Here is a 57,671-nt window from a genome sequence, read left to right on the forward strand (position 1 = left end):
CATCTTGTAACGACTGATACGTATTTATTATTACTTGTTACGATAGGCTTTGGTTTGATTGGTTTTTTGGATGATTTTATTAAGATAGTAATGAAACGGAATATGGGTTTAACGTCGAAACAAAAACTCTTGGGGCAATTACTCGTATCACTTATTTTTATCATTGTCTTATATCAGACAGAGTTTTCGACTGTCCTTTCTATTCCAGGTACACAGTGGAGTATTGATTTACACTTTGCCTATGCCATCTTAGTTATTATTATGTTTTTAGGGACTTCTAATGGTACCAATTTAACGGATGGAATGGATGGTTTATTGACCGGTGTATCCGTTATATCATTTGGTGCTTACGCATTAATCGCTTATCTACTTGAACAAAATATGGATATTGCCGTTTTTTCCCTATCTGTTGTCGGCGCTTTACTTGGATTTTTACTTTTTAATGCATATCCAGCAAAAGTTTTTATGGGTGACACAGGATCACTCGCTTTAGGTGGTGCTTTAGCTGCCATATCAATCTTAACAAAGACAGAACTACTTTTAATTGTCATCGGCGCAATATATGTGATTGAAACCCTGTCTGTTATGATACAGGTTGTTTCATTTAAAACAACTGGAAAACGTGTATTTAAAATGAGTCCGTTGCATCATCATTTTGAACTTTCAGGATGGTCTGAATGGAAGGTTGTCACGATGTTTTGGTTATTAGGACTTATATTTGCAGTGATAGGAATTTATATAGAGGTGTGACTATAAATGAAACAAATAGATAAGTATGTAGGAAAAAAAGTTCTTGTATTAGGACTTGCAAAAAGTGGGTACATGGCTGCAAAGCTCTTAGATCGCTTAGGAGCGATCGTGATAGTCAATGACAAATCAGATTTAGATTACGATGAACATGCCAAAGAGTTAAAACAGATGGGTTTACAGGTCATAGGTGGTAGCCATCCTCTAGAATTACTTAGCGATGATCTTTTTTGTATAGTGAAGAACCCAGGTATTCCTTACCGTAATCCTCTTCTTAAAGAAGCTTTGAAGAAAAATATACCTATTATCACGGAAGTTGAAATAGCAGCAGAACTTTCAGAATCTGAATTTATTGGTGTCACCGGCTCGAATGGTAAAACAACCACAACCATGATGCTTGGTGAAATGATGGAAGGCAGTCGTTTGAAACCAATCGTAGCAGGTAACATCGGAACGGTGTTGTCTGGGGTTGTTCAGCATTCAACGAAAGAGAATGTTATTGTATCGGAATTATCAAGCTTTCAGTTATTGGGGACGAAAACGTTTCATCCGCACGTTGCGGTTGTCTTAAATATTTTCGGAAATCACCTAGATTATCATGGAAATATCAAAGAATATGCTAAAGCCAAATCACGTATTACGGTTAATCAGACTGAAGACGACTTTCTTGTTTATAATGCAGAGAATAAAGAAGTCATAGACCATATTGTATCTATTTCAAAAGCTAGAAAGGTCCCTTTCTCTTCTCATGCTCTTACAAAAGAGGGAGCTTATATTGAAAATGATCATCTCTATTTTAAAAATGAAGTCATTATGTCAACAAAAGACATGATGGTGCGTGGTTTTCATAATCTCGAAAATGCTTTAGCGGCTTTAGCGGCTGCAAAAATTTATGGCGTTGCGAGTGAAGACATCAAAAAAGTACTGACCAACTTTTCTGGTGCTCCACACCGTTGCCAATTGGTTCATACGTTACATGGCAGACTTTTTTATAATGATTCAAAAGCAACGAATATTTTAGCTACATCAAAAGCGCTTGCGACTTTTCCTGACCAACCCGTTATTTTATTAGCTGGTGGTTTAGATCGAGGAAATACATTTGATGAGTTAGTGCCGCATCTAAAAAATGTGAAGGCGGTCATTACGTTTGGAGAAACAAAGGAAAAAATGATTGATGCTTGTCATAAAGCTGGAATTGAGACAATAAAAGTAGTGAGAAATGTTGAGGAAGCTGTTCCTATGGCTTACCAGTTATCTGAGGAAGGGGACATCATTTTACTTTCGCCAGCTTGTGCAAGTTGGGATCAATATGATTCATTCGAACAAAGGGGAGACATTTTTGTAAACCGTGTGCATATGCTTAATTAGGGACAGGTTATATTCCATGCTATTTATTGGTTTGCCTCAAAAACCATTTATTATAATATAGCTTTGGAGTAACCACATGATTTTTTACCTAATGAGGTGTTTAGCTATGGCAAAATCGAAAACGACTCCTGACTTAATTTTAATTATTGTGACCTTTCTTTTGCTTACAGTAGGTCTCGTCATGGTTTATAGCGCAAGCGCAATACTAGCATCGTACCACTTTGATGGTGATTCCTTTTACTTTGTTAAACGTCAACTGCTATTTGCAGGGATTGGCCTTTTTGCCATGTTTTTTGTTATGAATGTACATTATTGGATGTGGCGTCAATGGGCTAAACTTGGTGTTCTCATTTGCTTTTTACTTTTAATTGCTGTTCTTATCCCCGGGGTCGGATTGGAACGAAATGGGTCCACGAGTTGGCTCGGTATTGGCGCTTTTTCTATCCAGCCCTCAGAATTTATGAAAGTCGCTTTAATTGTTTTTCTGGCTCGTTTTTTATCTGAAAATCAAAAGTACATTACGACGATTAAGAAGGGACTTATTCCCTCTCTTTCCCTCGTTTTTTTATCCTTTGGCTTAATTATGCTTCAACCAGATCTCGGGACAGGTACTGTTTTAGTTATGACGTGTATTATCATGATTTTCACCGCTGGAGCACAAATTAAACATTTTGTTTTTATGGGATTAATGGGACTAACGGGAGTGGCTGTTTTAATCATTTCTGCACCTTATCGAATCGCTCGGATTACGTCATTCCTTGATCCATGGAAGGATCCATTAGGAACTGGGTTTCAAATTATCCAATCGTTACTCGCTATTGGACCTGGGGGGCTCCTAGGTTTCGGTCTTGGACAAAGTAGACAAAAGTATCAATATTTACCGGAACCTCAGACTGATTTCATTTTCTCTATTATTTCAGAGGAACTTGGATTTATCGGTGCAACGCTCGTGCTTGGTCTATTTTGTTTACTTATTTGGCGGGGTATCCGGATTGCTATTTCTGCCCCGGATTTATATGGTAGTTTACTTGCAGTTGGGATAACAGGAATGATCGCTGTACAAGTGATGATTAATATAGCTGTCGTGACCGGATTAATGCCTGTCACCGGAATCACACTTCCTTTTTTGAGTTATGGTGGTTCTTCATTAACCCTGATGCTCGTATCTATCGGTGTTTTATTAAATATTAGTCGTTATACGAAAACATAAGGCGTAGAGATAAATACATTTGTAAAAGGATCACTTGGATAAGGCTAAGTGATCCTTTTTTTATGGGTAGCAGGACGGGATTCGTCTCAAATGAGACCATTAAGGTAAGCAATAATAGGGGGAGGACTTGTTCACTTTATCTTAGACGATTCTAAATTGCTTATGTGACAAGCTGAAAAATTATGTGTTATAATGAAATGTCTATATCTCTTAGTGGACAAGCTTGATCGAAGAGGTGTTTTATTTCAATGGTGGAAAAGAAAGTGATTCCTTTAGAGGATCGAATTCCTAAGTTAAAGCAACAAAGAAAACAAAAAGCAAACCGCCGAATTATTTTCTATATTACATTGTTTTTTATATTAATATTAATCATTGTATATTTTCAATCTCCACTAAGCAAACTGACACACGTCAAAATAGATGGGTTACATTACACTTCAAAAAGCCAAATTATTAATACAACTGGCTTACAAAAAAAACCGCATTTTTGGGATGTTTCATCCACTTCAGTAAAACATGATATTAAAAAACTTAAAACAGTGAAGAAAGTTGATGTACATAAACAGTTTCCCAATTCCATTGTGATACACATAACCGAATATAATCGTATCGCCTATTTTTCAAATCAAGGGGCGTATACACCTATTCTTGAAAACGGAAGTAAATTACCTAAATTAAAACAAGGACAATTGCCTATCCACGCACCTATCTTGTTTAATTTTCAAATGAATCAAGATGGTTTGAAAGTGATTGCAAAGGCGTTAACTAAACTACCTTCAAGTATTGTTCAAAATATATCTGAAATCTATTATCATGATGATAAAGTTGGCGAAGGTGATTTAACACTCTATATGAACGATGGCTATAAGGTTTATGCTAGTCTATCAACCTTCCAATCAAATATGGCTTTATATCCTCATATCATAACGAAGATACCAAAAGGAAAAACAGGAATTGTTCATCTTAGTGTAAGTCCGTATTTTGAACCAACATCAGATGTACAAAAAGACAAGTCTCCATAATTAAACGTTAATTTAGTGGTTAGTCTTTCATCTCGCTTTATCCATGATTTAGATGCTAATCGAGATAAGTTTTTTTAGTTTATAGCCGAGATTTTATTGTGTCAGTTTTTTTTACAAAGAAAGGGATTTTAAACGAAATTTTGACTTTTCTACAACGGCATCTTGGTGTAGACTTATATTTAGCCATACTTTTCATTTTTTTATGACATGATGAGCATAAAAATAAGAAGTTTGACGAAAAAATATAACTCATTTTCTAATTATTTATATCGTAACAAAGGAAAATCTTTAATTACGTTGAATACTTTCATTAGAGGATTTCCAATATGTCATCAGTGATTATCGTGACTTCCTATGCTGTTTGTTTGATGTTATGGTTTTTAAGAAAATGACCTTAACATTCTGGTCCTCATGAATAAATGATAGAATTTTAGGGATTTAAGAAAATACACACATCATTCTAAATAAAGCAGCGAATAAAGTATTAAACATATTAAACGGGTTTATAGATTATGAGATTAAGATGCATTTTCTGGAAACACCGTCTGGAACAATAGAGACCGATAGAGAGAAGGAGGTGCCAAAGAATGAACAGCAAAGACATATATGTAAGTTTAGACATCGGTACATCCAGTGTAAAAGTGATGATCGGGGAAATGGCCGATGGAGCCCTTAATGTCATTGGGGTTGGGAAGTCAGTATCAAATGGAATCAAGAAAGGCTCTATAGTAGATATTGATGAAACTGTTCGTTCAATACAAAAAGCGGTTGAGCAAGCTGAGAGAATGGTAGGTTTACAAATTAAAAGTGCGATAGTAGGTATAACGGGGAATCATATTCAACTGCAATCTTGTCATGGTGTAGTGGCAGTCTCCAGTGAAAATCGTGAAATTGGTAACATTGATATAGCAAGAGTTATTGAGGCTGCCCAAGTGATGTCAATCCCCCCAGAAAGAGAAATCATTGACGTTATCCCGCATCAATTTATTGTTGATGGATTAGATGAGATTAGCGACCCTAGGGGTTTGATTGGCGTTCGACTAGAGATGCAAGGCACACTTATAACAGGTTCTAAAACGATCTTACATAATCTTCTTAGGTGTGTAGAGAAAGCGGGTATTCAAATCACGGATATCTGTTTGCAACCTCTCGGACTTGGGTCAGTGGCCTTATCACAAGATGAAAAAAATTTGGGTGTTGTACTTGTAGATATTGGAGGAGGTTCCACCAATGTTGCTGTTTTTGACCAAGGCATTCTGATGACAACTTTTGACTTACCAATTGGTGGGAATCACATGACAAAAGATATTTCTATTGGTTTAAGAACCCCTTTAGAAGAGGCAGAAAAAATAAAAATTTCCCACGGTTGCTCTTTTTATGAATTAGCCTCAAGTGAAGAAATTTTCACCATTCCAAAAATAGGTAGTTCATCGCAACAAACATTTAATCAGCAGGAACTAGCTGATATCATAGAACCTCGTTTACAAGAAATATTAGAAATTGTCCAAACTGAACTAAATCAAATTGGATTTCACGATTTACCAGGTGGATTTGTATTAACTGGTGGCGTAGCAGCATTACCAGGTTTACTAGATCTTGCTCAATCTGTGTTAAATAATAGTGTTAGAATTGCAATACCAGATTATATAGGTATTCGTGAACCACAATATACGGCTTGTGTTGGGTTGATTCAATTTGCTTATCATAATGTAAAAGTACAGGGTAAAGAAGTTGCAACAGCAATTGCTCCCGACAATTATGATGCTGAGTTTGATCAAAGAAAGCATGCAAAGAAAACTAGCCAGAAAGAACATACAAGTATGGCAAAAAAAGTAAAAGACTGGTTTGGTGTATTCTTCGAGTAATTTATGCAGCAGAATGAGTGAAATGGGAGGAATTAATAACATGTATGAAGTTGATATGGAGATGGAACAACTTGCTCAGATTAAAGTCATCGGTGTAGGCGGTGGAGGTAACAATGCCGTAAATCGTATGATAGAGAGCGGTATAAGGGGCGTTGAGTTCATTTGTGTAAATACAGATGCTCAAGCACTTAAACTATCAAAAGCAAGTGTTAAATTACAATTAGGAGAGAAATTAACTAGAGGACTTGGTGCAGGAGCTAATCCAGAAATAGGAAAAAAAGCAGCCGAAGAAAGTCGTGAACAAGTTGAAGAGGTTCTTCGTGGTGCCGACATGGTGTTTGTTACGGCTGGTATGGGCGGTGGAACAGGTACCGGAGCGGCTCCAGTTATTGCGGAAATTGCAAAGGATATAGGGGCTTTGACCGTAGGTGTTGTCACTCGACCGTTTACATTTGAAGGTCGAAAACGTGCAAATCAGGCAGCTAGTGGTATTTCAACATTAAAGGAGAAAGTTGATACACTAATAGTAATCCCAAATGATCGATTACTAGAAATCGTGGATAAAAATACACCGATGCTTGAAGCATTCCGTGAAGCCGATAATGTCCTCAGACAAGGGGTTCAAGGGATCTCTGATCTGATAGCTGTGCCAGGTCTTATCAACTTGGATTTTGCCGATGTGAAGACCATTATGACCGAAGGGGGCTCTGCCCTTATGGCGATTGGTACTGCAACAGGCGAAAATCGTGCAGCTGAAGCGGCTAAAAAAGCGATCTCTAGCCCACTTCTTGAGAAATCTATCGATGGGGCAAAAGGTGTTCTCATGAACATTACTGGCGGTTCAAATCTAAGTCTTTATGAGGTCAATGAAGCAGCAGATATTGTCGCGACTGCAGCTGATCAAGAAGTCAATATGATTTTTGGTTCTGTGATAAATGAAGACCTAAGTGATGAGATTGTTGTTACAGTTATTGCAACAGGCTTCCATGAAATTGATACGCAATCTCAAATGAAGAGACCTCAGCGACCATTATCAAAGCCTTCTCAACCAAAGGTAAAGAAGAATGATCCTGAAGAAAAAGAGTTTCCGCGTCATTCAAATGTATCAAATGATATAGAAGACACTCTTGATATACCAACATTTTTAAGAAACAGAAACCGTCGTAATCACTAAGTTAACCGAGGCAAATTAATAAAGAATTAATGAATTCCGGAACGTTCTAATTTAGAACGTTCTTTTTGCGCTTTAAGAAAGTATAGAAATTTAAGGTGTATAAAGAAGGTACAAGTGCAACTAGCATAATCTTCTTCGATTAAGAATCGAGTTGTCTCGGAAGGCGAAGCCGTAGTGACACATTCTAGGCCTCTTTTCTAGCGCCTTATAGCCTTGCCAATCGGCGAGTTTTCATTATTAATTTGTGAAAAATCTCCTTCTAATTATGATCTGGATAAGAAATACTTCCCCCTATTTAATTCCCAAACCATGTATCAATTTTAGATTAAAAAAATCACTTTTATGGCTTTATTGGTATAAAATTGTTTTCAGAGCAATTCTGACAAAACTCTTCAAAATAACAAGAAATCATTCGCCATTGAATGACAGACTTATTGGCAAAATGCTCGTATACTTATTCTATTAAACAAGATAGATAGGTGGGTGAGGGTATATAACCATTTATTTAGATGTGATATGGTTTCTAAATTTTTGTATTGACTATTTGTTATTGAAACTCACAGTCATCATATTGAAGAGGCAGGTGAGGTCATGGCGTCTTTGGCTCGGCACACTGCTTGCATCAAGTATTGTCATACTTTTGTTTACACCACTTTCTATCATCTTTGATCACCCAATAGGTAAATTTTTGTTTTCAGCATTGATCATTTTGCTTGTGTTTGGATACCATCGTTTTTCAACATTCCTACAGAATATATTTGCTTTCTATTTCGTTGCCTTTGGTATAGGTGGAGGGCTTTTTGCTGCCCATTATTTTTTTCAATCGAATTCATCGTATGCAGACCAAACTTTATTCAGTACGTTAAGTTATGGTGATCCAATTAGTTGGCTATTTGTTGTCATTGGCTTTCCGTCCTTATGGTTATTTTCAAAAAAACGTTTCGATCAAGTTGTTGTCCGAAAATGGCAGCATTCAACCTATGCAGATGTGTACATTTCGTTTCTTGATAAGTTAATCACTGCAAAAGGCATCATCGATAGTGGAAACAAATTATATGATCCATTAACACGAGTTCCAGTTATGTTTTTGAATTCATCTACTTGCAAGTCATTTTTTCCAGATTCTATTATTCAAGAAGGTGTAGATCTTCAGAATGCAGATTTATCCGATGAGTTACGCAGCAAATTAACCGTTATTCCTTATCGCACGGTAAGTGGAAAAACCCAACTTATAACAGCTTTTCGTCCCGATGAAGTCATATTGTTTCATGAAGGGCAGAGGATAAAGGCCCCAAAAATTCTTGTTGCTTTGACCAATCAAAATTTATCTGGGGAAGGAGATTTTAATAGTATTCTTCATCCCGATATGTTACTACATGGAAAAATCATTGAAACAGCTTCATGACAATTCATTTGATAAGGAGGCCAATTATGTATCGTTTGAAACTTTTTTTAAAAAGAATATGGATTAAGTGCCTAGTGAAATTAAAAATAAAACCGGAAGAAGTTTATTATATTGGCGGCAGTGAAGCGTTGCCTCCTCCACTATCAAAGGAAGAAGAAGCAGAATTACTCATCCGTCTACCTAAAGGGGACCAAGAGGCGCGTTCAACATTAATAGAACGTAACTTACGCCTTGTCGTATATATCGCTAGAAAATTTGAAAATACCAAAATAAATATCGAGGATCTTATTAGTATTGGTACCATAGGCTTAATTAAAGCGGTAAATACATTTAATCCAGAAAAAAAAATTAAGCTTGCCACATATGCATCAAGATGCATTGAAAATGAAATACTTATGTACCTTCGTAGAAATAATAAAACTAAATCTGAAGTCTCCTTTGACGAACCTTTAAATGTTGATTGGGATGGTAATGAACTCCTCTTATCAGATGTTTTGGGAACGGATAATGATATTATTACAAAGGATATGGAAAAAAGAGTCGATCGGACATTATTAAAACAAGCCATTTTAATGCTTAATGATAGAGAAAAAGAAATTATGGAGCTGCGTTTTGGTTTAGAAGGTGGGAAAGAAAAAACTCAAAAGGATGTGGCAGATCAGTTAGGTATATCCCAATCTTATATTTCTCGATTAGAAAAGCGTATTATTAAACGTCTGAAGAAAGAATTCAGCAAGATGGTATAAAATGGTGTTTTTAGCAATGTGCATAAAATTCCCTCTAGAGGAGATACTTTACGTTGTAGATAGCTCCGATTAGGGGGGAATTTAGTGGCACGAAATAAAGTGGAAATTTGCGGCGTTGACACTGCAACATTACCCGTACTTAAAAACGAAGAAATGAGAAAACTATTTGTACAAATGCAAAATGGTCATGACGAAGCAAGAGAAAAACTCGTTAACGGCAATTTAAGACTTGTATTAAGTGTCATTCAAAGATTTAATAACCGTGGTGAATACATCGACGATTTGTTCCAAGTCGGTTGTATCGGTTTAATGAAATCCATCGACAACTTTGATCTAAGTCAAAATGTTCGATTTTCAACTTATGCCGTTCCCATGATTATTGGAGAGATTCGAAGGTATTTACGGGATAATAATCCAATAAGAGTGTCTAGGTCTTTAAGAGATACGGCATACAAAGCACTACAAGTAAAAGAACGACTTATTTCTAAATATTCCAAGGAGCCTACAGCTACAGAAATTGCAAAAGAATTAGATTTGCCAGTTGAAGATATTGTGTTTGCTCTTGATGCTATACAGGACCCTGTATCGCTATTTGAGCCCATCTATAACGATGGAGGAGATCCGATTTTCGTCATGGATCAAATCAGTGATGATAAGAACAAAGATTTGCAGTGGATTGAGGAAATTGCCCTTAAGGATGCGATGCGTCGACTGGATGATCGAGAAAAACGTATCTTATCAATGCGGTTTTTTCATGGTAAGACTCAGATGGAAGTTGCTGAAGAGATCGGTATATCTCAAGCGCAAGTCTCAAGGTTAGAAAAAGCAGCTATTAAAGAAATGAATAAGAACATAAAAAGCTAACACTTGACGAGTGTTAGCTTTAAATATTTCAGATATCTTTATATTAACTTTCTTGTTAGAACATGGAAGATAAACCGGTGACTTTTTGAACACGCACTTATAGGAAAAAATCTTGCACTCCGAATCAACTCATGAATCATAACATTACGCCATATAGTATAAGGAGGAGATTATTGAACACTTCAGGAGGAATTGAGATGACAAGAATATCAGAATTTCAAACAAAAGAAGTTGTTAACGTTGAGAATGGCAAGAGATTAGGTCATATTGGTGATTTAGAGATAAATTTAGCAACTGGAAAAATTGAAAATTTAGTCATCCCTGGAGCAAGTAAGATTATGGGTTTTTTTGGGCGAGAAAATGATGTAATCGTTCCTTGGCGAAATATTGTCCGTATTGGTGACGATGTGATTTTAATCCGATTTTACGATTCTGAAACAAGTGAGCCTACGGTAAAAGATTAATTCATTCACATGTTCATCACCATCCAATTATGATAAAATACGATTAAGTCATGAAACAGGATGGGAGATTTAACATGGTTAAGGAACCATTTAATGTGCAAACACCTCATGCTTTAATGCTTGGTGATAATATGGTGCAAGGTAAAGAAAATATCATAATCGGTATTACGACACGTGAGCATGGTGTGAGTCAATATCCTTATCAATCATTAAATATGGGATTTCATATTCAGGATAACCCCAACAGCATCTTGGAAAATAGGCGAAGATTATCTGAACAACTAAACATTCCACTAAATCAATGGGTGCAAACAGAACAAGTGCATGGAACAGAAATTTTTCGAGTGACTAAGGAGCATGCCGGGCAAGGTGCAAGGGATTTACAGTCAGTTATAAAAAATGGTGACGGCTTATATACCACCGACAAGGGCCTTCTCTTAGTGGCTTGTTTTGCTGATTGTGTACCGCTTTATTTCTATTCAAAAAGTGGGCATGCCATTGGTCTATTACATGCTGGATGGAAAGGAACGGTTCATCTTGCTTCCCAAAAAATGGTTCATTTATGGGAAGACGAGTTAAATGTTAAACCAAATGATATTCAAGTTGTGATTGGACCGTCAATTGGTCCGTGTTGTTATGAAGTTGATGAAAAAGTGGTGTCAGAAATCCATAAAATTAAAGGAATTCATATAGAGCAAGTAGCAACACCTATTGATCAGCATCATGTCTCATTAGACCTAAAGAAATTAAACTGTTTATTACTTCAACAAGTTGGCGTACCAGATACAAATATCATTCAAAGTTCATATTGCACAAGTTGTTCAAATGATCTGTTTTTCTCTCATCGAAAAGAAAAGGGGAAAACAGGTCGCATTTTAGGATTCATTGGAATAAATGAGGAGTAGAATAGAAATGAATAGCGTTAAAAGTCAATTAGATCAAATTAACATGAATATCAGAGAAGCTTGTGAGAAATCGGGACGATCTGTGGAAGACATAAAGATTATCGGTGTGACTAAATATGTTAGTCCATCACGTACGAAAGAAGCGATTGACGCAGGAATTAAGCATATCGGAGAAAATCGCATGGAAGGCCTATTACATAAACAAGAAACAATTTTACGTCACCAAGCTAAATGGCATTTCATTGGGACCCTGCAAACTCGAAAAGTAAAAGAAGTGCTTCCGTACATCGATTATTTACATTCTCTTGATCGTCTTTCTCTGGCCAAAGAAATTGAAAAAAGGTTAACTGATCACGTGTTGGATTGTTTTGTACAAGTAAACGTCTCAGGAGAGGAATCAAAGCACGGTATTTCTTGTGAAGATGTGATCCCTTTTATTCAAGAATTGAAAGAATTCAAACATTTACGTATCATTGGATTAATGACTATGGCTCCTTTCACAGATGATCAAGGGCTCATTAGACATGTTTTTAGAAAGTTAAAAGAAAGCCAATTAGAAGTTCAAAATATGAAGATAGAAAATGCTCCATGCACGGAACTATCGATGGGTATGTCGAATGATTATCGGATTGCCATTGAAGAAGGGGCAACGTTTGTACGTATAGGAACCGCTTTAGTCGGCAAAGACTTATAATAACAATTCTATGATGAACAGGGTATGGGTAGTCAAGTAAATGATATTGAATTTTTTTACTTAGGGCTGTTGTAATATCTAACTTTTTCAACTTATTTTACTCCCTAAAAGAAACTAATAAAGGAGAATGAGCCATGGGTCTTAAGACAAAATTGAAACGCTTTTTTGACCTTGATCTTGATGAAGTGACCAATTCCGAAATCAATCAAGATGAAATAGCTTCAACCTTGATGAAAGAGGATCATAGATCTACACAGTCCAATCGACCCGTCAGTACGCCTAAAAATGATAAAAAGGTTGTATCATTACAGAGCGTTCACATACCGTCAAAGGTGATGTTCATGGAACCACAAACATTTGCAGATGTTGAGACAATGACCATTCATGTAAAAAGTCGACGAACAGTCATCATTAATCTTGATCATGTTTCTCCAAAATTGGGAAGACGTATATTGGATTTCTTAAGCGGAGCAACATTTGCATTAGATGGACATATTCAAAAGCTAGCTGTAAATACATTTATGTTTGCACCTGAACATGTGGACATCACAAAAATTATTTCAGATTGGCAGCAAAATAATAAAATATAAAAAAGGTGGGGAAACGATTTGGCTTATATGATAGCTGATATTGTTGCAAGAATCATTGAAATTTATTCATGGATTCTAATTATTTACATTCTAATGTCTTGGGTACCTAATGTGAAATCATCATCAATCGGTCAATTATTTGAAAGGCTATGTGAGCCTTTTTTAGAACCATTTCGTAGGATTATTCCTCCAATTGGTGGCATGATTGATATTTCACCTATTGCAGCTTTTTTTGTCTTAAATTTAGCTTCAAGAGGCGTCGCCACAATAGCGTCGTACCTTGCAGGATAGAACATGACTTTATATGATCATTTTAGGAAGGAAGAAAGGCCATTTATCGATCATGTTTTAGATTGGAAAAGTCAGGTTGAAACGAGATATCAGCCAAAACTAACTGACTTTCTGGACCCCAGGCAGCAAGAAATCATTCGTTTAATTATCGGAAATAACGAAGACATTCATGTAACATTTTTCGGTGGATATAAAGAAGCCGAACGCTCACGAGCTTTTTTATATCCGTCATACATAGAACCATCTGAAGATAATTTTGATATTGCTTGTTTTGAGCTTCGATATGCTACTAAATTTGCTCAAATTGAGCATCCTAAACTATTGGGATCTCTCCTCAATTTAGGCCTTATTCGAGATAAATTCGGTGATCTTTTAGTTACAGAAGGACGAGCACAGTTTATCGTTACAAATGAGGTAGCCGACTATATCAAATTGAACTTAACACATGTTGGAAAAAGTGCGGTGCAAGCTGAGTTAATTAAATCAAATGAGTTATTACATATTAATCCAGTTTGGAAAGAAAATACTGGAACTGTGACTTCCATGAGATTAGATGCTGTTTTAAGTGAAGTTTATCGAATGTCGAGGACTAAGGCTGCCGAATATATAGAACATCAGCTAGTTAAAGTTAATTGGAAAGTGATTGAAAAAAGCACATTTGAATTAAAGACAGGGGATATCTTGTCTGTTCGAGGAAAAGGCCGTTGTAAAATCATTCAAATTGAAGGCTTCACAAAAAAAGACAAAATTCGAATCCGTTATGGTAAACTAGGGTAGAGAGTATCTTTAAGAGGTTGTTCAAAAAGTCACCAAATGATAAGCTATGAATCTCGGCGCCCTCTTGTTTTTTCAGTCCTCATGTAGCGAATACAAGAGGATCGCTGGCTAAAAACCGCTCACTTCCTGTGAGCAACGTTGAAGCTACCACATCCTGTGGAATGCCGGTTCTCAAAACAGCGCCGCTATTCTCCATCTTGCTTCTAATTTGCTTCCTTTTTGAACACGCACTTTAACGATCTATTTTTCTATTTTATCAAAGATAATTTTTTATGTTTGTTAAAGGAATTTATCCTTTTTTGTCGAAATTAAGTAGTAACGATTACTGACTTGGAGGTGGCAACTTTGCCATTAACACCATTGGATATTCATAATAAGGAGTTTTCACGAGGCTTTCGTGGATATGACGAAGACGAAGTCAATGATTTCTTAGATCAAATTATCAAAGATTATGAAACCCTTATTCGTGAGAAAAAAGACCTCGCTGAAGAAAAACGATTATTAGAAGAAAAAGTAAGCCACTTTTCTAATATTGAGACAACCTTAAATAAAACTATTCTTGTTGCTCAAGAAACAGCTGAGGAAGTTAAGCAAAATGCTTCCAAAGAGGCAAAATTAATTGTAAAAGAAGCAGAAAAAAATGCTGATCGTATCATTAATGAAGCATTGTCAAAAGCAAGAAAAGTAACAGTTGACATTGAAGAATTAAAAAAAGAAGCCAATGTCTATCGCACGAGATTCCGCATGCTAATTGAAGCACAATTGGAATTACTTAAAAACGATGATTGGGATAGTCTTTCAAAGCCATTTGAAGAAGAAGAAATCATCCAAAAATAGTAGCTTGACGAAAGGGTTAGTTTTTTCATATACTATTGCTATCTAGTTCAATATGATGTGATTAGAACGTTGAAGAGGAAAGTATTATTGGCTCTATGTAAGAAAAGCGATTCAGGAATTGGTGAGAGCCTGATCTACAGACCATAAGAAAATCACCTCTGAGTTCCATTCCTGAAAGTATGATTGCGATTAAGGTATGGCGTATCATTCGCGTTAAGGATGTTGGAGTCAGTAAAAGGTAGGAATATTTCCTTTTACTATTAGGGTGGTACCACGGTCCTTCCGTCCCTTTTGGGCGGGGGACCTTTTTATATTTTTAAAGTGAAGATGTGGAGGAAGAAAGAATGAATTATAAAGACACCTTGCTCATGCCAAAAACCGATTTTCCAATGCGAGGGAATTTACCAAATAAAGAACCAAAAATGCAGGAACAATGGAAAAAAGACCAAGTGTATAAGAAATCTCTAGAAAGAACTGAAGGAAGACCTTTGTTTGTATTACATGATGGCCCTCCCTATGCCAATGGTGATATCCACATTGGTCATGCAGAAAATAAAGTGTTAAAAGATATCATTGTCCGTTATAAATCGATGTCAGGTTTCAGAGCTCCTTACGTGCCAGGATGGGATACACATGGATTGCCTATTGAACAAGCACTGACAAAAAAAGGCGTTAATCGTAAGAAGATGTCAGTAGCCGAATTTCGAGAAAAATGCATGGAATATGCTTTAACACAAGTGGAACACCAAAAAGCTCAATTTATGAAATTGGGAGTTCGTGGTGACTGGGAACATCCTTACGTTACATTAGATAAAAATTATGAAGCTGAACAAATCAAAGTATTTGGTGAGATGGCGAAAAAAGGGTACATCTACAAGGATAAAAAAACCATTTATTGGTCTCCATCATCTGAATCTGCCTTAGCGGAAGCGGAGATTGAATATCAAGATAAACGTTCCCCATCTATTTATGTCGCATTCAAGGTTAAAGATGGTAAAAATGTTCTTCATCAAGATGAAGAAGTGGTTATTTGGACAACAACACCATGGACCATGCCATCAAACCTTGGTATCGCGGTTAATCCTAAATTCACTTATAGTGTCGTCCAAGTGAAGGATCGTAAATTTGTTGTTGCTGAGGATTTAGTCAATTCGTTAACGGAAACATTGGAGTGGGAAAATCCTAAGGTTCTACGTAATATAAATGGGAAAGATTTAGAATATGTTGTTTGTCGTCACCCTTTCTATGACCGGGATTCTTTAATGATTCTTGGAGACCACGTTACTCTTGATGCAGGTACTGGGTGCGTTCATACAGCACCTGGTCATGGTGAAGATGACTTCTTTGTTGGAAAAAAATACGGTCTTGACATTTTATGTCCCGTTGATGAAAAAGGGGTGCTCACACATGAAGCACCTGGTTTTGAAGGGCTATTCTATGATAAAGCAAATAAACCCATTACAGATAAGTTAAAAGAAGTAGGGGCTCTTCTTAAACTTGAATTCTTTACTCACTCATACCCACATGACTGGCGTACAAAAAAACCTGTCATTTTCCGTGCAACGAAGCAATGGTTTGCATCGATTAAAGCCATTCGGGATCAGATGCTCGAGGAAATCCATGAAGTTAAGTGGGTTCCATCATGGGGTGAAACAAGACTCTTTAATATGATCCGCGATCGTGAAGATTGGTGTATTTCAAGACAAAGAGCGTGGGGTGTACCAATTCCTGTCTTTTATGGAGAAGATGGCGAACCAATTATTACGGATGAAACGATTAATCATATTTCTAACCTATTCAGAGAATATGGCTCAAATGTTTGGTTCGAAAGAGAAGCGAAAGAGCTTCTTCCTGAAGGATTTACATCTGAACACAGTCCAAACGGTATTTTCAAAAAAGAAACAGATATCATGGATGTATGGTTTGATTCTGGATCATCCCATCAAGGGGTACTCGCATCAAGACCGGAACTTAGACGTCCGGCAGATCTATATCTAGAAGGGTCTGACCAATATCGTGGATGGTTTAACTCATCACTATCAACAAGTGTTGCAGTCACGGGTAAAGCACCATATAAACAAATCCTTAGCCATGGCTTTACATTAGATGGTGAGGGTAAAAAAATGAGTAAATCGATCGGAAACGTTATTGATCCAATTAAAGTGATGAAACAGTTAGGTGCCGATATCATTCGATTATGGGTCTCTTCAGTTGATTATCAAGCGGATGCAAGGGTGTCTAACGAAATTTTAAATCAAGTGGCTGAAGTCTATCGTAAAATTCGTAACACGATGCGTTTCATGCTTGGTAACTTAAATGGGTTCGAGGCAAGAGATCGAGTAGATTATAATGATATGCCTGAACTTGAACAATATATGATGATCAAATTAAATCACCTAGTGGATAAAGTTAAAACTGGTTATGACCAATACCAATTCTTAACGGTATATAATACTATTCATAACTACTGCACAACAGATCTTAGTGCTTTTTATATGGATATTGCAAAAGATACGTTGTATATTGAATCGAAAAATAGCTTGCGTCGTAAATCAGCTCAAACGGTTCTTTATGATACCATTACAGCTCTTACAAAATTATTATCACCAATTATTCCGCATACTGCAGAGGAGGTATGGAGCTACATTCCTGGAACAGAAGGATATGTACAATTATCGGATATGCCGGAAGTTCAAACATTCGATAATGCTCCTGAACTAGAGGGTAAGTGGGATAAACTGGTGGAATTGCGTAATGATGTATTAAAATCACTTGAAAAAGCTCGAAACGCAAAAATTATTGGAAAATCGCTTGAAGCGGGTGTCACATTATATCCAAGTGAAGCATTTGGATCCTTTTTAAAGGATGCAAAAGATTTGGATAAACTATTCATCGTCTCTGAAGTCCATTTAGGCGGTAGCTTGGACGATGCTCCAGCAGAAAGTGAGTCTTATCAAGATGTTGCTGTTGTAGTAAAACCTGCTGAAGGTGAAAAATGTGAACGTTGTTGGACTATTTCTCCAACTGTTGGCGAAGATCATGATCATCCAACACTCTGTTCATCGTGTGCAGCTATTGTAAAAGAGAATTATGAAGGTTAATTTGTAAAAACTTAGTTAGTCTAAAACCTCCTTATTTGATGAACACTAAGGGATGTTCGAAGGATAAGGAGGGTTTTTCATGAGGTTGCGGTCTTATCGAAACTTAAAAAAATCATTATTCGAACGAAAAGCTGAGATAGAAAAATCACTCAATATGAATGAAGAACTCGGAACAGAAATTGCCTTTGCGGATGAAAATGCTTCTGGTGAATTATCGCAATATGATAATCATCCTGCTGATTCTGGAACACAGTTATACGAACGTGAAAAAGACATTACGCTTAAACGTTTAGCACGGAGAGAACTTTATGAAATAGAACATGCCTTAGAAAAGTTAGAAAACGGAACGTATGGTATTGATGAAAAAACAGGGAAAAAGATTCCTTATACAAGACTTAAAGCATTGCCAACAGCAAGAACAGCGGTTGATCTTTCCGCAAAACAAGCTGTTCATAATGATATAAGACCTGTTGATGAAAGTTTTTTATTGGAAAATGCGGAAAGTACTCTAGGAGATAAACTCGATTACGATGAAGAAAATGCATACGATATTGTCGCTTCATATAACGATATAGACATGGTATACGATGATTCATCGATCATTGATAGTAGTAATGATCAAGTTGGATATGTTGAAAATATTGAAGCTGTCCTAGCAACAGGAATCGACGGGTATCATGGTGACGAGAAAGTTCAATTTTTACGAAATGTCCAATATGATAAAGAAATGAAAAGAGATCATGGATATTTTACCGAAGATTTAGATGTTGATTATGAAGATCTAAATTATGAAGAATGATATAAAACCCTCCACTGTTAGGAATAGTGGAGGGTAATCATTTTTAAACAAAAGGAACTTTAATGGGTTGATTTATTTGTTCAAATTAAACAAAACATGAGAATAAGGTAACCAGGTGAATTAACGTAGCCTATCATAACACGGTATGCTAAAATTTTAGTAAGACAAGTTAAGTCAGTTTAGGAGGCGGTTTCTTGATATATTATCTTCTTGCACTTATTGTTTTAGGTATCGACCAAGTTTCAAAATATATGATTGTAAAAAATATGGATATTGGACAAAGTATAACTATGATCCCAGATTTTCTATATATTACATCAGTCCGAAATAAAGGTGCAGCTTGGAGCATACTGGAAGGACAGAGGTTATTCTTCTTTATTGTAACCTTCGTCGTACTCATTATTGTGATCTATTATATGCAGAAAATAGGAAGGTTTCGTCCATTATTAGGACTAGGTTTGGCGTTTGTTATAGCAGGAACAATCGGGAATTTTCTTGACCGTTTATTTAGGGGTGAAGTGGTTGATTTTATACATACCGTTTTTGGATCCTACCAATTTCCGGTTTTTAATGTCGCTGATTCCTCTCTTTTCATTGGAGTTGTCATTATCATTTGTTACCTTTTGATCACAGAAAAGAAGGAGAAGAAAAATGGAAGTTTTAAGTAAGATCATTCGTGAAGAAGAACAGGGAGAAAGGCTGGATAAATGGGTTTCTCAAACGTTGCCTGATCAATCACGGAGTCGTATTCAAGAACTCATTAAAACAGACTGTATTAAAGTAAATGGAAGATCAGTGAAGCCAAATTATCGTATTAGTCCAAATGACGAGATTATGATAAAGATTGTTGATCCTGAACCTCTTGATGTTATACCGGAGAACATACCACTCGACATCGTATATGAAGATGCTTCTGTTATCGTTGTTAATAAACCGAGGGGAATGGTTGTACACCCAGCTCCTGGACATCCTAGAGGGACATTAGTTAATGCATTAATGTATCATTGTGAGGATCTCTCTGGAATTAATGGTGTGCTCAGACCCGGTATTGTCCACCGAATCGATAAGGATACATCTGGACTTCTCATGATTGCCAAAAACGATGAAGCGCATCATTCACTTGTTGAGCAATTAAAAGCCAAAACGACTCATCGAATTTATAAAGCGATTGTCCATGGCGTTATCACGCACGATGAAGGAACCATAGATGCCCCTATAGGACGTGATGAATCGGATCGCAAAAAAATGGCCGTGACAAAACTTAATAGCCGTGAAGCGGTCACACATTTTAATGTTGAAGAACGATTTGATGGCTATACCTACGTGTCCTGTAAACTTGAAACAGGAAGGACACACCAAATACGGGTCCATATGGCGTACATCGGCCATCCTGTTGCTGGAGATCCAAAGTACGGACCTAAAAAAACATTAGGGATCAATGGACAAGCCCTGCATGCTGCTGAATTAGGTTTTGTTCATCCGGTAAGTCATGAGACGATGATATTTAAGGCCCCAATTCCTAAAGATATGGAAAAAGAGTTAAAAAAATTAAGGGGAAACTATTGACTTTAGAATCACAGTTTGAGATACTTAATTTGCTTAAAAGAACTTAAAATTAAATAATTGAAACCTTTAATTATGAGTCCAGAGAGGCCAAAAAGGTAAAATATACGATTATATTTTGGAATGAATGTCCGAAATATCATGTTTATCTAAATTTAGTATATCAACCTCTTGCCTGACATGGACAAGAGGTTTTATTATTTTGAAAAGGATGACGAGCCATGGCAGAAAAGAGCATCATGGATGCACAAGCTATCAGGCGTGCATTGACGCGTTTATCCCATGAAATTATCGAACGAAATAAAGGTGTAGACCATGTTGTGTTAGCTGGAGTGAAAACTCGTGGCGTGTTCATTGCGGAAAGACTCGCAGAACGAATTAAACAAATTGAAGGACAAAAATTAAATGTAGGCGAAATCGATATTACGCTATATCGAGATGATGTAAAAAAGAAAATATTAGAGCCTGAATTAAAAGAGACTCATCTTCCTGAAGCAGTGGAGAATAAAACCGTCATTATTGTTGATGATGTCCTATACACAGGAAGAACAGCAAGAGCGGCGATGGAAGCCATTATGGATGTTGGTCGACCTGAACGCATTCAACTTGCAGTTCTGATCGATCGAGGTCATCGTGAACTTCCCATTCGACCAGACTACATTGGAAAAAACGTTCCAACTTCAAAATCCGAAAATATTGCGGTTCATATCGAAGAAGTGGATCAAGAAGATGGTGTATTTATAGAAGAATAAACATTAACATATATTCACCCTTTTAAATGCAGTACCGAGAGACTGATAAGGGGGCTTAATTTGGCATACATGTGTATCCCAAAAAACCTCTTTATCAAAATAAATGGATAAAGAGGTTTTTTGTTTGTTAAGAATAAAATTTGGGAGGCTAACTAAATGGCTAATTTGTTAACAATGGATGATTTATCTGCAAGAGACATTGAATGGATTTTAGATCGTGCGGAATCAATTCAGAAAGATAAAAAGAAATTTAGAGAGTCTAAACCCATACTCGTAACCAATCTTTTTTTTGAACCAAGTACACGTACTAGATTCAGTTTTGAAACAGCAGAGAAAAGACTTGGCTTTCAAGTACTCAATTTTACATCTGAGACATCAAGTACAACTAAAGGCGAAACGTTGTATGATACTGTCAGGACACTAGAAGAGATCGGAACTGACATAGCTGTTATCAGACACAAAGAGGATCATTACTTCGATCAATTAATTCATAAAAATATCAAATTGAATATCGTCAATGCAGGGGATGGAAGTGGACATCATCCGACTCAATCATTACTTGACCTCCTAACAATAAGACAAGAATTTATCCTGTTTCAAGGGTTGACTGTTGCTATAATTGGTGACTTAAGACATAGCCGGGTAGCAAGGTCAGATGCTGAAGTGTTAACAAGCCTCGGATGTAAAGTCGTTTTCTCTGGTCCTAAAGAATGGCATAATCCGGAATTACAAGGTGACTATATGCCAATAGATGATGCCATAAGTAAGGCGGATGTTGTGATGATGCTTAGAATTCAACATGAAAGACATCAGCATACACTAGATCTTACTAAGGAAGAGTATCATCAGGCTTATGGCTTAACATTAAAACGAGCAGATAAAATGAAAAAAGGAAGCATTATCATGCATCCAGCACCAGTTAATCGAGGGGTTGAAATTGCAGATGAACTCGTTGAAAGCACAAATTCACGAATCTTTAAACAAATGCATAATGGTGTGGCGATCCGTATGGCTGTGCTCGAATGGGCGCTTGAAACAGAGAGAGGAGAAATGAATCGTGGCGAACTTATTAAAGAATGGTAAGGTTTTTATAAACGGACAATTAGAAAAAAAAGATGTGTTAATCAAAGACGGAAAAATTATGAAAATAGAAGAAAATATTTCAGAAGATGGGGCTGAAATCATTGATGTTCAAGGTAAAATTGTTTCACCTGGCTTTGTAGATGTTCACGTCCATCTTCGCGAACCTGGTGGAGAGCATAAAGAAACAATTAAAACGGGAACGGAGGCAGCAGCTCGTGGCGGTTTTACGACGGTATGTGCGATGCCAAATACAAAACCAGTACCTGATCGCCCGGAACGCATGAAGGCTTTACTTAAGAAAATTGAAGAAGATGCAGTCGTTCATGTACTTCCATATGGAGCTATCACGCAGGATCTTCAAGGTGAGGCGTTGACCGATGTCGAAGCACTGAAAGAACTTGGAACGTTTGCCCTTACTGATGATGGTGTAGGTGTCCAAACAGCTGGCATGATGTTTGAAGCGATGAAAGCAGCAGCACAATACAATATTCCTGTTGTCGCTCACTGTGAAGACAATTCACTCATTTATGGTGGCGTTGTACACGATGGGAAATTCGCAAGAGAACATGGCATCAAAGGAATTCCAAATATTTGCGAAGCTACTCAAATTGCAAGAGATGTTTTATTAGCAGAAGCAGCAGGAGCTCATTATCATGTATGCCACGTCAGTACGAAAGAATCTGTTCGTGTGATCAGAGACGCAAAACGTGCCGGCATTCATGTAACAGCTGAAGTAACACCGCACCATTTGTTGTTAACAGAAGATGATATACCAGAAGTCGATACCAATTACAAAATGAATCCGCCACTACGCGCAAGAGAAGATCATCAAGCTTTGATTGAAGGTTTAATGGACGGAACAATTGATATTATTGCAACAGACCATGCTCCGCATTCAGAGAGCGAAAAAGCAAAACCGATTGAAAAAGCTCCATTTGGTATTGTTGGTTCAGAAACAGCCTTTCCATTATTGTATACCCACTTTGTGAAAGAAGGACGAATGACTTTAACTGAACTCCTCTCTTTCATGACGATAAAGCCAGCGAAAACGTTTAACCTTGATTGTGGAAAAATCGAAGTTGGAAAAGAAGCAGATATTGTTGTTATTGATTTAGAAAAAGAACAAAAAATCGATGTTAATCAATTTTACTCAAAAGGCAAAAATACACCTTTCGACGGATGGAATTGTATTGGGTGGCCGATCATGACATTCGTTTCAGGACAGCTAGCATGGAAAGAAGGAGTGACAGTACAATGACTAAACAACAATTGGTTTTAGAAAATGGCACAGTATTCGTCGGAGAACAACTAGGCAGCTCAAATGGTATGAAGGGTGAAGTTGTTTTTAATACAGGAATGACTGGCTATCAAGAAATTATGACGGATCCATCATACTTTGGTCAAATTGTTGTATTGACATATCCTCTTATCGGAAACTACGGAATCAACCGATCAGATTTTGAATCAAAAGCCCCTTTTATTTCGGGGCTTGTTGTTCGAGAAGCACAAGATGTACCTTCACATTGGCGCAGTGAACAATCCATAGATGCTTTCCTAAAAAGCTATGATATTCCTGCTATTCAAGGGATTGATACACGTAAATTAACAAAAATGATTCGTGAGTATGGAACATTGCGAGGAAAGATTTGTTCAATGGACGTAGACGTAAGTGAAGTCGTGAAAGAGCTTAATAGATGGGAACTTCCTACGCATCAAGTTAGTCAAGTAACGACAAAAATGTCCTATACAAGTCCTGGGCAAGGGCGCCGAATTGTACTTGTTGATTTCGGTATGAAAAAAGGGATCCTTAGAGAGTGTGTACAACGTGGCTTTGACGTTACCGTCGTTCCTGCAACGACAAGAGCTGAAGAAATTCTTAACCTTCAACCGGATGGCGTTGTATTAAGTAATGGACCTGGAGATCCAAAATCGGTACCGAATGCGATCCAAATGGTAAGAGAACTCCTTGGTAAAACGCCGATTTTTGGAATCTGTCTCGGTCATCAATTACTTGCCCTCGCATGTGGCGCTAATACTGAGAAAATGCGTTTTGGTCACAGAGGATCTAACCACCCAGTAAAAGATTTAGAAACAGGTCAATTTATGCTCACTTCTCAAAATCATGGGTATACTGTTGATGAAAAATCATTAGAACTCACTCAATTATCTGTTACGCATCTTGCGATAAATGACCAAACGATTGAAGGACTTAAACATAGAGAATATCCAGCATTTAGTGTGCAATTCCACCCTGAAGCTTCTCCAGGGCCTGAGGATAGCAATCCATTGTTTGATAAATTCCAACAAATGATAGAAGAAACTAAGAAAGCAGGTGTTCAATTTGCCTAAGCGTCAAGACATCAAGAAAATTCTCGTCATCGGATCAGGTCCAATTGTTATCGGGCAAGCAGCTGAATTTGATTATTCAGGGACGCAGGCTTGTCAATCTTTAAAAGAAGAAGGATATGAAGTGATATTAATCAATTCAAATCCAGCAACGATTATGACAGATACAGATATGGCAGATCGAGTCTATATTGAACCACTAACCGTTTCTTTCGTAAGTAAAATTATTCGTAAAGAACATCCAGACGGATTGCTTGCTACGTTAGGTGGTCAAACGGCACTTAATTTGGCCATTGATCTCCAACGTACTGGTATACTCGATGAACTAAACGTTCAACTTCTAGGAACAAATCTTGAAAGTATTGATAAAGCGGAAGATCGTGAGAAGTTCAGAGCTTTAATGCTTGAGATAGGTGAACCAGTTCCTGAAAGTGAGATTGTGACGAGTTTGGAAGAAGCCAAACACTTTGTAGAAAAAATAGGCTTTCCTGTTATCGTTAGACCAGCCTTTACACTTGGTGGAACAGGTGGCGGTATTGTAGAAAATGAAGAAGAACTCAATGTCATTGCAGAAAATGGTCTTAAACAAAGCCCAGTTCATCAAGTTCTAATTGAACGCAGCATTGCAGGGTTCAAAGAAATTGAATATGAAGTGATGCGTGATGCAAATGACGGGGCAATCAGTGTCTGTCACATGGAAAACATTGATCCAGTAGGGATTCATACTGGTGACTCAATCGTAACTGCACCGTGTCAAACTTTAACAGATCGTGATATTCAAAGACTGAGAAGTGTTTCCTTAAAAATTGTACGTGCTCTTAAAATTGAAGGTGGATGTAATGTTCAATTAGCTTTAGACCCTAATAGTGATAACTATTACATCATTGAAGTTAACCCTCGCGTTAGCAGATCATCTGCCCTTGCGTCGAAAGCAACTGGATACCCAATTGCGAAAGTAGCTGCGAAAATTGCGGTTGGCTATCATTTAGATGAAATAAAAAATGCGGTAACTGGTTCGACTTATGCTAGCTTTGAGCCTTCATTAGATTATGTTGTAACAAAGATACCAAGATGGCCATTTGATAAATTTGATGCAGCCAACCGTAAACTTGGAACACAAATGAAGGCAACCGGAGAAGTTTTAGCTCTTGGACGCACATTTGAGGAATCTATCTTAAAAGCGGTTAGATCCCTTGAAACGGATACGATGCACCTATATTTGAAAGAGAGTGAGGACTTCTCAACAGATGAATTAATGTCTAAAATCCAAATAGCGGATGACCGCAGATTATTCTTCATGGCAGAACTCATGAGACGAGGAAGTTCCGTAGAAGATATTTGGAAACATACGAAAATTAATCGTTTCTTCCTAATGAAAATAGAAAATATTATCAAGATGGAACAAAATCTAAAAGCTGCAAAAAACGATCTAGATACATTATATAAGGCCAAACGCATGGGATTTTCAGATAGCATCATCGCGAATATTTGGGGAGCTTCAGAACGTGATATTTATGCTTTAAGAAAAGACAATGGAATTATTCCTGTATATAAAATGGTTGATACATGTTCGGGTGAGTTTGAGTCGGAAACACCTTACTATTACAGCACTTATGAAGAAGAAAATGAGTCGATCACGTCTAATAAAGAAAGTGTTCTCGTCCTTGGATCGGGTCCAATTCGAATTGGTCAAGGGGTCGAATTTGATTATGCGACCGTTCATACGGTTTGGGGCATTAAAGAAAAAGGCTACGAAGCCATTATTATTAATAATAACCCTGAAACAGTCTCCACAGATTTCAGTATCTCGGACAAACTGTATGTTGAGCCATTGACCATTGAAGATGTGATGCATGTTGTCGATCTTGAAAAACCAAAAGGTGTCATCGTTCAGTTTGGTGGTCAAACAGCCATTAATTTAGCTGAAGAACTATCAAATCGCGGCGTACAAATTTTAGGGACTTCTCTTGATGCAATGGATCAGGCAGAAGACAGGGATCGTTTTGAGCAACTGCTCTTAAACCTTAATATAGACCGTCCAGCCGGAAAAACAGCTTTCTCGATTGAAGGGGCTATCGATATTGCTAATTCTCTTGGATATCCTGTTCTTGTAAGACCATCCTATGTATTAGGTGGAAGAGCGATGGAAATTGTGTATCGACAAGAGGAATTAGAACGATATATGAAAAATGCTGTAAAAATAAACCCGGATCATCCAGTCCTCATTGATCGTTATCTCGTGGGTACGGAGATCGAAGTAGACGCTATTTCAGATGGTGAAACCGTCTATATTCCTGGAATTATGGAACATATTGAACGGGCAGGTGTCCACTCAGGTGACTCTATTGCCGTCTATCCACCACAAAGCTTAAGTACCGAATTAAAGGATAAAATCATTGAAACAACCATAAAACTTGCACGTGGACTTAAAATTATCGGACTCTTAAACATTCAATTTGTTATTCATCAGAATAATGTGTATGTGATCGAGGTCAATCCGAGAGCAAGTCGTACGGTACCATTTATAAGTAAAATAACGGGTGTACCAATGGCAAAATTAGCGACTTATGTCATTCTTGGTGAAACTCTAGATGGTCTTGGTTACAAAACAGGTGCCCATCCAGAACCTAAGCGTGAAGTATCCGTCAAGGTACCTGTCTTCTCATTTGCCAAATTGCGCAGTGTCGATATTACGCTTGGACCTGAAATGAAATCGACTGGCGAAGTTATGGGCCGAGATATAACTGTGGAGAAAGCCTTATATAAAGGCCTTATAGCGAGCGGCATGTCGATTCCTTTACACGGATCGGTTTTATTCACCATTGCCGATCATGATAAAGAAGAAGCCTTACCACTTATCAAACGTTTCTATGATATAGGTTACAATTTGCTTGCAACAGAAGGTACAGCACGTTTTATTAAAGAACATCAGATTCCTGTTACAACTGTAAATAAAATTGATGGCGATGCACCGAATATGCTTGATGTTATCCGCCATGGTGAGGCGCAATTTGTAGTAAATACGTTAACAAGAGGAAAAAGACCTGCTCGTGATGGATTCCGCATTCGACGTGAGTCAGTCGAAAATGGCATTGTGTGTTTGACATCTCTTGATACCGTTAAAGCATTACTTCGTGTACTTGAGTCACTCGCTTTTAGTGCTGAAAGTATGCCTACCTTTGCAAAAGTGTGAAATTCATCAGAAAGAAGACGGAGTTGACTTCGATGATAAATGAAAAAATGCTCATCACAAAAAACACCTGTATAGCACCAAATATATATGAAATGACGGTTCAAGGAGACTTGGTGGATCTTGTTTTGGAACCTGGACAATTCGTTCATATTAAAGTAACGGAGGGCCCCTTACCTCTATTAAGACGTCCCATCAGTATTGCTTCGGTTGATAAAAGCACTAAAGAATTAACTTTAATTTATCGGGTGGATGGAGTAGGAACAAAGACATTATCTTTAAGTAGTCAAGGCGATCGAGTGGAAATACTAGGCCCTTTGGGGCATGGTTTTCCTCTTGATGTTATAAACCAGGGTGAAACTGCTGTTCTTGTAGGCGGAGGCATAGGTGTCCCTCCGCTTTATGAGTTATCAAAATCTCTGAGTAAAAAAGGGATCAAGGTCATTCACGTGTTAGGATTTAGAACACTTGAGGATGCCTTTTATCAAAAACAATTTGAAGAACTTGGACAGACAGTGATTGTAACGGATGATGGCTCATCTGAATTTAAAGGAACGGTTATTGATGCGCTCCAGCTATTAAACTTAAATTACCAGGTGATGTATGCTTGTGGTCCGACGCCAATGCTTGCTGCTATTGAAAACGGCTATTCCGATAAACCATTATATTTATCTCTTGAACAACGGATGGGCTGTGCTGTTGGAGCATGTATGGCCTGTGTATGCCATACGGTGGATGAAGACGATGAAAAAGGCTATCGCAAAGTATGTTCTGATGGTCCTGTATTCAAATCAGGAGAGGTGAAATTATCATGTTAAACGTAAAGCTACCCGGATTAGACATGAAAAATCCAGTTATGCCAGCATCGGGGTGTTTTGCTTTCGGCAAGGAATATGGTGATTTGTTTGATCTTAATCTCCTTGGGGCCATCGCGATAAAATCGGCAACAAAAGAAGCTCGTTTTGGTAATCCTACCCCTCGCGTTGCTGAAACATCGGCTGGAATGCTCAATGCGATAGGGTTACAAAATCCGGGAGTGGAGCACATTTTAGATCATGAATTAAAAGATCTTGAAGGCATAGATACACCGATCCTAGCCAATATTGCGGGCAGGCAAGTCGATGATTATGTTTATACGGCAGAAAAAATGTCACAATCCGATAGAGTAAATGCACTAGAATTGAATATTTCTTGCCCAAATGTAAAAGAAGGCGGTATTACTTTTGGTACTGTTCCAGAAATTGCTGCTCGTTTAACTGAAAAAGTGAAGGCTGTATCAGAAGTTCCTGTTTACGTTAAATTATCTCCCAACGTCACTGATATTGTTGAGATGGCAAAGGCGGTTGAAGAGGCTGGTGCAGACGGTTTATCCATGATTAATACGCTGATGGGAATGCGGATTGATTTGAAAACCCAGAAACCGATTTTAGCGAATAAAATGGGTGGTCTAAGCGGTCCAGCGATAAAACCTGTGGCGATTCGGATGATTTATGAAGTAAGCCAGAAAGTGAACATCCCAATTATTGGGATGGGAGGCATTCAAAATGCCGATGACGTCATCGAATTCTTCTTAGCAGGGGCAAGTGCTGTAGCTGTGGGAACGGCTAATTTTGTGGATCCGTTTTGTTGTCCCAACATAATCAAAGAACTCCCTGAAAAATTAAAACAAATGAATGTTGATCATATCGATGAATTAAGAGGGAGGAGTTGGGGAAGATGTTAGACAATAACAAGCTTATAGTCGCTTTAGATGTTTCCTCTAAAGAGGAAATGTTTACCTTACTTAAACGAATCAATCAACCGAACGCTTTCGTAAAAGTTGGTATGGAACTTTTTTTTCAAGAGGGCCCAGAAATTATCAAGCAATTAAAAGAGCGGGATTATCGTATCTTTCTTGATTTAAAATGTCATGATATCCCGACGACCGTCAATCGTACGATGAAGGGCCTCGCTAAGCTTGGTGTTGACATGGTTAACGTCCATGCTGCTGGTGGTGCTGCTATGATGAGGGCAGCTGTTAAAGGGTTAAATGAAGGATCAAGAGATGGTGAAAAACCGATATGTCTCGCTGTCACTCAGTTGACAAGCACAAATGATGATATGCTTCGTCATGAAGTATTAATTGACAAACCAATGAATGAGGTCATTCAAGCCTATAGTCAACTTGCCTATGAAAGCGGTATTGATGGCGTGGTATGTTCACCTTGGGAAGCGAGTCTCGTTAAAGAAGCAACGGCAGAAACTTTTGTTACGGTGACTCCCGGGATTCGCCTCATTTCCGATAAACAAGATGATCAAGAAAGAATAGCCACGCCTAGTAAAGCTCGTGAATTAGGCAGTGATTACATCGTGGTGGGCCGCAGTATTACACATGCTGTGGATCCAGAGAAGGCTTATTTAGAAGTACAACATCAATGGGGGCGTTAAAATGAATCATTCTCAAACAATCGCACGACATCTGTTAGAAATACAAGCTGTTATTTTACAACCTAAGGATCCCTTTACGTGGGCTTCTGGTATTAAATCACCTGTTTATTGCGATAACCGTCTAACGTTAAGCTATCCTGACATTAGATCTACGATTATTTCTGGATTTGTCGATTTAATCAAAAATCATTACCCTGACGTGGAAGTCATCGCAGGAACGGCAACCGCAGGTATTCCTCATGCTGCCTTAATCGCACAAGAAATGAATTTACCTATGGTCTATGTTCGCAGTTCAGCGAAATCACATGGTAAGAAAAAACAGATAGAAGGTCTTGTGAAACCAGGTCAAAAAGTCGTTGTGATCGAAGATTTGATCTCTACAGGAGGCAGTGTTTTAAAAGCCGTTGATGCCCTAAAAGCCGCAGACGCAGAAGTATTAGGGGTTGCTGCGATCTTTACCTATCAATTGCCGAAGGCGGAGCAACAATTTAAAACAGCAGAAACACAGCTTAACACATTGACAAATTTTGAAATTTTGATTGAAGAAGCTGTAACTCAAAATGTTATTACCAATGAACAGTTAGTAGCATTAAAAAAATGGTATCAAGATCCAGAAAATCAAGATTGGATGCTTCACGGTTAACTTTAATGTATGTAGCAAAGCGACTATCCTTTATGGACAGTCGCTTTAATCATCTTTCACATTCTTATGTCTCATTTTTTAGTTTTAGAACAAGAGATTCATCAGGCGTGACATACAGCGTTTTTTGATGATCATAAATAACAAACCCAGGTTTTGCTCCATTCGGTTTTCTAACATGTCGAATGTGTGTGTAATCAACAGGCACTTGGCTCGATAATCGTGACTTACTAAAGAAAGCAGCCAAACGTGCGGCCTCCTCTATGGTTTCGTCAGATGGGTCTGTATTTTGGATGACGACATGCGAACCAGGAATATCTTTCGTATGCAGCCAAATCTCGTCACTTTTACCCACTTTCATCGTCAAGTAATCATTTTGGATATTATTTTTACCAACAAGGATAGGTGTACCATCAGAAGCCGTATAACGTTCTAGTTCTGGGCGATGACGTTTTGCTGGTTTATTAGCTTTCTTTTGTTTCCTTTTCTTTAAGTAGCCCCCGTCTTCAAGTTCACTGCGTATTTCTTCGATATCTTTTAATGAGGCGGAGTCAATTTGCTGCAATAAGCTTTCAAAATATTGAATTTCACGATCAGTCAGTTCTAACTGTTTTTTCACGATAATATTAGCCGTTTTTGCTTTTGTATATTTTTTAAAAAAAGCTTGTGCATTTTCAGAAGGGGTTCGATTTGGGTTTAAAGGTATCGTTAGTTTTGCTTGATTTTCATCATAATAATTAACGACTTCAATCGATTTATCTCCCCTGTGAATAAGATGCATATGGGCAGTTAGCAATTCTCCATACAGTTGGTAGGTTTTGGCTTCACTGGATATCTTCAATGTTTTTTCTAATTTCTTTCTTTTATGCTGATTTTTCTTAAGTTCGTTCGAGATAAAATGCTTAAGGTCGCCAGCGCGTTGTTTTACAAGATCATTTTCAGCTTTTAATAAATAATATTGATCCAACATGTCGTTAACATCATCAAATGTTAATTTATTCCCCTTAATATGTGTTAAGTCAATAACATGGAAAGTATCTTGACCTTCTTTTGAATAAATGATTTGTGGGTGATCATGATGATGAATAATATCATCTTGAATGGATTTAAAAGCTGACACAATAGCCTTTGTAGTCGGAAGCCCAGCTCGAAAGAGGATTTCCTTCGAAAGCACTGGTGAAAAGCCTGTAATCGATTGAGTTAATTGTTGATCAAGTTTTCCAGCATTAAAATCAAGGCTCCGTAAGAGATCATCAGACGTCATGTTTAATGGATCTTTTTTTCCTTGACTTGGAGGGTTAATATAATCTTGTCCGGGTAAAATAGTTCGATAGCGGTTAACACTTGAAGAAATGTGTTTCATGCTATCAATAATCAGACCCGTGTCTTTTTCAACTAAAATGACATTACTGTGTCGTCCCATTAATTCTATATTCAATCGTTTAATGGTTAGATCACCGAGTTCATTTCGTGTACGAAAATCCATTTGAATGATTCTTTCACAACCAACTTGCGATAAATTTTCAAGAAAACTACCTTCAAGATGTTTACGTAGTAACATGCAAAACATCGTCGGTTCTTTTGGATTATCGTAGCTAGCCTTTGTTAAATGAAGTCTAGCAAAACTTGCATTTATGGATATTAATAGTTTATGATTTTTTCCATTAGAACGAATATGAAGTAAAAGATCGTATGGATTAGGTTGATAAATTCTAGTCAGTCTACCACTAACAAGTTTTTGAAGAGCATGTGTGACAGAACGAACAACGATTCCATCAAAAGGCATTTTGTATTCCTCACTTTCTATCCCAAGCTCAATTTATACACGTCTATTTAGTATATCATTTTATTTAACCTGAGTCATTTTATCTAAATGAGGTTGCTTTAACAAGTCAACAAATGATAGTGCGAATCTCAGCGCCCGCTTGTTTTCCGGTTCTCATGTAGCGGATACAAGAGGATCGCTAGCTAAAACCGCTCACGTCCTGTGACGGGCGCCTGAAGCTACTACAACGCGAGGAATGCCGGTCCTAAGGAACAGAGCGCCGCCCTTAGCCTCTTACGCCCAGGACGGGCTAGTACTTGCGTTTCTTGATGGATGCTAGCGTACTTAGCCAGTAACCCTTTTCATTTGTCACCTTTTTGAACACGTACAAAAAGGATGATAAAATTATCATTTGCTTAAATGTAGAAAGATTTATAATATAGATAAGGATGACGATTTAACACAAACCATGGGTTGTAGGTGCTAAATAATATATAAAATATCGGATGTGGTGTGTTATGGTAAGAAGTATGACAGGTTTTGGTCGGTCAACACTAGATTTGGAGTCCTATTCACTCACCTGTGAAATTAAAGCTGTCAATCATCGTTATTTAGATGTGACGTTTCATTTGCCTCAGTCTTTTACTTATTTAGAGGATGTATTAAAAAAGGTTGTTAAGCAAACGATCAATCGGGGGAAACTATACATAACGATAACGATTAATCCTCTTAATGATAGCGGAATAAAGATAGAACCAAATTGGGCGTTTCTTGACCAATATATGGCGCTATTTCGATCTTTAAAAACAAGATACCATTTATCTCAAGAAATCAAGGTGAATGATCTCTTGCAACATCCAGATGCACTGATTGTAACAAACAAAGAAGACGACTTAGATGAGGTTGAATCTGCGGTCATTAAAGTCGTTCAGGAGTCTCTCGATCATCTGGTTGATATGCGAAAAACGGAAGGCAAACAACTTGCACTTGATTTATATGACAGGTTGCAGACGATCAAGAGCTCGATTCTCGAAATAGAGGAATTGGCTCCACAAGTCACGCTTCAATATGAATCTCGATTAAGAAAAAGAGTACAAGACTATTTAAATCATAGCGACGTTGAGGTTGATGAAGCCCGTTTATTAAATGAAATAGCGTTATTTGCTGATAAATCAAATATAGATGAGGAACTGACTCGATTAAATAGTCATACCAAGCAGTTCAAAGAAATTTTAATGAAAGATGAACCAATTGGACGAAAACTCGATTTTCTTATCCAAGAAATGCAAAGAGAAATTAATACAATTGGTTCAAAAGGGAACGATGAAAGGATAAGTGTTTTAGTCATTTCCATAAAAAGTGAAATTGAAAAATGTCGAGAACAGATTCAAAACATCGAATAAAACTTTCACTTTGGAGGACGGAAAGAAATATGGTAAAATTAATTAATATCGGTTTTGGAAATATCGCTTCTGCAACACGAATAGTCGCCATTATTAGCCCAGAATCACAACCAGTAAAACGACTAATAAAGGTCGCGCGTGATTCAAATAAATTGATCGACGCAACATATGGTCGGCGTACACGGGCTGTTATTATCATGGATAGCGATCATGTTATTCTATCGTCTGTACAGCCTGAAACGGTATCTCAAAGATTATCACAGCAAGATGACTTGACAGATGATGTATAAAGTGAAACTTCCATCAGTGGGGTTTTTCGACGCACAGGATGTGCTAGTGCAGGCGTTGCGACAGGACGCCTGGTTTTTAGCCTGTGTCATCCCTCACTGATGGAAAGCCTGAACCAATCGGACCTTTACGGGCAGTTGATCCCCCCTATCATCTTTGAATACTCAGAATCCTGAGGGGGGATCTTTACTAGCCGTTAAGGCGGGGATAAAAATGTGGAGGATTGTGCATGGCTTTTCGAGAAAAAGGATTATTATTTATTCTCTCTGGACCTTCTGGAGTTGGAAAAGGAACCGTTTGCCGAGCACTTCGCAAACGAGGAACGTCACTGAAGTATTCGATTTCTGTTACGACGAGAGAACCTCGTAAAGGAGAAGTAGAGGGAGTTCATTATTTTTTCAAATCTAGAGAAGAGTTTAAAGAGATGGTACGAAATAATAAATTATTGGAGTGGGCGGAATACGTTGGTAATTTCTATGGAACGCCCATCGACTATGTAAAAGAAACCTTAGATTCTGGACAAGATGTCATTTTGGAAATTGAAGTACAAGGAGCGCTGCAAGTAAAGGAACGTTTCGATGAAGGGATATTTATTTTCCTTGCTCCTCCAAGTCTTCAAGAACTAAAAAAACGAATCACGGGTCGTGGGACTGAAACAGCGTCTCTTATTGAAAATCGATTAACGATGGCCAAATCAGAGATTGAGCTTATGCAGCACTATGATTATGTCGTTGAAAACGATGAGGTTCAAGCCGCTTGCGATCGAATTGAGGCCATTGTGACAGGGGAACATTGTAAAGTATCCCGTTTAATTGAAAAATACAAAAGTTTTTCGGAGGTTGAGTAACCATGATGCTATATCCATCAATTGATAAATTATTAGACAAAGTGAATTCAAAATATACTTTAGTGACTCTTTCAGCTAAAAGAGCAAGAGAACTACAAGATCATCCTGAATACTTGATGCTTGAAGACACTAAATCGAGTAAATATGTTGGAAAAGCATTGGAAGAAGTCAATGCTGGCTTGTTAAATAAACAATAATAACAATTAAATAGAAGGATAAGGAAGGCGTGGATAATTGACCACGCCTATTCTTGCATGATGGAAAGAAAAATTACATAGGTCTGGTTAAATAATCGTTAGAAATGAGTTTTATAAGATAAGGAGTGATAAAGGATGACGCTGGAAAATAAAAAAATTGTTCTTTGCGTTACAGGTAGCATTGCAGCTTACAAAGCAGCCTCCTTAACAAGTATGTTAACGAAGGCGGGTGCCCATGTTGATGTGCTGATGACAGATTCAGCTAAACAATTTATAGGTCCAGCTACGTTTCAAGCCCTATCGCGCCATCCAGTCAATGATCATCTTTTTATAGAAAAAAAAGAGGGGCAGATTGCCCATATTGATTTAGCTGATCAGGCCGATCTCTTCGTTGTTGCTCCTGCTTCAAGCCACACGATTAGTAAACTTGCAAATGGCGAAGCAGGTGATATGGTCTCAGCTTCTGTTCTTGCAACGAGAGCGCCTGTTTGGATTGCACCAGCCATGAATGTTAACATGTATCAACACCCCGCTGTTCAAGCGAATATTGAAAAATTAATTTCCTATGGTTATCGACTTCTAGAACCGATAGAGGGTTATTTAGCTTGCGGTTGGGTAGGAAAAGGTCGTTTGCTTGAACCAGAAATTATTTTTAGTCAAATTAAATCTTTTTTTTCATCGCCCAAAAAAACATTAGATGGGAAGAAGGTTTTGATTACGGCTGGTCCAACTCGAGAAGCATTTGATCCCGTTCGATACTTTACTAATTATTCATCAGGAAAAATGGGATATTCACTTGCTCATGTTCTTCAGGAAAGAGGAGCAGAGGTAACATTAATTTCAGGTCCCACCCATCTTAAAACGCCTGAACATGTGAGCCGGATTAATGTGACCAGTGCAATCGAGATGTTTGAAGCGGTCATGAAGAGAGAATCAGAAATGGATGCCGTTATCATGTCCGCAGCTATCGCGGATTATAGGCCAAAAGAGATTTTTCATCAAAAAATGAAAAAACAAGAGGGGTCACTTTTTGTCGAAATGGTAAGAAATCCAGATATTTTATTAGAATTAGGTAAACGAAAAGATAAACAAGTTTTAATTGGGTTTGCGGCGGAGACGGAACATTTAGAAGACTATGCGAAAGAAAAGTTAAGGAAAAAAAATCTGGATATGATCGTAGCCAATAATATTGCTGAAGAAGGTTCAGGATTTGAAAAAGATACCAATAAAGTGAGTTTCTACTATCCTGATGGGAATTTCAAATCATTTGAATTGATGACCAAACATCAAGTGAGTGAACATATCGTTGATGCATTAGAAGAATTATTTAAAGTGAGCGATCTATCATGATAGCCAAAGTGATTGTCGATATTCCCGTTAAGGAAACGGATCGACCTTTTGATTATAAAATTCCTCTTGAATTTGAATCGTTTATACAGCCAGGAATGAGAGTGCTAGTTCCATTCGGACCAATGAAGCGACTTGGGTTTATTTTATCTATTGAAACACAATCAGAAATTAAGAACTTGAAGTCGATATCCCAAGTAATTGATCCAACTCCTGTCTTAACAAAGGAATTACTTTCATTAGGAAAGTGGTTGTCAACCGAAACACTTTGCCCACGTCTTTTTGCTTATTCAGCCATGCTGCCTGCTGTGTTAAAAGGGAACTATAAAAAAATGGTTCGAATAAATGACCAAGTGAGTCTAGCGCGGGAATTTCCAACATTGCTAGACACGCTTTTAAACAAACCAGAGATGGAATGGACAGAACTACTAAAGAAGGAACCTGAGCAGTCTGATAGCTTAAATGCGGCAATGAAAAAAGGGTTTATCTCGATTATTCAATGGATAAAAAATGACCGGAGAACATACAAGAAGATTCGCTATATTGCAACATCTCTCTCAAAAGATGAATTGATAGATGTCACGTCAAAGTTAGATAAGCGTTCATTAAAGCAAAAGCAAGTCTTAGAGTATTTCATCAATCAGGAACCTCATCTAAAAGTTGAGATATCAGATATTTTAAAGAGGTTAAATGTCGGCCGTTCTACATTAAAACAACTTGTGAAGAAAGGTTTTCTTGACGAAACAACAGAGGAAGTCTATCGAGATCCATATGCCGATAAAGAAATTGAAAGAACAACCTCTCTTTCCTTAACGACAGCCCAAAAGAATGCACTTGCTCCTATTCAAGAATCGATACGTTCACAATCCCATGAGGTATTTTTATGCCACGGAGTGACGGGTAGCGGTAAAACAGAAATCTATCTACAGGCGATCGAAAAAATATTAAATATGGGTAAAGAAGCGATTGTTTTAGTGCCTGAAATTGCGTTAACGCCGCAAATGGTTCATCGATTTAAAGGCCGTTTTGGTGATGAGGTAGCTGTCTTGCACAGTGGTCTTAGCCAAGGTGAAAAATACGATGAATGGCGAAAAATCCATGAAGGGGCTGTTCACGTTGTCGTTGGAGCAAGGTCTGCCATCTTCGCACCCTTTAAAAACCTGGGTTTAATTATTATTGATGAAGAACATGAAACGAGTTATAAACAGGAAGAGCAGCCTCGTTATCACGCGAGAGATGTGGCTATCTTCAGAGGTAAATATCATCAATGTCCAGTAGTACTGGGAAGTGCTACACCTTCTCTTGAGTCCTATGCTAGAGCGAAAAAAGGCGTCTATCATTTAATCCAATTGCTAGAGCGAGTCAATCAAAGAAGTCTCCCTGAAGTTCAGTTGGTTGATATGCGAGAAGAGCTACGTTCAAACAATCATTCCATGTTTTCAAAACAATTATTTGAACGGCTGGAGGATCGATTGGAAAAGAAGGAACAAAGTGTCTTATTTCTTAATCGAAGGGGATACTCTACGTTTGTCATGTGTCGTGATTGTGGTTACGTGGTGCAATGCCCCCATTGTGACATTTCTTTGACCTATCACCGAAAACAAGGGATGCTCAAGTGTCATTATTGCGGTCACCAGGAACCATACCCCAGTCAGTGTCCAGAATGTACTAGTCATCATTTACGTTATTTTGGAACGGGTACTCAAAGAGTAGAGGAAGAACTAACAAAAGTGCTCCCGGAAGCAAGAGTGATTCGAATGGATGTTGATACGACCCAGAGAAAAGGAAGTCATGAGAAACTTTTAAAGGCCTTTGGAGAAGGAAAAGCGGATATTCTTTTAGGAACGCAAATGATTGCCAAGGGGCTTGATTTTCCAAAAGTTACGCTTGTTGGAGTGCTTGCTGCCGATGCAATGCTCCATTTGCCGGATTTCAGATCTAGCGAAAAAACATTTCAATTATTAACGCAAGTAAGCGGTAGAGCAGGTCGAGATCAATTACCGGGTGAAGTCATTATTCAATCTTACTCGACAGAACATTATTCTATTATTCACGCTTCCTATCACGATTATCATTCTTTTTATGATCAAGAAATGCAAATGCGTTATCGTCATCATTATCCACCATTTTATTACTTAGCTTTGATCACTTTATCACATCCTCAAGTGACAAAAGTTGTTGATATAGCAGAAAAAATAGCCGGGCACTTAAAGAAAGGATTATCTTCAGATGCCCAAATTCTCGGACCTACCAGTTCAGCTATTCCACGTATCAAAGATAGATATCGCTATCAGTGCATGGTAAAATATAAGCGGGAACCGAACCTTTTAGCGTTACTAAAACGAATTCAGGAACATTATCCTACAGGAACAAAAAACGACGATTTAAAAATAACAATCGATTTAAATCCTTTTATCATGATGTAAGGATTGATTAGATTTGAAGAAAATAGAAGGTGACATTAAATGAATATTATTTTTATGGGGACACCAGATTTTGCTGTTCCCGTCCTGCAAAGACTCATCGATGATGGTTATCAAATAAAAGCAGTTGTTACGCAGCCAGACCGCAAAAAAGGAAGAAAGAAAGTTCTAACTCCTCCACCAGTAAAGAAGCTTGCTACTTATTACAACATCCCAGTTTTACAGCCAGAAAAAGTAAGAGAGCCTTCAGCTGTACAAGAAATCCTCAATTATCAACCAGATTTACTTGTAACGGCCGCATATGGTCAAATCTTACCAGTGACGTTACTGAATGGGCCAAAACTTGGTTGTATTAATGTCCATGCCTCTTTGTTACCTAAATACAGAGGCGGGGCCCCTATTCATCAAGCTATTATTGATGGAGAAAAAGAAACCGGTGTAACGATTATGTATATGGTTAAAGCTCTTGACGCTGGAGATATGTTAGCTAAGGTTCGTATTCCAATAGAAGATCATGACACGATGGGGACTTTGCATGACAAGCTAAGTGCTGCTGGTGCCCGTTTACTATCAGAAACGATTCCTTTATTAGAGTCAGGACAAATAACCCCTGTCGCCCAAGATCCAAATCAAGTCACGTTTGCGCCTACCATCCAACATGAAAATGAGAAGATTGACTGGTCTAAAAATGGAAAGGAGATACATAATCTCGTTAGAGGGTTAAATCCTTTCCCAGGTGCCTATACTTTACTAGATGGCAAGGTATTTAAGATCTGGAAAACTCAAAAACTTGATACTAAAAAAGAGGCAGAACCCGGTACTGTCATCGAGTGTGATAAAGAGGCTTTTACGGTAGCTACAGGAAGTCACGAAGCTATTCGGGTATTAGAATGCCAGCCTTCAGGAAAAAAGAAAATGATAACAAGTCAATTTTTAAATGGAAAATCATTAGATTTAGGTACAAGACTAGGAGACTAATAAATGGGTAAACCAATGGCTCGAGAGATTGCTCTCGATGTACTTTTAAAAATCGAAAAACAACATGCTTATAGTCAATTAGCTTTAAATGAAGCGATAGAGAAGCAAGAATTGAAACCACAGGACAGAGCTCTGATCACGCAAATTGTTTATGGTGTATTGCAATGGAAAAAACGGCTGAATTATATTTTGGAAAACTATGTAAACTCAAAGCGGAAACGAGATGATTGGGTTAATCTATTATTGCTAATATCCATTTATCAAAAAGAATTTTTATCAAAGATTCCGGATCACGCGATTGTAAATGAAGCAGTTGTAATTGCAAGGAAAAGAGGTCATCAAGGGATATCTGGATTTGTAAATGGCGTCTTGCGTCAATATTTAAGAAAAGGATCCCCCGATTTATCTAAAATAGAACCTGAAGTGACACGACAATCCATTATATATAGTCATCCTGAATGGTTAATTAACCAATGGACGGATGATTTCGGTAAGGAAGCAGCTCTAAATATTTGTAAGGCTAATAATCAACCACCGACGATGACCATACGCGTGAATACGTTAAAACAGAGTAAATCCGAATTGATAAATCAATTATCTAAAGAAGGAATTGAAGCGGTTGAGGGGGAATTATCTCCTTATGCCCTCGTTATTAAAAAAGGAAGAATTCTTAAAAGCCCGTTATTACAAGAAGGCGCATTCACAGTTCAGGATGAGAGCTCCATGCTTGTTGCCGATAGCGTGCATGCCAAGCCAGGAATGAGAGTGTTAGATGCGTGTGCAGGACCCGGAGGGAAGACGTCACACATCGCTGAATTAATGGAAAATCAAGGTGAAATCGTTGCGTTTGATCTACATAAACATAAAACGCGTTTAATAGACCAACATGCTAATAGGTTAGGACTTTCTATTATCCATACTATGGCGTTAGATGCAAGGGAAGCCCAAACACAATTTAAAAATGAAAGTTTTGATCGCATATTAGTCGATGCACCTTGCACGGGACTCGGTGTTATCCGTCATAAACCTGAGATAAAATGGGAAAAGAAAAATACCGATGTTGAACGGATTGTCAAAATACAACAGGATATTATTCAACAGGTCGCTCCTTTATTAAAAAAGGGGGGGAGACTCATTTACAGTACCTGTACGATTGATAAACGTGAAAATGAAAAGGTTATTTATGATTTCTTATCTAAGAACTCGGAGTTTGAATGGGAACAAGAAGGAATGGCTCATTTGCCAAAAAAAATAAAAAATAACCTCATTGACGATCAATCAATGGTTCAAATATTACCAAGTGATTACGGTACAGATGGGTTTTTCATATGCTGTTTGCGACGAAAGAAGGCATAGATAAATGAGGGATTTTCCAAGCAGTATTGATTGGCTTGACAATTAGGATACAAGTATTCCTCAAAATGGATAACTTCTGGAAGGGGTGATTAGATGAAGGCTATTTTCAATACGGATCAGGGAAAAGTTAGGGGTCAGAATGAGGATAGCGGTGGTATTTTCTTAAGTGATGACCAATTATTAGCTGTTGTTGCTGATGGGATGGGAGGACATCAAGCAGGAGATGTTGCCAGTCAAATGACGTTAGACTACTTCGAAAAAAAGTGGCAGGAAGTAAGCAAGCCTTTTTCAAAAACAGACGGTGCAAAATGGCTGAAAGGCGTTGTTCAAGAAATAAATCAAACGATTTATGAGTTTGCTGAAACGCACTCCGAATGCAAAGGGATGGGGACAACAGTTGTTGCTGCGATTTGCCAAAGTGATGCTATCTTCATTTGTTACGTTGGCGATAGCCGTGTTTATATATACGATGGCGAATTGAAACAGGTAACTGAAGACCATACGCTAGTGAATGAACTCGTTAAATCTGGTCAATTAACGAAAGAAAATGCAGAAAACCATCCCAAAAAACATATTTTACTTCGTGCTTTAGGAACAGAACCCGAAGTAAATATTGATTCTTTAACCATAGAATGGTCAAAGCAGGCTCAACTTTTACTTTGTTCAGATGGTTTGACCAATAAATTATCAGATGAAAGATTAAAAGATATTTTATCTCTCGACGAGACACTTGAAATGAAATCCGAGCTGATGATTAAGGAAGCTAATGAAGCTGGTGGTGAAGATAATATAACACTTGTGATCATAGCAAATGATGATGGTGATTTGACATGATTGGCAGAAGAATAAGTGACCGTTATGATATTTTGTCTCGTCTTGGTGAAGGCGGTATGGCGGTCGTATATAAAGCAAAAGATTTAATATTAGATCGTTTAGTTGCTGTAAAAATATTAAGACACGATTTTTCAAACGATGAGGAATTTATTCGCCGGTTTCGTAGAGAAGCTGAATCCGTAGCTAGTCTATCGCATCCTAATATTGTTAATATATATGATATAGGAGAAGAAGATGATTGTTATTTTATCGTCATGGAGTACGTACAAGGCATAACATTAAAGAAATTTATTAAGAGTTATTCGCCAGTCTCTTTTCAAGAAGTGGTCTACATTGCAAAACAGATCGCTCTAGCTCTAGCTCATGCCCATGAGAGAGGAATTGTCCACCGTGACATCAAGCCGCACAATATTCTTATTGATGAAAATGAAAATGTAAAAGTTACGGATTTCGGAATCGCTTTAGGTGTGACCTCAGCTACCATTACATATACAAACTCAATTTTAGGTTCAGCACATTATATTTCTCCTGAACAAGCCAGTGGAGGGAAGGCAACGATCAAATCAGATATTTATGCTTTCGGGATCGTCCTCTTTGAGTTGTTAACAGATCGTATACCTTATCCAGGATCTTCGCCTGTTACAGTTGCCATCAAACATTTGAATGATCCTTTTCCATATCCTAAGGATTTTCGTCATGATATTCCGCAATCGTTAGAGAATGTTGTGATTAAGGCCGTTGAAAAAAATCCGAATCTTCGATATGACACAATGAATGAATTATATGAAGATCTTGATACAGCTTTGGAGCCCAATCGATTGAATGAACCAAGGCGTGAACGACATGATGACATCTCTCCCATGGAATACGAATCAACTGATCAAGAAGAGACGATAAAAATACCTGCTGTCCCGAGAAAAACGGAAAATCTTACGGAAGAACAGAAGCCGAATGAAGGTAACAAGCCATCAAAAAAACCTAAAAAAACAAAAAAGAAACGTTTTTGGCTTTGGATAACGCTCCTTATCTTGATGATACTAATTGGTGCAAGTGTTGCAGCATTTTATATCTTTCCAAAACTATTTTACGTCCAAGATACGACTGTTCCTGATTTAAAAGGAATGAAGTATCAAAATGCCGTTAAACAGTTAAAAGAAAAACATCTAAAATCTCTTAGACGAAACGTGGCAGATAATCAAATCGACAAGGGCAAAGTAGCCAGACAGGATCCTGAAAGCCAAACAGAAGTTAAGGAGAATTCATCTGTTACAGTTTACGTAAGTACGGGAGCAAAAAAAGAGATTTTAGATAATTATATTGGTTATGATCGGCAATCTGTTCTTGATCTCATTCGTGACAAAAACTATAAAGAAATTGTCTGGAAGAAAGAGTACTCATCAACAATTCCTGAAGGTGAAGTGATGAAACAAGATCCTTCTCCAGGTAAAAAAATAATTCCAAGTCAAACGACACTTGAATTGACTTATAGTGCAGGTGAAGAAGAACAATCCGTTCCAGATTTAACAGGTCTCAATGAAGATGAAGCAAAAAGTAAATTAGATCATTTGGGTCTAAAAATGAAAGTGAAAGATGGGGATTACTCAGACAGTATAGAGAAAGGGAATGTTCTTGAACAAACCCCGCAGCAAGGTGAAAGTTTGAAAAAAGGTTCAAGTGTCATCGTCTATCTTTCCAAAGGTAAAGAACTTAAGCCTGAAACAATTAAGAAAACAGTCAAGGTTGAATTAGATCAAAACCAAAACGATCAAAACCAAACAGAACAGAAACCAACTCATGTACAAATCATCTATACGGATGCATCACATCATAATGAAACATTTGTTGATGAAGAAATTAATGAAACTAAGTCGTATACAATCCCATTGACGATAAATCCTAATGAGAGTGCTAATTACCAAGTCCTGATTAATGGAGAAGTTAAAAAAGAAGAAACCATTGATTATGATGAGGATTAATAAGGAAGGAGGATGTTATGCCAAAAGGGAAAATAATAAAAGCATTGAGTGGATTTTACTATGTGAAAGATGGTGATAAAATCATTCAGTGCCGTGGTAGAGGAAATTTCAGAAATCGCAATATAACGCCATTAGTGGGCGATAATGTTCAATATGAGGCAGAAAAAATAACAGATGGTAGAATCATGTCTATTGATGAACGTCGAAATTATTTAAATCGCCCACCGATTGCTAACGTGGATCAGGCAGTATTGCTTTTTTCTATTTCTGAACCCGATTTTGACGATTCATTATTAGATCGCTTTCTCGTTCATGTTGAATCATATGAAATAAAACCCATCATTTGTATCACGAAATCAGATCTAATGATAGAAGCCATTTCGAATAAAATACAAGATCTTACCAAAACTTATCAAACGATTGGATATCGAGTGTATATTACATCAAGTTTAGAGGATGATGGAATAGACCGATTTAGAGAGGCACTAGAAGGATGCATCAGTGTTTTTGCGGGTCAATCAGGTGTTGGTAAATCATCTCTTCTCAATACATTAAATAAAGAATTGAATATTGATACAAACGCCATTTCCAAAAGCCTGGGTCGAGGGAAACATACAACTAGGCATGTCGAATTATTGCCGGTCGGAACAGGATTTGTAGCTGATACGCCGGGGTTTAGCTCCTTGCAATTTGCTAAAATTGAAGCACAAGAGCTTTCATTATATTTTCCTGAGATGAAAGAGAGAAGTAATCAATGCAAATTTAGGGGATGTACACATCTTGTTGAACCTGGATGTGCGATTCAAGAGGCTGTCAAAAGAGGAGAAATTTCTCAATCTCGTTACAAACATTATAAATTATTTTATGAAGAAATAAATCAACGGAAGAGGCGATATTAATGCGACTAGCACCATCATTACTTGCGGCGAATTTTGCAAATTTCGAGAGAGATATAAAAGAAGTTGAAAAAGCAGGTATAGATCTTTTGCATATTGATGTTATGGATGGACATTTCGTTCCAAATATAACAATGGGAATGGATGTTGTTAAAGCAATCAGACCCCTAACCTCCTGTGAGCTAGATGTCCATTTGATGATCGAACATGCAGATGCATTCATTCATGACTTTGCAAACGCAGGTGCAGATATGATCTCTGTTCATGTTGAAGCATGTCCTCACCTTCATCGTACCATTCAATTAATTAAACAGCATGGAGTCAAGGCAGGTGTTGTACTTAATCCTGCAACTCCTGTCGATGTTTTAACATCGATATTAGGAGATATAGATTTTATTCTCATTATGACAGTGAATCCAGGGTTTGGAGGCCAATCGTTTATTCATTCAATGGTTGATAAAATATCCGCACTGAAAGCCATGATTGATGAACGAAATCTATCAATTGAAATTGAAGTTGATGGTGGAATAAATGCCGAAACATTACCGTTATGTTTAAAAGCAGGAGCAACACTATTTGTTGCAGGTTCTGCGATATTCGGGAAAGAAAATCGACAGAAAGCCATTCAGGATTTACTAGAAAAAGATTTTTCATAATTATGGGAGCGCAATAATGACAAAATATGCTATTTTAGCAGGGGGACCATCTCATCTTCATCCTTCCTTTGACCTATTAAAGAATGAATCCTGGCAATGGATTGGTGTTGACCGCGGAACTTATAGATTATTAAAAAAAGGTATTACACCGGTTAAATCCTTTGGTGATTTTGATTCAATCACAACAAAGGAAAAAGAGTGGATTTTTAATAAAGAAATCAATGTGGACATGTTTCCTTCTGAAAAAGATAAAACCGATTTAGAACTGGCTATTGATTGGGTGATTGAGCAAAATTCAAGTGCCTGTATGGTCATGGGAGCAACAGGAGGCAGGCTAGATCATGAACTTCTTAATATACAACTGTTATATAAATTGAGTGAGCATCATGTTGAAGCGTGCTTACTCGATCGATATAACCGCATTTCCTTGCTGAAACCTGGCGTCCATTCGATTATAAGTGAAAACTCATTTCAATATGTTTCTTTCATTCCATTGACAACGGAAGTGAAAGATCTAACTTTGAAAGGTTTTAAATATAAATTAGACCATACAACGATTCGGGTTGGATCGTCACGGTGCATTAGTAATGAATATAAGGATGCTGTTGGTGAAGTGAGATTTACTGAAGGTCATCTTTTGATGATCCAAAGTAAAGATCCTTCATGACATTACAATACGAATCGTTCATTCATTTAAGTAATCCCTGATCTTGTTCACCTCTAAGAACTTTGACGTTTATAAAGGATTATCAAAAAATTGGGTACTAATTTGTTTTTCATGAATATACTAGTATCAAGGAAATAGTTATTGACCCACAAAAACATGCTGTCGTCAAAATTTAAAAAAAGCAAATGATTAGTGGGATGTACGCCCATCTAAAAATGACCTGTGGGTAGGCATACTTCGATAACTTTATAAATCAAAGGTGCAAGGAGGAGGAACATGAAATTTTACACAATTAAATTACCGAGATTCTTAGGCGGTTTTGTGAGAGCACTCCTCGGTTCCTTTAAAAAAGGATAACAAAAAGCACCCAATTGGGTGCCTTTTTGTTAATTTCGGATGAAAGGATGATCACCTTTCAAACGAGTCTGATTATACGCGTTCAACTAATCCTGCTTTAAGTGCTTTTGTAGATACATAAACACGTTTTGGTTTTCCATCTACAAGAATACGAACTTTTTGCAAGTTAGCTTTAAATTTACGTTTTGACTTATTTTCAGCAAATGATCGGTTTTGACCAAATGATGTCGTTTTACCTGTTACGAAACATTTACGTCCCATTTTTAATATACCTCCTGCCTAGTAAATATACAAATACGTATGTCATTTTACCATGTTTATCATTCTTGCGCAATCTTTGTACCGGTTCGTCAGCTATAAAGCTTTTTTGTTTCCTTTTAAAAAAATGGTCTATATAGTAAAATTAAAATGATTGAATCAAAGATACTAGATGATGATCCCGCATACCAACGGAAAAAATTTCACATTCAAACGAAATTCTCTTAATAGAGGATGTTCAAAAAGTCATCAAATGGTAAGCTACGAATTCTCGACGCCCGCTCGTTTTTCCGGTCCTCAAAACAGCGCCGCCTTGATCTTCTTGCTTCTAATTTGTCGCCTTTTTGAACACGCACTAATACAATGAAAGCAAATACACATTGATATAATTATAAGAAAGTGGGGATTTAAATGTCACTTGAATTAAAAAGTAAGTTGGGCAGCGTAGAAGTAACGAATGACGTCATAGCCAACCTTACAGGTGGTTTAGTTAGTCAATGCCCAGGAGTTGTTGGCATGGCCTCTCGCCAGCAATTGAAAGATGGTTTTGCTGAACTATTAAAAAAAGACAATTATTCTCGAGGGATTGTTGTTCGCTTTGATGAATCTGACACGCTATCAATCGACGTTTATATTATCGTGAGTTATGGCTCCCGAATTTCTGAGGTCGCTCATCAAATACAATCTGAGGTACGGCAAGGAATACAAGTCATGCTTGGCGTTTTAGTTGAAACGATCAATGTATTTGTACAAGGAGTAAGAGTAGAAAACGAATAAAACCCAATTAACATTGGGTTATAGCTATGGCTATGACTTAATATAGTGAAACTTAAAGTGGTGGTCTCCCATCTTCCGCCGGGGCGTCAGTCAGATTCAAATGTTCTAATCAAGTGTAAAAGACAGTACGCTTTGTCTTTATATTTGAAGTTTGAATCCAAAAAAAGCAGATGGGATAAGAAAATCTACATATAAGAAAGGTAAAATAAGACTATGACTCGCCAAGTTATGAAAAGTCAAACGAGTGTTATTCAAGGTGTGGGAGAAAGTCTCTCTGAAGAATTGCATCAAATGAAATTAGATACCGTTGAGGATGTCCTTAATTACTTTCCTTATCGTTACAATCATTATGAAATAAAAGACTTATCAGAAGCTGTTCATGATGAAATGATCACAATCGAAGGGAAAGTACAAAGTGAGCCGTTGATACGGTTTTTTTCACGAAAAAAATCGCGACTTACAGCCAAATTACTGGTTGGTCGGTATCTTGTTACAATAGTCGCCTTTAATCGTCCTTTTTTAAAAAATCAACTCAAACTTGGTGAACAAGTGACCGTCACTGGCAAATGGGATCAACACCGAGGAACTTTGACGATTGGAGAACTACATAAAGGCTCCATACCTGACTCCTCACGTATCGAACCCGTTTATGCCGTAAAAGGGCGTGTCACTGTCAAAAAAATGAGGCGTATTCTCCAAAACAGTTTAGAACAATTTTCAAAAGATATCGTGGATGATCTTCCGCCCTTTTTTTTAACAAGATACAGGCTAATGACGAGGCAAGACGCCGTACAAGAGATACATTTTCCCACTTCGAGGGAACGTTTAAAGCAAGCAAGAAGACGGTTGGTCTACGATGAACTATTCTTGTTTCAACTTAAGCTCCAAGCCTATAAAATGTCGAAAAGAGTAGCAACAAATGGTGGCCAGGCCTCTATATCAATTGATCAAGTAAAAGATTTTATAAACACCCTACCTTTTGAACTCACTGAAGCACAAAAAAAGGTAACAAAGGAAATCTTGGATGATTTACATCGTCCGTATCATATGAATCGGCTATTACAAGGAGACGTGGGATCAGGGAAAACTGTGGTTGCGGCGATTGCCTTATTTGCCGTTGCTTCTAGTGGATATCAAGGGGCTCTAATGGTCCCTACTGAAATTCTTGCTGAACAGCATACGGAAAGTTTAAAAGCGATGTTTAAGCCGTTTTCAATCGAAATCGATCTTTTAACAAGTTCGGTGAAAGGGAAAAGGCGGCAGGATATTCTTGAAAAAATTAAAATGGGTCAGACTGGAATTGTCATTGGAACACATGCCCTTATTCAAGAGAAGGTCGAATTTAATCATCTAAGGTTAGTCGTTACCGATGAACAACATCGATTTGGAGTTGAGCAGAGAAGACTTTTAAAAGAAAAAGGGAAAGAAGCGGATGTCCTTTTCATGACGGCTACACCAATCCCTAGAACACTCGCTATTTCCGCTTTTGGAGATATGGATGTCTCAACGATTGATCAATTACCTTCAGGCAGAAAGAAAATTAAAACTTACTGGGTAAAAACGGATATGCTCCCACGAATTCTAGCTTTCATACAGAAAGAATTATCTACAGGTAGACAGGCCTACATCATCACGCCATTAATTGAAGAATCTGAGCAACTCGATGTTCAAAATGCTATTGATGTTCATGCCCAGTTGCAGCAGTACTTTAAATCCTATACAGTCGGTCTTATGCATGGTAAATTGACAGCACAAGAAAAAGAGGATGTTATGACCGCATTTAAGGAGAATCAATCTCAAATTCTTGTTTCAACCACAGTTGTTGAGGTTGGAGTGAATGTACCTAATGCCTCTCTTATGGTCATATACGATGCAGAACGGTTCGGTTTATCACAATTACATCAATTAAGAGGTCGTGTCGGACGAGGAGAATATCAATCTTATTGTATTCTTATATCTGAGGCTAAGTCACAAGAAAGTCAAGAGAGAATGAGAATGATGTGTGAAACAACAGATGGATTTGAACTTGCTGAATTCGATTTGAAATTACGAGGTCCTGGAGACTTTTTTGGCAAAAAACAAAGTGGTCTTCCTGAATTTCGATTAGCAGATCTAACTCATGATTATCGGACGCTTGCTGTTGCAAGACAAGATGCTGCAGACCTTTTGACAAAAAAAGAGTTCTGGAAAGAAGATGTCTTCTCAAATTTAAGGGTATATCTGAAAGATTCAGGAGTTCTAGAGGGAGAACGTTTGGATTAAATCGATTAAGTTACTAAAAATACGTGTACAAAAAGATGAAAAATGGGTGTTCCATGAAACGTTAATAGGACAACTAAACGGCTATTTTTCTTAGGCTATTTGAACATTTACTTGAAATGATCACGCAACTCTTATATACTACCTATTAGTACCTAGTCTTAATAGTGGCGGTGGCTTTTTATGAAAAAGCGAAAGCAAGAAAGGCAAAAATTATTAAAAGAAACGATTTCTGAAAATCCTTTTATAACGGATGGGGAACTTGCCGAACAATTTCAAGTCAGCATTCAGACGATTCGTCTTGATCGACTTGAACTATCAATTCCCGAGTTAAGGGAAAGAATTAAACATGTTGCCAAGCGAACATTCGATGATGTAAAAGCCCTTTATGCCGATGAAGTCATTGGTGAAATCGTAGACTTACAGTTGGATCAAAGTGCCATTTCTATTTTAGAAATAAAAAAAGAACACGTATTTACACGAACAGGTATTGCTAGAGGTCATCATCTTTTTGCCCAAGCCAATTCGCTTGCTGTGGCTGTTATTGACGATGAGCTTGCCTTAACTGCAAAAGCAAATATTCATTTTGTTCGGCAAGTACAAGTTGGTGAACGTGTCGTTGCCAAAGCAAGAGTGACGCAAGTTGAACGAGTGAGGACAATGGTTGAAGTTAATAGTTTTGTAGGTTCAGAAAGTGTGTTTAAGGGAAGTTTTACAATGTATCGTTCCCATTTGGAAGGGGGAAATAACCACCATGAAGTTAGCAATTGATGCCATGGGTGGTGACCATGCACCAGATGAGATTGTGAAAGGTGCCATGCTTGCTGCAAATGAATATCCAGAAATTCAGTTTATCCTTGTTGGAGACGAAAATAAAATAAAACCAATTGTTGGAGATCATCCTCAATTTGAAATTCTACATACAATCGAAAAGATCGAAGGTACGGATTCGCCCGTTAAAGCTGTACGAAAGAAAAAGCAAGCATCGATGGTCCTTGCTATAAATGAAGTAAAAGAAGGGCATGCTGATGCTGTTATTTCAGCTGGAAATACTGGCGCACTGATGACAGCGGGATTATTTGGAGTTGGAAGGATTAAAGGTATAGATCGGCCTGGTCTTGCCCCTACTTTACCTACTTTAAAAGAAAGTAAAGGGTTTTTATTAGTAGACGCCGGATCAAATATGGACGCCAAGCCAGAACATTTATTACAATATGCGATCATGGGTTCTATTTATTCGGAAAAAGTGTTGAATATCACTTCCCCGCGGGTAGGTTTGCTTAATGTGGGTGAAGAGCCTGGTAAAGGTAATGAATTGTGTAAACAAACGTATAAATTATTACAAGAAGCCCCGATTCATTTCATCGGAAATGTCGAATCACGTGAATTACTCGAAGGTATAGCAGACGTTGTGGTTTGTGATGGCTTTTCCGGTAATCTTGTTTTAAAGACCATGGAAGGTACAGGTATGTCTCTATTTTCATTGTTAAAAGAAAAACTAACAGGTTCTTTATTGACAAAAGTAATAGCAGGTCTACTTTATCCCAAATTCCGTGGTATAAAAAAACAAATGGATTATTCGACATATGGAGGAGCTTGTTTGTTTGGTCTTCGTGCACCAGTCATTAAAGCCCATGGTTCGTCTAATGCGAGTGCCATTCAATCTTCCATACGCCAAGCAAAACTTTTTGTAGATAAAAATGTTGTTGAAATGATTGAAAAAAAAGTACAAGAAATTGACATGAAGTCCATTAAGGAGGATAACGGTGAATAAAATAGCGTTTGTATTTCCTGGGCAAGGATCACAGCAGGTCGGTATGGGGAAAGATGTGATTCATGCTTATAATCAAGCTAAGGTCATATTTAACCAAGCAGATGATCGGTTAGGTGTTCCTTTATCTCAGATCATACTAAATGGACCAGAAGAAGAGCTGAAAAAAACAGAAAACACTCAGCCAGCCATAGTGACTGTTAGTGTCGCTTTGTATGAATTATTAAAACAAGCAGGTATTAAACCTGATTTTACTTGCGGACATAGTTTAGGAGAATATAGCGCTCTTGTGGCATCAGGATCCCTTTCATTTGACGATGCTGTCTATGCTGTTAGGCGTCGTGGTCTCTATATGGAAGAAGCGGTACCTAGTGGATCTGGCGCAATGTCGGCTGTCTTAGGCATGAAAGCAGATAAACTTAAAGACATTTGTAGTAAAGTGACTCTTGATGGAGAGACTGTTCAAGTAGCTAATCACAACTCCCCAAGTCAGATTGTGATCTCTGGTTCAAAAGAAGGTGTAGAAAAGGCTTCCATTCTTGCGAAAGAACAAGGTGCAAAACGTATCGTACCTTTAAATGTTAGTGGCCCCTTCCACTCTACTTTAATGGCACCTGCTGCAGAGAAATTCAGCCAAACATTACAAGAAATAACGATTCACAATGCTGAAATACCAGTGATTGCTAATGTCACTGCGGATGTAGAAAAACAAGCAGATCAAATTTCTGATTTGTTAATAAAACAATTGACATCACCTGTTCGTTGGGTAGAATCAATCGAAAAATTAAAATCACTTGGTGTAGATACATATGTTGAAGTTGGTCCAGGGAATGTATTATCTGGATTAATTAAAAAAATAGATCGTCAGGCAACGATTTTACAAGTGAATTCGGTGGAAACATTAGAACCTGCACTTGAAGTGTTAGAGGGGAGAAAATAAATATGTTAGAAGGAAAGGTGGCCCTAGTAACCGGTGCTTCAAGAGGAATTGGACGTGCCATAGCCCTTACTCTTGCCAAGGCTGGTGCCTCAGTCGTTGTTAATTATGCAGGTAATCAAGCCCTTGCCGAAAAGGTTGTTGAGGAAGCAAAATCTTATGGTGTTAAAGCTTCTCTTTACCAATGTAATGTCGCTGATACTAAAGCGGTTCAAGACATGATTAAATCAATTGTAGAATCCTATGGTCGATTGGATATTCTAGTCAATAATGCTGGGATTACGCGGGATACATTACTGATGCGTATGAAAGAAGATGATTGGGATAGCGTATTAAGTATCAATTTAAAAGGGGTATTTAATACAACAAAGGCTGTAACTCGGCAAATGATGAAACAAAAAAGTGGACGTATTATTAACGTTTCATCTGTTGTCGGAATTATAGGCAACCCAGGACAAGCTAATTACGTTGCTGCAAAAGCAGGTGTCATCGGGCTGACTAAATCGACAGCAAGAGAGCTTGCACCAAGAAATATTACGGTTAATGCTATTGCTCCTGGTTTTATTGCGACAGATATGACGGAAGATCTACCTGAAGAAATTAAAGAACAAATGAAAAAACAAATTCCACTAAATTACTTTGGAGAACCTGACGACGTTGCAGCTGTTGTTAAGTTTTTAGCAAGTGAAGATAGCCGCTATATGACAGGACAAATATTAAATATTGACGGTGGCATGGTAATGCAGTAAAGTTATTGGTTGTAGTTATTTATTTTCATATGGGACAAGATTGATTGATATTTAATAAACATAGGTTGAGTTAATAACTATGTAGATCATGATAAACGTGTATAAATTCAAGCTTGTTTAAAGAGGTTGTTCAAAAAGTCACCAAATGATAAGCTACGAATTCTCGACGCCCGCTCGTTTTTCCGGTCCTCATGTAGCAAAACCTACATTCTGGTCCTCAAAACAGCGCCGCCTTGATCTTCTTGCTTCTAATTTGTCACCTTTTTGAACACGTACTTAAAATAATACTTTACGAAGATCTGTTTTATTGGTATTTTAAAGATCGAAACCCAATTGAGAGGAGGTGACAGACATGGCAGAAGATATTTTAGAACGTGTGAAGAAAATTGTCGTTGACCGCCTAGGTGTTGACGAAGCTGATGTAAAACCTGAAGCATCATTTAAAGAAGATCTTGATGCGGATTCACTCGATATCGTTGAGCTTGTCATGGAATTAGAAGATGAGTTTGGTTTGGAAATTTCGGATGAAGATGCTGAAAAGATTTTAACTGTTGGCAATGTAATAGATTACATAAAAAGCCATCAATAAATGAAATAACTTTGAAGTCCCGTATGTTAAAAACGCGGGACTTTAGATTTATAGTTATTAGGGGGGATAGTCATGGTGAGGGCCAAGCGAGCTCGCGAATATGAAAGAGAGATAACTGAACGGCTCCGTGGTTTTTTAGCAAAACATAGATTGTCGTTTAAAGATGAAACGCTATTAAAACAAGCCTTTACTCATTCATCGTATGTGAATGAGCATCGTCGTCATATTCGAAAAGATAATGAACGTTTAGAGTTTTTAGGAGATGCCGTTCTTGAATTGCTTGTTTCTCAATATTTATTTAAGCATCATCCAGAAATGAGCGAAGGGGACATGACGAAATTAAGAGCTGCGGTTGTATGTGAACCATCCTTAGTTTTATTTGCTCATGATCTAAATCTAGGAGAGTTAATTTTTCTTGGACGAGGAGAGGAAGCAACAGGAGGACGAGAAAGGCCAGCTTTACTTGCTGATGTGTTTGAAGCCTTTATTGGTTCGCTATATCTTGATCAAGGTATAGACACAGTTAATCATCTATTAGAAACCGTGATTTATCCAAAAATAGACGAAGGTGCTTTTTCCCATGTGATGGATTATAAAAGTCAGCTTCAGGAAACTATTCAACGGAATAATCTAGGTTCATTAACATATGAAATTGTGTCTGAATCTGGTCCAGCGCATCACAGGATATTTGTATCGAATGTTTTACTGGATAATAACGTGGTTGGCACTGGTAAAGGTCGCTCTAAAAAGGAATCTGAACAATTTGCAGCGCGTGAAGCCATTGCTTCATTAAAAAAGCAAAAATGACAAAGACTAGAAGTGCGTGTTCAAAAAGGTGACAAATTAGAAGCAAGAAGATCAAGGCGGCGCTGTTTTGAGGACCGGAATGTAGGTTTTTACTACATGAGGACCGGAAAAACAAGCGGGCGCCGAGGATTCGCACGATCATTTGTTGACTTTTTGAACAACCTCTAGAAGTTGATTCTATTCGTATCTTTTATCGTCATAAATAATATGATGAGACTGATACTCATCCAAACTAGAAAAAAACCGGGGATCCCGGTTTTTTTCATTCAATACGTATAGTCTCAGAGCCCGATCGATAATCAAAAGATTAGTTACGCAATCCTCGAAGTTCATCTAAAATAGCTTCAAGCTCACTGACACTAAATGATGATTTTTTATTAATAAGTTCATAAATATCATAAAGATCATCATACTTGTCTATTGAAAAGTCTTCAGCTCTTAGAAGATCTTGATTGACGAGTTGGATTTTTTTCTTTATAACATCGATCATCTTTTCGATATTTTCCCTGCTTTTTATTTGCGAATCCACATTGTCACCCCTTTTAATTTTTTAATTTCAAGATAATTTCTTACTTAAATATCATTTTAACAAAAAGTAAATGATGTTGGAATGATTAGAAAGAAACTTTGTTCTCCCTATGGTAAAATAGAAAAAGTGAATAGAATTAAGGAGGATAGATCGTTATGTTCCTCAAACAATTAGAAGTGATCGGTTTTAAATCATTTGCGAATAAAATAGCGGTAGAATTTGTGCCTGGAGTTACGGCCGTTGTAGGTCCTAATGGAAGTGGAAAAAGCAATATAACTGAAGCCATACGTTGGGTTCTTGGTGAACAATCTGCAAAATCTCTCAGAGGTTCCAAGATGGAGGACATTATTTTTGCTGGAAGTGACAGTAAGAAAAGTCTCAACATGGCTGAAGTCACACTAACATTGGATAATCATGATCAATATCTTTCTTATGATTATAGTGAGATAAGCATCACACGGCGAGTCTTTCGCTCAGGAGATAGCGAATTCCTTATAAATGGACAATCCTGCCGATTAAAAGACATTGTTAATCTTTTTATGGATTCTGGCCTTGGTCGAGAAGCTTATTCAGTTATCGGGCAAGGGAAGATTGATGATATCTTAAATAGTAAAGCCGAAGATAAGCGCCGCATTTTCGAAGAGGCAGCGGGTGTATTGAAATATAAATTGCGGAAGCAAGCTGCTGAAAAGAAATTAACGGAATCTGAAGATGATTTAAATCGTGTCGAAGATATTCTACATGAGCTGGAGGATCAAATTGATCCTTTAGAAGAGCAAGCGTCCATTGCTAAAGATTATTTAGAAAAGAAAGAAGATCTAAAAAAAATAGAAGTAGCATTGCTTGCTCACGATATTGAAGATACACATCGTAAATGGGAACAAAAGAAAGCGAATGTTGCTGGATTAGATCAACAAAAGGCACAGCATACGCGCCTTATGGAAGAACAAGATAAATTATATCAAGATGAGCGAACTAAATTAGATCATTTGGATCATGAAATTGAAGAGATTCAACAAGGCTTATTGGTCTCTAGTCGCTATCTAGAAAAATTCGAAGGACAAAAAAATGTTCTTCATGAGCGACAAAAGCATGCCAAAGAAAATGCTGAAGAAATGAAAGAGCGTATTGATCGATTGAAAAGGAAACAAAAGCAAAATGAAGATGCGCTAAATTCTGAATTGACTATTTTAGAAGAAGAAAAATTAACACTCGAGAACCTGAAAAATGATCTCAAAAAGAAAACAAAAGAATTTACTTTTTATGATCAAGATCTTGATGTTATTATTGAGAAAATAAAAAGCGAATATATAGACGTTTTAAACAAACAAGCTTCGCTTCGGAATGAACAACGCTACTTGACAGAACAGCTTAATCAACTGGATCAGAGAACATCCCGTTCAAAATCATCATCTGATGATGTATTGCAAAGTCTTAAGAATATTGAATTATTGCAAACTCAAGCCGAAAAAGAAATTAAAGATAAACAAAAAGAATATAAAACAACCAAACAGCAGTTTACCGAATTGCAACAAACTGTAAAGTCTGAAAAAGAAGCGTATGCCAAACAAGCAGATGCTATAAATAAGGTTCGTCAGTTTATCCAACAAGCAGAATCTAGGCATGATATGCTTCAATCAATGAGTCAAGATTTCGCTGGTTTTTATCAGGGCGTAAAACAAGTTCTTAAAGCTAGAGGACATAGACTTCATGGCATACATGGAGCAGTTGCGGAACTTTTACAGGTGGAAAAACGCTACGAAAGGGCTATTGAAACGGCATTGGGCGGACAGGCTCAGCATATTGTTACCGAAGATGAAGCCTCGGCCAGAGCTGCTATTCAATTTTTAAAAAAGCAACAAGCCGGTCGAGCGACATTTTTACCTTTGTCGGTTATTAAATCAAAGCAACTAAGAGCACACGACATCGCGAGCCTGAAAACTCATCCTTCATTTGTAGGGATAGCAAGTGAACTCGTTCAGTGTAAAGAAATGTATCAACCTGCTATTAAGCATCTGCTTGGAAATATTATCATTGCAGAGCACCTTAAGGGAGCCAATGATATGGCAAATCTCATGCAATATCGTTTCCGTATTGTGACATTAGATGGGGATGTTGTCAGTCCGGGTGGTGCTATGTCAGGTG

At 37.6% G+C, this 57,671-nt stretch carries 55 protein-coding genes and 1 other annotated feature (2 of these 56 cut by a window edge); of the genes, 52 read left to right on the top strand and 3 right to left on the bottom strand.

Annotated features, from left to right (window positions below; all coding sequences use genetic code 11):
• From mraY to pyrE, 29 genes are all read left to right on the top strand, one after another.
• Positions 1-750, top strand: partial view of a phospho-N-acetylmuramoyl-pentapeptide-transferase gene (gene mraY / locus FG390_RS01245; protein ID WP_373681511.1) — the 3' portion only. 219 nt of this gene lie to the left of the window's left edge; 750 of the gene's 969 nt are visible here — the last part of the coding sequence; its start codon lies off the left edge, out of view; the stop codon is at positions 748-750.
• Positions 751-756: 6 nt separating this feature from the next.
• Positions 757-2,115: a UDP-N-acetylmuramoyl-L-alanine--D-glutamate ligase gene (gene murD, locus FG390_RS01250; protein WP_141189196.1), complete on the top strand. Its 1,359-nt coding sequence runs from the start codon at positions 757-759 to the stop codon at positions 2,113-2,115.
• 106 nt (positions 2,116-2,221) lie between these two features.
• On the top strand, positions 2,222-3,325 hold the full coding sequence (spoVE, locus tag FG390_RS01255) for a stage V sporulation protein E (RefSeq protein WP_141189197.1): 1,104 nt from the start codon (positions 2,222-2,224) through the stop codon (positions 3,323-3,325).
• Positions 3,326-3,573: 248 nt separating this feature from the next.
• On the top strand, positions 3,574-4,347 hold the full coding sequence (locus tag FG390_RS01260; RefSeq protein ID WP_141189198.1) for a cell division protein FtsQ/DivIB: 774 nt from the start codon (positions 3,574-3,576) through the stop codon (positions 4,345-4,347).
• Positions 4,348-4,934: 587 nt separating this feature from the next.
• The gene (gene ftsA, locus FG390_RS01265) at positions 4,935-6,212 is read left to right on the top strand and encodes a cell division protein FtsA (RefSeq protein ID WP_141189199.1); all 1,278 of its coding nucleotides are present in this window, start codon (positions 4,935-4,937) and stop codon (positions 6,210-6,212) included.
• Between the two features lie 40 nt (positions 6,213-6,252).
• Positions 6,253-7,386 carry a cell division protein FtsZ gene (gene ftsZ, locus FG390_RS01270; protein ID WP_141189200.1) on the top strand — a complete coding sequence of 378 codons (1,134 nt, stop codon included), beginning with the start codon at positions 6,253-6,255 and terminating at the stop codon, positions 7,384-7,386.
• A gap of 499 nt (positions 7,387-7,885) precedes the next feature.
• Positions 7,886-8,791, top strand: a complete 906-nt coding sequence (gene spoIIGA, locus FG390_RS01275; protein WP_258311543.1) for a sigma-E processing peptidase SpoIIGA — start codon at positions 7,886-7,888, stop codon at positions 8,789-8,791.
• A 26-nt stretch (positions 8,792-8,817) separates the two neighbouring features.
• A complete protein-coding gene (sigE, locus tag FG390_RS01280; protein WP_141189202.1) occupies positions 8,818-9,537 on the top strand; it encodes an RNA polymerase sporulation sigma factor SigE in 720 nt (239 codons plus the stop codon).
• Between the two features lie 84 nt (positions 9,538-9,621).
• Positions 9,622-10,401, top strand: a complete 780-nt coding sequence (sigG, locus tag FG390_RS01285; protein WP_141189203.1) for an RNA polymerase sporulation sigma factor SigG — start codon at positions 9,622-9,624, stop codon at positions 10,399-10,401.
• Between the two features lie 197 nt (positions 10,402-10,598).
• Positions 10,599-10,865 carry a YlmC/YmxH family sporulation protein gene (locus FG390_RS01290; RefSeq protein WP_141189204.1) on the top strand — a complete coding sequence of 89 codons (267 nt, stop codon included), beginning with the start codon at positions 10,599-10,601 and terminating at the stop codon, positions 10,863-10,865.
• A gap of 74 nt (positions 10,866-10,939) precedes the next feature.
• A complete protein-coding gene (gene pgeF, locus FG390_RS01295) occupies positions 10,940-11,770 on the top strand; it encodes a peptidoglycan editing factor PgeF (RefSeq protein WP_181406319.1) in 831 nt (276 codons plus the stop codon).
• Positions 11,771-11,777: 7 nt separating this feature from the next.
• Complete coding sequence (locus FG390_RS01300; protein ID WP_141189206.1) at positions 11,778-12,464, top strand: YggS family pyridoxal phosphate-dependent enzyme; 687 nt, start codon at positions 11,778-11,780, stop codon at positions 12,462-12,464.
• 134 nt (positions 12,465-12,598) lie between these two features.
• Positions 12,599-13,054, top strand: a complete 456-nt coding sequence (locus FG390_RS01305) for a cell division protein SepF (protein WP_141189207.1) — start codon at positions 12,599-12,601, stop codon at positions 13,052-13,054.
• A gap of 27 nt (positions 13,055-13,081) precedes the next feature.
• Positions 13,082-13,345: a YggT family protein gene (locus FG390_RS01310; protein ID WP_181406342.1), complete on the top strand. Its 264-nt coding sequence runs from the start codon at positions 13,082-13,084 to the stop codon at positions 13,343-13,345.
• Positions 13,346-13,348: 3 nt separating this feature from the next.
• On the top strand, positions 13,349-14,122 hold the full coding sequence (locus FG390_RS01315; protein ID WP_141189208.1) for a YlmH family RNA-binding protein: 774 nt from the start codon (positions 13,349-13,351) through the stop codon (positions 14,120-14,122).
• 345 nt (positions 14,123-14,467) lie between these two features.
• Positions 14,468-14,959 (top strand): DivIVA domain-containing protein, encoded by a 492-nt coding sequence (locus tag FG390_RS01320; RefSeq protein ID WP_141189209.1) that lies wholly within the window; start codon positions 14,468-14,470, stop codon positions 14,957-14,959.
• 60 nt (positions 14,960-15,019) lie between these two features.
• Positions 15,020-15,252: a binding site (T-box leader), on the top strand.
• Positions 15,253-15,303: 51 nt separating this feature from the next.
• Entirely contained in the window at positions 15,304-18,060 is a 2,757-nt protein-coding gene (gene ileS, locus FG390_RS01325; protein WP_141189210.1) for an isoleucine--tRNA ligase, read from the top strand.
• 79 nt (positions 18,061-18,139) lie between these two features.
• A complete protein-coding gene (locus tag FG390_RS01330) occupies positions 18,140-18,859 on the top strand; it encodes a TraR/DksA C4-type zinc finger protein (RefSeq protein WP_141189211.1) in 720 nt (239 codons plus the stop codon).
• A 194-nt stretch (positions 18,860-19,053) separates the two neighbouring features.
• Complete coding sequence (lspA, locus tag FG390_RS01335; protein WP_141189212.1) at positions 19,054-19,527, top strand: signal peptidase II; 474 nt, start codon at positions 19,054-19,056, stop codon at positions 19,525-19,527.
• On the top strand, positions 19,511-20,425 hold the full coding sequence (locus FG390_RS01340; protein WP_141189213.1) for an RluA family pseudouridine synthase: 915 nt from the start codon (positions 19,511-19,513) through the stop codon (positions 20,423-20,425). Before lspA ends, FG390_RS01340 begins: the two co-directional genes overlap by 17 nt.
• Positions 20,426-20,643: 218 nt before the next feature.
• Positions 20,644-21,174: a bifunctional pyr operon transcriptional regulator/uracil phosphoribosyltransferase PyrR gene (gene pyrR, locus FG390_RS01345; protein ID WP_141189214.1), complete on the top strand. Its 531-nt coding sequence runs from the start codon at positions 20,644-20,646 to the stop codon at positions 21,172-21,174.
• Between the two features lie 156 nt (positions 21,175-21,330).
• The gene (locus FG390_RS01350) at positions 21,331-22,257 is read left to right on the top strand and encodes an aspartate carbamoyltransferase catalytic subunit (RefSeq protein WP_141189215.1); all 927 of its coding nucleotides are present in this window, start codon (positions 21,331-21,333) and stop codon (positions 22,255-22,257) included.
• A complete protein-coding gene (gene pyrC, locus FG390_RS01355) occupies positions 22,232-23,515 on the top strand; it encodes a dihydroorotase (protein ID WP_141189216.1) in 1,284 nt (427 codons plus the stop codon). Before FG390_RS01350 ends, pyrC begins: the two co-directional genes overlap by 26 nt.
• Positions 23,512-24,606 carry a carbamoyl phosphate synthase small subunit gene (locus FG390_RS01360; RefSeq protein WP_141189217.1) on the top strand — a complete coding sequence of 365 codons (1,095 nt, stop codon included), beginning with the start codon at positions 23,512-23,514 and terminating at the stop codon, positions 24,604-24,606. Before pyrC ends, FG390_RS01360 begins: the two co-directional genes overlap by 4 nt.
• Positions 24,599-27,796 (top strand): carbamoyl-phosphate synthase large subunit, encoded by a 3,198-nt coding sequence (gene carB, locus FG390_RS01365; protein ID WP_141189218.1) that lies wholly within the window; start codon positions 24,599-24,601, stop codon positions 27,794-27,796. Before FG390_RS01360 ends, carB begins: the two co-directional genes overlap by 8 nt.
• A 32-nt stretch (positions 27,797-27,828) precedes the next feature.
• Positions 27,829-28,611, top strand: coding sequence for a dihydroorotate dehydrogenase electron transfer subunit (locus FG390_RS01370; protein WP_141189219.1), 783 nt, complete (start codon positions 27,829-27,831; stop codon positions 28,609-28,611).
• Complete coding sequence (locus tag FG390_RS01375; RefSeq protein ID WP_141189220.1) at positions 28,605-29,516, top strand: dihydroorotate dehydrogenase; 912 nt, start codon at positions 28,605-28,607, stop codon at positions 29,514-29,516. The genes FG390_RS01370 and FG390_RS01375 overlap by 7 nt, the downstream gene beginning before the upstream one ends.
• Positions 29,510-30,220 carry an orotidine-5'-phosphate decarboxylase gene (gene pyrF, locus FG390_RS01380; RefSeq protein WP_141189221.1) on the top strand — a complete coding sequence of 237 codons (711 nt, stop codon included), beginning with the start codon at positions 29,510-29,512 and terminating at the stop codon, positions 30,218-30,220. Before FG390_RS01375 ends, pyrF begins: the two co-directional genes overlap by 7 nt.
• 1 nt (position 30,221) lies before the next feature.
• Positions 30,222-30,863: an orotate phosphoribosyltransferase gene (pyrE, locus tag FG390_RS01385; RefSeq protein ID WP_141189222.1), complete on the top strand. Its 642-nt coding sequence runs from the start codon at positions 30,222-30,224 to the stop codon at positions 30,861-30,863.
• 64 nt (positions 30,864-30,927) lie between these two features.
• On the opposite strand, the gene FG390_RS01390 is transcribed toward pyrE, so the two are convergent.
• Positions 30,928-32,646 carry an Rqc2 family fibronectin-binding protein gene (locus FG390_RS01390; RefSeq protein ID WP_141189223.1) on the bottom strand — a complete coding sequence of 573 codons (1,719 nt, stop codon included), beginning with the start codon at positions 32,644-32,646 and terminating at the stop codon, positions 30,928-30,930.
• 497 nt (positions 32,647-33,143) lie between these two features.
• Here FG390_RS01390 and FG390_RS01395 point away from each other — a divergent pair, with 497 nt between their 5' ends.
• The 14 genes from FG390_RS01395 to spoVM all read left to right on the top strand — a co-directional run bounded on the left by FG390_RS01395 (position 33,144) and on the right by spoVM (position 46,850).
• The gene (locus FG390_RS01395) at positions 33,144-34,028 is read left to right on the top strand and encodes a YicC/YloC family endoribonuclease (protein ID WP_181406320.1); all 885 of its coding nucleotides are present in this window, start codon (positions 33,144-33,146) and stop codon (positions 34,026-34,028) included.
• A 29-nt stretch (positions 34,029-34,057) separates the two neighbouring features.
• Positions 34,058-34,318 (top strand): extracellular matrix/biofilm regulator RemA, encoded by a 261-nt coding sequence (remA, locus tag FG390_RS01400; protein ID WP_141189225.1) that lies wholly within the window; start codon positions 34,058-34,060, stop codon positions 34,316-34,318.
• A 227-nt stretch (positions 34,319-34,545) separates the two neighbouring features.
• Complete coding sequence (gene gmk / locus FG390_RS01405) at positions 34,546-35,163, top strand: guanylate kinase (protein ID WP_141189226.1); 618 nt, start codon at positions 34,546-34,548, stop codon at positions 35,161-35,163.
• Between the two features lie 5 nt (positions 35,164-35,168).
• Complete coding sequence (rpoZ, locus tag FG390_RS01410; RefSeq protein ID WP_141189541.1) at positions 35,169-35,360, top strand: DNA-directed RNA polymerase subunit omega; 192 nt, start codon at positions 35,169-35,171, stop codon at positions 35,358-35,360.
• 135 nt (positions 35,361-35,495) lie between these two features.
• Positions 35,496-36,710, top strand: coding sequence for a bifunctional phosphopantothenoylcysteine decarboxylase/phosphopantothenate--cysteine ligase CoaBC (gene coaBC, locus FG390_RS01415; RefSeq protein WP_141189227.1), 1,215 nt, complete (start codon positions 35,496-35,498; stop codon positions 36,708-36,710).
• Positions 36,704-39,133: a primosomal protein N' gene (gene priA / locus FG390_RS01420; RefSeq protein ID WP_141189228.1), complete on the top strand. Its 2,430-nt coding sequence runs from the start codon at positions 36,704-36,706 to the stop codon at positions 39,131-39,133. The genes coaBC and priA overlap by 7 nt, the downstream gene beginning before the upstream one ends.
• A 39-nt stretch (positions 39,134-39,172) precedes the next feature.
• On the top strand, positions 39,173-40,108 hold the full coding sequence (fmt, locus tag FG390_RS01425; protein WP_141189229.1) for a methionyl-tRNA formyltransferase: 936 nt from the start codon (positions 39,173-39,175) through the stop codon (positions 40,106-40,108).
• A 3-nt stretch (positions 40,109-40,111) separates the two neighbouring features.
• Positions 40,112-41,464, top strand: a complete 1,353-nt coding sequence (gene rsmB, locus FG390_RS01430; protein WP_141189230.1) for a 16S rRNA (cytosine(967)-C(5))-methyltransferase RsmB — start codon at positions 40,112-40,114, stop codon at positions 41,462-41,464.
• 93 nt (positions 41,465-41,557) lie between these two features.
• Positions 41,558-42,298 (top strand): Stp1/IreP family PP2C-type Ser/Thr phosphatase, encoded by a 741-nt coding sequence (locus FG390_RS01435; RefSeq protein WP_141189231.1) that lies wholly within the window; start codon positions 41,558-41,560, stop codon positions 42,296-42,298.
• Positions 42,295-44,274: a Stk1 family PASTA domain-containing Ser/Thr kinase gene (pknB, locus tag FG390_RS01440; protein ID WP_141189232.1), complete on the top strand. Its 1,980-nt coding sequence runs from the start codon at positions 42,295-42,297 to the stop codon at positions 44,272-44,274. The genes FG390_RS01435 and pknB overlap by 4 nt, the downstream gene beginning before the upstream one ends.
• Positions 44,275-44,291: 17 nt before the next feature.
• The gene (gene rsgA / locus FG390_RS01445; protein WP_141189233.1) at positions 44,292-45,173 is read left to right on the top strand and encodes a ribosome small subunit-dependent GTPase A; all 882 of its coding nucleotides are present in this window, start codon (positions 44,292-44,294) and stop codon (positions 45,171-45,173) included.
• A complete protein-coding gene (gene rpe / locus FG390_RS01450) occupies positions 45,173-45,826 on the top strand; it encodes a ribulose-phosphate 3-epimerase (protein WP_141189234.1) in 654 nt (217 codons plus the stop codon). The genes rsgA and rpe overlap by 1 nt, the downstream gene beginning before the upstream one ends.
• 16 nt (positions 45,827-45,842) lie before the next feature.
• Positions 45,843-46,493: a thiamine diphosphokinase gene (locus FG390_RS01455; RefSeq protein WP_141189235.1), complete on the top strand. Its 651-nt coding sequence runs from the start codon at positions 45,843-45,845 to the stop codon at positions 46,491-46,493.
• A gap of 276 nt (positions 46,494-46,769) precedes the next feature.
• Positions 46,770-46,850 carry a stage V sporulation protein SpoVM gene (gene spoVM / locus FG390_RS01460; RefSeq protein ID WP_141189542.1) on the top strand — a complete coding sequence of 27 codons (81 nt, stop codon included), beginning with the start codon at positions 46,770-46,772 and terminating at the stop codon, positions 46,848-46,850.
• Between the two features lie 72 nt (positions 46,851-46,922).
• Here spoVM and rpmB read toward each other — a convergent pair whose 3' ends face one another.
• Positions 46,923-47,111 (bottom strand): 50S ribosomal protein L28, encoded by a 189-nt coding sequence (gene rpmB, locus FG390_RS01465; RefSeq protein ID WP_141189236.1) that lies wholly within the window; start codon positions 47,109-47,111, stop codon positions 46,923-46,925.
• A gap of 408 nt (positions 47,112-47,519) precedes the next feature.
• On the opposite strand from rpmB, the gene FG390_RS01470 reads away from it, so the two are divergent.
• The 8 genes from FG390_RS01470 to rnc all read left to right on the top strand — a co-directional run bounded on the left by FG390_RS01470 (position 47,520) and on the right by rnc (position 54,997).
• Complete coding sequence (locus FG390_RS01470; protein ID WP_141189237.1) at positions 47,520-47,885, top strand: Asp23/Gls24 family envelope stress response protein; 366 nt, start codon at positions 47,520-47,522, stop codon at positions 47,883-47,885.
• Between the two features lie 213 nt (positions 47,886-48,098).
• Positions 48,099-50,147: an ATP-dependent DNA helicase RecG gene (gene recG / locus FG390_RS01475; RefSeq protein ID WP_141189238.1), complete on the top strand. Its 2,049-nt coding sequence runs from the start codon at positions 48,099-48,101 to the stop codon at positions 50,145-50,147.
• A 180-nt stretch (positions 50,148-50,327) separates the two neighbouring features.
• The gene (fapR, locus tag FG390_RS01480; protein ID WP_141189239.1) at positions 50,328-50,915 is read left to right on the top strand and encodes a transcription factor FapR; all 588 of its coding nucleotides are present in this window, start codon (positions 50,328-50,330) and stop codon (positions 50,913-50,915) included.
• Positions 50,899-51,918 carry a phosphate acyltransferase PlsX gene (gene plsX, locus FG390_RS01485; RefSeq protein ID WP_141189240.1) on the top strand — a complete coding sequence of 340 codons (1,020 nt, stop codon included), beginning with the start codon at positions 50,899-50,901 and terminating at the stop codon, positions 51,916-51,918. The genes fapR and plsX overlap by 17 nt, the downstream gene beginning before the upstream one ends.
• Positions 51,911-52,855: an ACP S-malonyltransferase gene (gene fabD / locus FG390_RS01490; RefSeq protein WP_141189241.1), complete on the top strand. Its 945-nt coding sequence runs from the start codon at positions 51,911-51,913 to the stop codon at positions 52,853-52,855. The genes plsX and fabD overlap by 8 nt, the downstream gene beginning before the upstream one ends.
• 2 nt (positions 52,856-52,857) lie before the next feature.
• Positions 52,858-53,601: a 3-oxoacyl-[acyl-carrier-protein] reductase gene (gene fabG / locus FG390_RS01495; RefSeq protein WP_141189242.1), complete on the top strand. Its 744-nt coding sequence runs from the start codon at positions 52,858-52,860 to the stop codon at positions 53,599-53,601.
• 352 nt (positions 53,602-53,953) lie between these two features.
• Complete coding sequence (acpP, locus tag FG390_RS01500) at positions 53,954-54,190, top strand: acyl carrier protein (protein ID WP_141189243.1); 237 nt, start codon at positions 53,954-53,956, stop codon at positions 54,188-54,190.
• 72 nt (positions 54,191-54,262) lie between these two features.
• Entirely contained in the window at positions 54,263-54,997 is a 735-nt protein-coding gene (gene rnc / locus FG390_RS01505; protein ID WP_141189244.1) for a ribonuclease III, read from the top strand.
• A 307-nt stretch (positions 54,998-55,304) separates the two neighbouring features.
• On the opposite strand, the gene FG390_RS01510 is transcribed toward rnc, so the two are convergent.
• Positions 55,305-55,526 carry a DUF1128 domain-containing protein gene (locus FG390_RS01510; protein WP_141189245.1) on the bottom strand — a complete coding sequence of 74 codons (222 nt, stop codon included), beginning with the start codon at positions 55,524-55,526 and terminating at the stop codon, positions 55,305-55,307.
• Positions 55,527-55,681: 155 nt separating this feature from the next.
• On the opposite strand from FG390_RS01510, the gene smc reads away from it, so the two are divergent.
• Positions 55,682-57,671, top strand: the 5' portion of a protein-coding gene (gene smc, locus FG390_RS01515; protein WP_141189246.1) for a chromosome segregation protein SMC. 1,580 nt of this gene lie beyond the right edge of the window; only the first 1,990 of its 3,570 coding nucleotides appear in the window; its start codon is at positions 55,682-55,684; the stop codon falls past the right edge of the window.

Source organism: Terrilactibacillus laevilacticus (assembly GCF_006517395.1).
GTDB classification, from domain to species: domain Bacteria; phylum Bacillota; class Bacilli; order Bacillales; family Sporolactobacillaceae; genus Terrilactibacillus; species Terrilactibacillus laevilacticus.

Bases quoted from the DNA above. Each gene is read 5' to 3' on its own strand.
- murD (WP_141189196.1), top strand. From the start codon at position 757: ATGAAACAAATAGATAAGTATGTAGGAAAAAAAGTTCTTGTATTAGGA.
- spoVE (WP_141189197.1), top strand. From the start codon at position 2,222: ATGGCAAAATCGAAAACGACTCCTGACTTAATTTTAATTATTGTGACC.
- FG390_RS01260 (WP_141189198.1), top strand. From the start codon at position 3,574: ATGGTGGAAAAGAAAGTGATTCCTTTAGAGGATCGAATTCCTAAGTTA.
- ftsA (WP_141189199.1), top strand. From the start codon at position 4,935: ATGAACAGCAAAGACATATATGTAAGTTTAGACATCGGTACATCCAGT.
- ftsZ (WP_141189200.1), top strand. From the start codon at position 6,253: ATGTATGAAGTTGATATGGAGATGGAACAACTTGCTCAGATTAAAGTC.
- sigE (WP_141189202.1), top strand. From the start codon at position 8,818: ATGTATCGTTTGAAACTTTTTTTAAAAAGAATATGGATTAAGTGCCTA.
- FG390_RS01290 (WP_141189204.1), top strand. From the start codon at position 10,599: ATGACAAGAATATCAGAATTTCAAACAAAAGAAGTTGTTAACGTTGAG.
- pgeF (WP_181406319.1), top strand. From the start codon at position 10,940: ATGGTTAAGGAACCATTTAATGTGCAAACACCTCATGCTTTAATGCTT.
- FG390_RS01300 (WP_141189206.1), top strand. From the start codon at position 11,778: ATGAATAGCGTTAAAAGTCAATTAGATCAAATTAACATGAATATCAGA.
- FG390_RS01305 (WP_141189207.1), top strand. From the start codon at position 12,599: ATGGGTCTTAAGACAAAATTGAAACGCTTTTTTGACCTTGATCTTGAT.
- FG390_RS01310 (WP_181406342.1), top strand. From the start codon at position 13,082: ATGATAGCTGATATTGTTGCAAGAATCATTGAAATTTATTCATGGATT.
- FG390_RS01315 (WP_141189208.1), top strand. From the start codon at position 13,349: ATGACTTTATATGATCATTTTAGGAAGGAAGAAAGGCCATTTATCGAT.
- ileS (WP_141189210.1), top strand. From the start codon at position 15,304: ATGAATTATAAAGACACCTTGCTCATGCCAAAAACCGATTTTCCAATG.
- FG390_RS01330 (WP_141189211.1), top strand. From the start codon at position 18,140: ATGAGGTTGCGGTCTTATCGAAACTTAAAAAAATCATTATTCGAACGA.
- FG390_RS01340 (WP_141189213.1), top strand. From the start codon at position 19,511: ATGGAAGTTTTAAGTAAGATCATTCGTGAAGAAGAACAGGGAGAAAGG.
- pyrR (WP_141189214.1), top strand. From the start codon at position 20,644: ATGGCAGAAAAGAGCATCATGGATGCACAAGCTATCAGGCGTGCATTG.
- FG390_RS01350 (WP_141189215.1), top strand. From the start codon at position 21,331: ATGGCTAATTTGTTAACAATGGATGATTTATCTGCAAGAGACATTGAA.
- FG390_RS01360 (WP_141189217.1), top strand. From the start codon at position 23,512: ATGACTAAACAACAATTGGTTTTAGAAAATGGCACAGTATTCGTCGGA.
- FG390_RS01370 (WP_141189219.1), top strand. From the start codon at position 27,829: ATGATAAATGAAAAAATGCTCATCACAAAAAACACCTGTATAGCACCA.
- FG390_RS01375 (WP_141189220.1), top strand. From the start codon at position 28,605: ATGTTAAACGTAAAGCTACCCGGATTAGACATGAAAAATCCAGTTATG.
- pyrF (WP_141189221.1), top strand. From the start codon at position 29,510: ATGTTAGACAATAACAAGCTTATAGTCGCTTTAGATGTTTCCTCTAAA.
- pyrE (WP_141189222.1), top strand. From the start codon at position 30,222: ATGAATCATTCTCAAACAATCGCACGACATCTGTTAGAAATACAAGCT.
- FG390_RS01390 (WP_141189223.1), bottom strand. From the start codon at position 32,646: ATGCCTTTTGATGGAATCGTTGTTCGTTCTGTCACACATGCTCTTCAA.
- FG390_RS01395 (WP_181406320.1), top strand. From the start codon at position 33,144: ATGGTAAGAAGTATGACAGGTTTTGGTCGGTCAACACTAGATTTGGAG.
- remA (WP_141189225.1), top strand. From the start codon at position 34,058: ATGGTAAAATTAATTAATATCGGTTTTGGAAATATCGCTTCTGCAACA.
- gmk (WP_141189226.1), top strand. From the start codon at position 34,546: ATGGCTTTTCGAGAAAAAGGATTATTATTTATTCTCTCTGGACCTTCT.
- rpoZ (WP_141189541.1), top strand. From the start codon at position 35,169: ATGCTATATCCATCAATTGATAAATTATTAGACAAAGTGAATTCAAAA.
- coaBC (WP_141189227.1), top strand. From the start codon at position 35,496: ATGACGCTGGAAAATAAAAAAATTGTTCTTTGCGTTACAGGTAGCATT.
- fmt (WP_141189229.1), top strand. From the start codon at position 39,173: ATGAATATTATTTTTATGGGGACACCAGATTTTGCTGTTCCCGTCCTG.
- rsmB (WP_141189230.1), top strand. From the start codon at position 40,112: ATGGGTAAACCAATGGCTCGAGAGATTGCTCTCGATGTACTTTTAAAA.
- FG390_RS01435 (WP_141189231.1), top strand. From the start codon at position 41,558: ATGAAGGCTATTTTCAATACGGATCAGGGAAAAGTTAGGGGTCAGAAT.
- pknB (WP_141189232.1), top strand. From the start codon at position 42,295: ATGATTGGCAGAAGAATAAGTGACCGTTATGATATTTTGTCTCGTCTT.
- rsgA (WP_141189233.1), top strand. From the start codon at position 44,292: ATGCCAAAAGGGAAAATAATAAAAGCATTGAGTGGATTTTACTATGTG.
- rpe (WP_141189234.1), top strand. From the start codon at position 45,173: ATGCGACTAGCACCATCATTACTTGCGGCGAATTTTGCAAATTTCGAG.
- FG390_RS01455 (WP_141189235.1), top strand. From the start codon at position 45,843: ATGACAAAATATGCTATTTTAGCAGGGGGACCATCTCATCTTCATCCT.
- spoVM (WP_141189542.1), top strand. From the start codon at position 46,770: ATGAAATTTTACACAATTAAATTACCGAGATTCTTAGGCGGTTTTGTG.
- rpmB (WP_141189236.1), bottom strand. From the start codon at position 47,111: ATGGGACGTAAATGTTTCGTAACAGGTAAAACGACATCATTTGGTCAA.
- FG390_RS01470 (WP_141189237.1), top strand. From the start codon at position 47,520: ATGTCACTTGAATTAAAAAGTAAGTTGGGCAGCGTAGAAGTAACGAAT.
- recG (WP_141189238.1), top strand. From the start codon at position 48,099: ATGACTCGCCAAGTTATGAAAAGTCAAACGAGTGTTATTCAAGGTGTG.
- fapR (WP_141189239.1), top strand. From the start codon at position 50,328: ATGAAAAAGCGAAAGCAAGAAAGGCAAAAATTATTAAAAGAAACGATT.
- plsX (WP_141189240.1), top strand. From the start codon at position 50,899: ATGAAGTTAGCAATTGATGCCATGGGTGGTGACCATGCACCAGATGAG.
- fabG (WP_141189242.1), top strand. From the start codon at position 52,858: ATGTTAGAAGGAAAGGTGGCCCTAGTAACCGGTGCTTCAAGAGGAATT.
- acpP (WP_141189243.1), top strand. From the start codon at position 53,954: ATGGCAGAAGATATTTTAGAACGTGTGAAGAAAATTGTCGTTGACCGC.
- rnc (WP_141189244.1), top strand. From the start codon at position 54,263: ATGGTGAGGGCCAAGCGAGCTCGCGAATATGAAAGAGAGATAACTGAA.